This is a genomic window from Psychrobacter sp. (genome assembly GCF_030454045.1).
GTDB lineage: Bacteria > Pseudomonadota > Gammaproteobacteria > Pseudomonadales > Moraxellaceae > Psychrobacter.
The window spans coordinates 1-47924 of sequence record NZ_JAKDJE010000017.1 but is presented as its reverse complement, the minus strand read 5'-3'; the positions used below and the strand labels follow the sequence as shown (position 1 = coordinate 47924).

The 47924-nt window shown below is 45.6% G+C and carries 42 protein-coding genes and 3 pseudogenes; 27 read left to right on the top strand and 18 right to left on the bottom strand.

Annotated elements, in window-relative coordinates; genetic code table 11:
- Window positions 1–899 precede the first annotated feature (899 nt).
- Window positions 900–2537, bottom strand: a complete 1638-nt coding sequence (locus tag L0G63_RS05165) for an electron transfer flavoprotein-ubiquinone oxidoreductase (protein ID WP_301449676.1) — start codon at window positions 2535–2537, stop codon at window positions 900–902.
- A gap of 456 nt (window positions 2538–2993) precedes the next feature.
- Here L0G63_RS05165 and L0G63_RS05160 point away from each other — a divergent pair, with 456 nt between their 5' ends.
- The 4 genes from L0G63_RS05160 to L0G63_RS05145 all read left to right on the top strand — a co-directional run bounded on the left by L0G63_RS05160 (window position 2994) and on the right by L0G63_RS05145 (window position 6532).
- Complete coding sequence (locus L0G63_RS05160) at window positions 2994–3677, top strand: DUF1285 domain-containing protein (protein WP_301449673.1); 684 nt, start codon at window positions 2994–2996, stop codon at window positions 3675–3677.
- Between the two features lie 266 nt (window positions 3678–3943).
- Window positions 3944–4843 carry a glutamate racemase gene (gene murI / locus L0G63_RS05155; protein ID WP_301449675.1) on the top strand — a complete coding sequence of 300 codons (900 nt, stop codon included), beginning with the start codon at window positions 3944–3946 and terminating at the stop codon, window positions 4841–4843.
- 165 nt (window positions 4844–5008) lie between these two features.
- A complete protein-coding gene (locus L0G63_RS05150; RefSeq protein WP_301449672.1) occupies window positions 5009–6010 on the top strand; it encodes a DUF4062 domain-containing protein in 1002 nt (333 codons plus the stop codon).
- 222 nt (window positions 6011–6232) lie between these two features.
- Complete coding sequence (locus L0G63_RS05145) at window positions 6233–6532, top strand: hypothetical protein (RefSeq protein ID WP_301449671.1); 300 nt, start codon at window positions 6233–6235, stop codon at window positions 6530–6532.
- Between the two features lie 118 nt (window positions 6533–6650).
- On the opposite strand, the gene L0G63_RS05140 is transcribed toward L0G63_RS05145, so the two are convergent.
- From L0G63_RS05140 to msrA, 6 genes are all read right to left on the bottom strand, one after another.
- Window positions 6651–8111 carry a lytic murein transglycosylase gene (locus L0G63_RS05140; protein ID WP_301449670.1) on the bottom strand — a complete coding sequence of 487 codons (1461 nt, stop codon included), beginning with the start codon at window positions 8109–8111 and terminating at the stop codon, window positions 6651–6653.
- A 225-nt stretch (window positions 8112–8336) separates the two neighbouring features.
- Entirely contained in the window at window positions 8337–8567 is a 231-nt protein-coding gene (locus L0G63_RS05135) for a DUF1499 domain-containing protein (protein WP_301449669.1), read from the bottom strand.
- Window positions 8522–8737, bottom strand: a complete 216-nt coding sequence (locus tag L0G63_RS05130) for a hypothetical protein (protein ID WP_301449668.1) — start codon at window positions 8735–8737, stop codon at window positions 8522–8524. The genes L0G63_RS05135 and L0G63_RS05130 overlap by 46 nt, the downstream gene beginning before the upstream one ends.
- 53 nt (window positions 8738–8790) lie before the next feature.
- A complete protein-coding gene (locus L0G63_RS05125) occupies window positions 8791–8940 on the bottom strand; it encodes a hypothetical protein (protein ID WP_301449667.1) in 150 nt (49 codons plus the stop codon).
- Between the two features lie 60 nt (window positions 8941–9000).
- Window positions 9001–9705, bottom strand: coding sequence for a thiopurine S-methyltransferase (tmpT, locus tag L0G63_RS05120; protein ID WP_301449666.1), 705 nt, complete (start codon window positions 9703–9705; stop codon window positions 9001–9003).
- 177 nt (window positions 9706–9882) lie between these two features.
- Window positions 9883–10404 carry a peptide-methionine (S)-S-oxide reductase MsrA gene (gene msrA, locus L0G63_RS05115; protein WP_301449665.1) on the bottom strand — a complete coding sequence of 174 codons (522 nt, stop codon included), beginning with the start codon at window positions 10402–10404 and terminating at the stop codon, window positions 9883–9885.
- A gap of 230 nt (window positions 10405–10634) precedes the next feature.
- Between msrA and cmoA the strand changes: the two genes are divergently transcribed.
- The 3 genes and pseudogenes from cmoA to L0G63_RS05100 all read left to right on the top strand — a co-directional run.
- On the top strand, window positions 10635–11420 hold the full coding sequence (gene cmoA / locus L0G63_RS05110) for a carboxy-S-adenosyl-L-methionine synthase CmoA (RefSeq protein ID WP_301449664.1): 786 nt from the start codon (window positions 10635–10637) through the stop codon (window positions 11418–11420).
- A 50-nt stretch (window positions 11421–11470) separates the two neighbouring features.
- Window positions 11471–12505: a tRNA 5-methoxyuridine(34)/uridine 5-oxyacetic acid(34) synthase CmoB gene (gene cmoB / locus L0G63_RS05105; protein WP_301449663.1), complete on the top strand. Its 1035-nt coding sequence runs from the start codon at window positions 11471–11473 to the stop codon at window positions 12503–12505.
- A gap of 42 nt (window positions 12506–12547) precedes the next feature.
- A pseudogene (locus L0G63_RS05100) lies at window positions 12548–13063 on the top strand (DUF1176 domain-containing protein); the annotation flags it as partial.
- A 217-nt stretch (window positions 13064–13280) separates the two neighbouring features.
- Here L0G63_RS05100 and L0G63_RS05095 read toward each other — a convergent pair.
- A complete protein-coding gene (locus L0G63_RS05095; RefSeq protein WP_301449662.1) occupies window positions 13281–13499 on the bottom strand; it encodes a DUF2788 domain-containing protein in 219 nt (72 codons plus the stop codon).
- Between the two features lie 458 nt (window positions 13500–13957).
- On the opposite strand from L0G63_RS05095, the gene argS reads away from it, so the two are divergent.
- From argS to L0G63_RS05080, 3 genes are all read left to right on the top strand, one after another.
- Window positions 13958–15787: an arginine--tRNA ligase gene (gene argS, locus L0G63_RS05090; RefSeq protein WP_301449661.1), complete on the top strand. Its 1830-nt coding sequence runs from the start codon at window positions 13958–13960 to the stop codon at window positions 15785–15787.
- Between the two features lie 87 nt (window positions 15788–15874).
- On the top strand, window positions 15875–16669 hold the full coding sequence (locus L0G63_RS05085; protein WP_301449660.1) for an SPOR domain-containing protein: 795 nt from the start codon (window positions 15875–15877) through the stop codon (window positions 16667–16669).
- 148 nt (window positions 16670–16817) lie between these two features.
- A complete protein-coding gene (locus tag L0G63_RS05080) occupies window positions 16818–17912 on the top strand; it encodes a PTS transporter subunit IIC (RefSeq protein ID WP_301449659.1) in 1095 nt (364 codons plus the stop codon).
- A 145-nt stretch (window positions 17913–18057) separates the two neighbouring features.
- On the opposite strand, the pseudogene L0G63_RS05075 reads toward L0G63_RS05080, so the two are convergent.
- The 3 genes and pseudogenes from L0G63_RS05075 to clpP all read right to left on the bottom strand — a co-directional run.
- Window positions 18058–18648 (bottom strand): annotated as a pseudogene (locus L0G63_RS05075) (SDR family NAD(P)-dependent oxidoreductase); the annotation flags it as partial.
- A gap of 341 nt (window positions 18649–18989) precedes the next feature.
- Window positions 18990–20264 (bottom strand): ATP-dependent protease ATP-binding subunit ClpX, encoded by a 1275-nt coding sequence (gene clpX, locus L0G63_RS05070; RefSeq protein WP_301449658.1) that lies wholly within the window; start codon window positions 20262–20264, stop codon window positions 18990–18992.
- 186 nt (window positions 20265–20450) lie between these two features.
- Window positions 20451–21077, bottom strand: coding sequence for an ATP-dependent Clp endopeptidase proteolytic subunit ClpP (clpP, locus tag L0G63_RS05065; protein WP_301449674.1), 627 nt, complete (start codon window positions 21075–21077; stop codon window positions 20451–20453).
- Window positions 21078–21880: 803 nt separating this feature from the next.
- On the opposite strand from clpP, the gene L0G63_RS05060 reads away from it, so the two are divergent.
- From L0G63_RS05060 to L0G63_RS05030, 7 genes are all read left to right on the top strand, one after another.
- Window positions 21881–22948, top strand: a complete 1068-nt coding sequence (locus L0G63_RS05060; protein WP_301449657.1) for an urease accessory protein UreD — start codon at window positions 21881–21883, stop codon at window positions 22946–22948.
- A gap of 79 nt (window positions 22949–23027) precedes the next feature.
- Window positions 23028–23330 carry an urease subunit gamma gene (gene ureA, locus L0G63_RS05055; RefSeq protein ID WP_057761815.1) on the top strand — a complete coding sequence of 101 codons (303 nt, stop codon included), beginning with the start codon at window positions 23028–23030 and terminating at the stop codon, window positions 23328–23330.
- A gap of 44 nt (window positions 23331–23374) precedes the next feature.
- Entirely contained in the window at window positions 23375–25543 is a 2169-nt protein-coding gene (gene ureC, locus L0G63_RS05050; protein ID WP_301449656.1) for an urease subunit alpha, read from the top strand.
- 181 nt (window positions 25544–25724) lie between these two features.
- Window positions 25725–26327, top strand: coding sequence for an urease accessory protein UreE (ureE, locus tag L0G63_RS05045; protein WP_301449655.1), 603 nt, complete (start codon window positions 25725–25727; stop codon window positions 26325–26327).
- Window positions 26317–27111 (top strand): urease accessory protein UreF, encoded by a 795-nt coding sequence (locus tag L0G63_RS05040; protein ID WP_301449654.1) that lies wholly within the window; start codon window positions 26317–26319, stop codon window positions 27109–27111. The genes ureE and L0G63_RS05040 overlap by 11 nt, the downstream gene beginning before the upstream one ends.
- A gap of 57 nt (window positions 27112–27168) precedes the next feature.
- The gene (gene ureG, locus L0G63_RS05035; RefSeq protein WP_301449653.1) at window positions 27169–27858 is read left to right on the top strand and encodes an urease accessory protein UreG; all 690 of its coding nucleotides are present in this window, start codon (window positions 27169–27171) and stop codon (window positions 27856–27858) included.
- Window positions 27859–27909: 51 nt separating this feature from the next.
- Window positions 27910–28662 (top strand): HupE/UreJ family protein, encoded by a 753-nt coding sequence (locus tag L0G63_RS05030; protein ID WP_301449652.1) that lies wholly within the window; start codon window positions 27910–27912, stop codon window positions 28660–28662.
- 205 nt (window positions 28663–28867) lie between these two features.
- On the opposite strand, the gene tig is transcribed toward L0G63_RS05030, so the two are convergent.
- Entirely contained in the window at window positions 28868–30211 is a 1344-nt protein-coding gene (gene tig, locus L0G63_RS05025; RefSeq protein ID WP_301449651.1) for a trigger factor, read from the bottom strand.
- A 439-nt stretch (window positions 30212–30650) separates the two neighbouring features.
- The gene (gene rdgB / locus L0G63_RS05020; protein ID WP_301449650.1) at window positions 30651–31319 is read right to left on the bottom strand and encodes an RdgB/HAM1 family non-canonical purine NTP pyrophosphatase; all 669 of its coding nucleotides are present in this window, start codon (window positions 31317–31319) and stop codon (window positions 30651–30653) included.
- A 633-nt stretch (window positions 31320–31952) separates the two neighbouring features.
- Here rdgB and L0G63_RS05015 point away from each other — a divergent pair.
- Window positions 31953–32585, top strand: coding sequence for a superoxide dismutase (locus L0G63_RS05015; RefSeq protein WP_301449649.1), 633 nt, complete (start codon window positions 31953–31955; stop codon window positions 32583–32585).
- Window positions 32586–32818: 233 nt separating this feature from the next.
- Here the strand turns inward: L0G63_RS05015 and L0G63_RS05010 are convergent, their stop codons facing one another.
- On the bottom strand, window positions 32819–33637 hold the full coding sequence (locus L0G63_RS05010; RefSeq protein WP_301449648.1) for a DUF72 domain-containing protein: 819 nt from the start codon (window positions 33635–33637) through the stop codon (window positions 32819–32821).
- 42 nt (window positions 33638–33679) lie between these two features.
- Entirely contained in the window at window positions 33680–34738 is a 1059-nt protein-coding gene (locus L0G63_RS05005) for a polyprenyl synthetase family protein (protein WP_301449647.1), read from the bottom strand.
- 785 nt (window positions 34739–35523) lie between these two features.
- Here L0G63_RS05005 and fadB point away from each other — a divergent pair.
- From fadB to L0G63_RS04985, 4 genes are all read left to right on the top strand, one after another.
- Window positions 35524–37683 carry a fatty acid oxidation complex subunit alpha FadB gene (fadB, locus tag L0G63_RS05000; protein WP_301449646.1) on the top strand — a complete coding sequence of 720 codons (2160 nt, stop codon included), beginning with the start codon at window positions 35524–35526 and terminating at the stop codon, window positions 37681–37683.
- Window positions 37684–37915: 232 nt separating this feature from the next.
- Window positions 37916–39088 (top strand): acetyl-CoA C-acyltransferase FadA, encoded by a 1173-nt coding sequence (gene fadA / locus L0G63_RS04995; protein WP_301449645.1) that lies wholly within the window; start codon window positions 37916–37918, stop codon window positions 39086–39088.
- Between the two features lie 308 nt (window positions 39089–39396).
- Window positions 39397–39972, top strand: a complete 576-nt coding sequence (locus L0G63_RS04990) for an isochorismatase family protein (RefSeq protein WP_301449644.1) — start codon at window positions 39397–39399, stop codon at window positions 39970–39972.
- Between the two features lie 119 nt (window positions 39973–40091).
- Window positions 40092–40721, top strand: coding sequence for an HD family hydrolase (locus L0G63_RS04985; protein WP_301449643.1), 630 nt, complete (start codon window positions 40092–40094; stop codon window positions 40719–40721).
- 91 nt (window positions 40722–40812) lie between these two features.
- Here L0G63_RS04985 and asd read toward each other — a convergent pair whose 3' ends face one another.
- Entirely contained in the window at window positions 40813–41646 is an 834-nt protein-coding gene (asd, locus tag L0G63_RS04980; RefSeq protein WP_301449642.1) for an archaetidylserine decarboxylase, read from the bottom strand.
- A gap of 129 nt (window positions 41647–41775) precedes the next feature.
- On the opposite strand from asd, the gene dtd reads away from it, so the two are divergent.
- From dtd to phoR, 3 genes are all read left to right on the top strand, one after another.
- On the top strand, window positions 41776–42228 hold the full coding sequence (gene dtd, locus L0G63_RS04975; RefSeq protein WP_301449641.1) for a D-aminoacyl-tRNA deacylase: 453 nt from the start codon (window positions 41776–41778) through the stop codon (window positions 42226–42228).
- Between the two features lie 112 nt (window positions 42229–42340).
- On the top strand, window positions 42341–43045 hold the full coding sequence (gene phoB / locus L0G63_RS04970) for a phosphate regulon transcriptional regulator PhoB (protein ID WP_301449640.1): 705 nt from the start codon (window positions 42341–42343) through the stop codon (window positions 43043–43045).
- Window positions 43046–43123: 78 nt separating this feature from the next.
- Window positions 43124–44221 (top strand): phosphate regulon sensor histidine kinase PhoR, encoded by a 1098-nt coding sequence (gene phoR, locus L0G63_RS04965; RefSeq protein WP_301449639.1) that lies wholly within the window; start codon window positions 43124–43126, stop codon window positions 44219–44221.
- Between the two features lie 54 nt (window positions 44222–44275).
- Here the strand turns inward: phoR and L0G63_RS04960 are convergent.
- A pseudogene (locus L0G63_RS04960) lies at window positions 44276–44867 on the bottom strand (M23 family metallopeptidase).
- A gap of 193 nt (window positions 44868–45060) precedes the next feature.
- Between L0G63_RS04960 and L0G63_RS04955 the strand changes: the two are divergent.
- A complete protein-coding gene (locus tag L0G63_RS04955; protein WP_301449638.1) occupies window positions 45061–45777 on the top strand; it encodes a DUF3820 family protein in 717 nt (238 codons plus the stop codon).
- 41 nt (window positions 45778–45818) lie between these two features.
- Here the strand turns inward: L0G63_RS04955 and L0G63_RS04950 are convergent, their stop codons facing one another.
- A complete protein-coding gene (locus L0G63_RS04950; protein WP_301449637.1) occupies window positions 45819–46784 on the bottom strand; it encodes an alpha/beta fold hydrolase in 966 nt (321 codons plus the stop codon).
- Window positions 46785–47087: 303 nt separating this feature from the next.
- On the opposite strand from L0G63_RS04950, the gene L0G63_RS04945 reads away from it, so the two are divergent.
- Window positions 47088–47771 (top strand): TIGR00730 family Rossman fold protein, encoded by a 684-nt coding sequence (locus L0G63_RS04945; RefSeq protein ID WP_301449636.1) that lies wholly within the window; start codon window positions 47088–47090, stop codon window positions 47769–47771.
- Window positions 47772–47924: the final 153 nt, after the last annotated feature.

Sequence of the window (47924 nt, the reverse complement as noted above, 5' to 3'; positions counted from 1 at the left end):
GTATCAGCAAGCATTTAATCTAAACGGCAGTTACACAGAATTCGGGATGGTCTCCTATTGGGAATATATACAAAATTTCAGTAATTCACAATAAGTATATTTCACAAGCTTTTTGTAACAAAATATATATGAATGCAACTACTCAGTATCAAACAGGTAATGTTTTACCCACAGTAAATATCGGATATATGGGCAGTTATACGTCAATTTTGTTAAATCAACAACCTTTATGGTGATTTAAATGCTAAAAAATATGGCTGATTGCTAATATTTCTTATCTCAATAATGATTTTGTCCTCATATGGATTCGAGTATAACGGTAATCGGACATTGTAGGCAAATTATTACTAATATCGTATTTTTAATTGAAATAAAGGTGATATTCACTATTTAATAAAACAAAAGTTAATTTTTGCGTATGGATACAAATGAATACGGTTATAAAATAGCAGCAATAAATTGAATGTATAGATTTTATGGTTCATAGAATAGGTAAAAAAAGAGATAAGCTGAACAAAATAGCCGCGCTTTAGTCAAAATACCGCCACTTATCGCTAGACTGTACTTCAGAAATGGCCTTCGTCTTTGTGCAGCGAACAATAACCATCAAGCAGTCATCATGATGTTTTTAAGACATGGCTCACTGTAGCCAACTCTCAGCAGCGATTGTGCTGATTGTAAAATCAGCTTATAGAACGGAAAACCATCTTTAATCCTGACAGCTGTGTGAAGCCGAAAGACGAGGCCAATCATCATGCTTGGATGGATTAGATTCTATTCTCAGAGAGTTTAGAGTTATAAGTAGTAGGTCAATATAGTCTGCTTAAACGAAAAAACCGCTCTTCTCTTTATACAGAGAAGAGCGGTTTTTATTGATCTTTATGATGTAACATCATCTTTTACATGTTTGGATAGTTAGGGCCACCGCCACCTTCTGGGGTTACCCACGTGATGTTCTGTGATGGGTCCTTGATGTCACATGTTTTACAATGCACGCAGTTCTGCGCATTGATGACGAATTTGGCGCCTTCAGCATCTTTGACCACTTCATATACACCCGCTGGACAATACAAGCGTGCAGGCTCAGCATAGAGCGGTAAGTTGATAGAGATAGGGACGGTTGGATCAGTCAGCTTCAGATGCGTTGGTTGATCCTCTGCGTGGTTGGTATTTGAGATGAATACCGATGACAATTTATCAAACACCAGCTTGCCATCAGGCTTGAGATAAGTCGGCTGATAAGCATGGTTGGCGCGCTCTAACTGATCGTAATCTGGTACATTATCATGCAAGGTCAGTGGCATTTTGCCTTTTAATAAGTTGTGCTCGATAAAGGTGAAAGCACCGCCCATAAACAGACCCATGCGGTGGATTGCAGGAGAAAAGTTGCGTGCCTCATAGTTGTCTTGATAGAGCCATGATTCTTTGTACATGGTGCTATAAGCCACCACTTCGTCATGCTGACGCTCTGCCTGTAATGCCTCAAAGATCGCTTCGGCGGCGAGCATGCCTGACTTCATCGAGGTATGGGTGCCTTTGATTTTTGCGGGGTTCAAGAAACCAGCATCATCACCCACCAATACACCGCCTGGGAATGTGAATTTTGGTAATGAGTTAAGCCCGCCTTTAGTCAACGCTCGGGCACCATAAGAAATACGCTTACCACCTTCTAGAACACGCTTGATAACAGGATGGGTCTTCAAGCGCTGCATCTCATCAAATGGCGACATGTAAGGGTTGTGATAAGACAGATCCGCCACTAAGCCAAAGCTCACTTGGTTGTTTTCATCGAAGTACAACCACCATCCGCCAGTTGAGCCGGTTTCGGTCAACGGCCAGCCAAGACCGTGCATGACCACGCCTTGCTCATGCTTATCAGGCTCAACTTCCCACAGCTCTTTTAGACCGATACCGTAATGCTGAGGATCAGAGTCTTTATCTAGATCAAAACGGCTAATTAAGCGCTTGCCCAAGTGACCACGGCTGCCTTCGGCAAAAATAGTGTATTTGGCCAGTAGCTCATAGCCAGGCTCAAAGCTTGGCTTGGCTTCGCCATTGGCAGCCACACCCATATCACCAGTCAAAATCCCTTTTACCGAACCATCGTCATTGTATAAGATGTCATCGGCAGGGAATCCTGGGAACATCATCACTTCAAGCTCTTCTGCCTGTACAGCCAACCAACGAACCACATTGCCCAATGAGACAATGTAGTTACCGTCATTATGCATTGGGCCTGGAATCAATGAGTGCGGTACTTGAGTTGAACGTGTGGCAGAGTTTAGATAATAAAACCGATCTTCCGTCGCTGGTACGTTAAGTGGGGCGCCTTTGTCTTTCCAGTCTGGAATCAGCTCATTTAAGGCGCGTGGTTCGATGACTGCACCTGATAAGGTATGAGCACCAAATTCGGAGCCTTTTTCGACCACACACACCATAAACTCATCGTTGCCTGCTTCGATAGCGAGCTGACGTAAACGAATAGCAGCAGAGAGACCTGCAGGCCCGCCGCCAACGATGATGACATCGAACTCCATGGACTCACGCTCGATCTCAGGTTCCGGTTCTACGACTACTGGCGCTGCCGTCTCTGTTACTACTGGTGCGTCAGCGTCTACAGTAGTGCTGTCTACAACTGGCGCTTGATTGTCTTGCTCTTGCATACCTACTCCTAAACTTTAGTGGCTTATCTCAGGGCATCATTAGCTCAACAACCGAATAATAGATTTGCGGCGCTAACGTCACTCAGACATATGGCTGCCCGATAAAAATGTGTCATCAATACAAAATCCACTTGACCATTTCAATAAAAAATCGTTACTCATTATAAAAGAAAAGTCCTACAAACACGATACGCATTTATGAGCAACGGTGTTAAGGTTATATTGAAACAATAAGGGTGTTTAGATGATAAAGCTTCATCATACCCGAAACAAAAATTTATAGTAATAATAGATTTGCCAAACTTTGAATACTAGATAAAGGATTGTGCGATGAATAATGATAACAATGATACTGATGGGAATAACGAAAATAATTTGGAAGCCCCAGTCAATAAGACCTCCAGTCTAAATAATATGAATGCCCTCAGCCAATATCTCAAATCAACCGCTGCCACTCGTGAAGGGCGAGAAATACCGCCGCTTGATAAATGGCATCCAGAAAATATTGCCGATATGGATCTGGTGATAAAAGCAAATGGCGAGTGGTGGCATGAGGGTGGGAAAATGACCAGACAGTCACTCGTCAATCTGTTTGCAACCATCTTGTGGAAAGAAGAGAGTGACGGTGTAACCGAATATTTTTTGAAAACTCCTGTGCAAAAAATCCGTATTCAAGTAGAAGATGTGCCATTGCTGATCAATGATGTCGGTATCGTAAAAGAAGGTGAGGTGAGCTGGTTGGAGTTTGTGACCACCACCGGTGACGTGGTGCGCTTGGACGATGAGCATCCCATTAGCTTACAAGCATATCAGCCTGATAATGCCGTAGACCGTATAGATGAGTCGCAAGTACGCCCTTATATGCCAGTAAGAAATGGTCTGAGCGCGCTGATTGGACGAAATACCTTTTATCATTTGACGGAGATTGGTGAACTAATAGAGCATGATGGTAAGACGATGTTGACCTTACAAAGCGGTGGGAAATCTTACTCTATGACTATGCCAGACCATTAAACGTTAATACATCAACAGCAGCATTTATAGATTATGACAATAAAATCCATTTCATCAGTGGAGATGTCATAATATAAGAAACGCAGATATCTCTGACTGAGTAGAAATCAGAGATAATATAGAGATGATGATATGTATCTAAAAGTGGCGGTGAAGTAACGATGGCGAGTGCTGCAAATCAGATGACAACAAGTCAAGCAAATATAGAACAAACAAATATTTTGGATAGTCATGTGCTGTCAAAGACTTCTATTAACAACGCTGGCATGAATGCAATGGTTATCGATGCAACCAGCACTGATGATGCCCAGCGTGCTCCGATAGGACTATTCGATTCGGGGATTGGCGGCTTATCGGTTTATTTGCATTTAGCCCAGCAACTACCTAATGAGCGCTATATATATTACGCTGATACCTTAAATGTCCCTTATGGCAACCGCGAGAGCGATGATATCGAGTCGCTCACGCTAAAAGCCGTTGAATGGCTGCATAAGCAAGGCTGTAAGCTGATTGTGATCGCTTGTAATAGTGCGTCAGCTTATGCTCTAGATACAGCGAGACGCTCTTATCCGAATCTGCCTATTGTAGGTCTAGTACCAGCGTTAAAGCCTGCGATATTGGCAAGCAACAGCGGTCATGTCGCGGTATTGGCCACGAAGGCGACGCTCAATGGCCAGTTGCTTAATGATGTTATTACCAATTTTGCCAATCCAAATGGTACGGTGGTGACAAAATATTTTGATCCACAGTTGGTACCTTGGGTTGAGGCTGGCATGCCAGTACGAGATGAGACGGCGCAGCGCTTGCGCCAACAAATACAAGTATTTGCAAGTGAAGGAATTGATCATCTCGTGCTAGGCTGTACACATTATCCATTTTTTAAATCTTTTTTATTAGACGAAATTGCGCAGCAGCAGTTGGCCATACAGGTGGTTGACTCTGGGCAAGCCATTGCTGAACGAGTCAAGCAACTTTTGAGCGAAAATAAACTCGCCACGGCTTTTTTGGACAAGACAAGTATCCATAATTTGAATACAATCGATAGGACAAATGTCGATATTAGACAGCCATTAACTTTCCATGCGACTAAATATAGTGATAGACTAAGCGCTTTGATTGAACGCTTACTTGGTCAAGAGACTATACTGCAATACTATTCTGAGTAATGGTTAGCAAAGATATTTATGCAAAAACCTTGATTGCAGCATGGATTTAGTTAAAATACGTCGAATGTATTTTCGCAAGACTGTGCGAGTTGATATAAAACAAGATATTTGTGCTCTATTTCGTTTTATCCCCTTTTATGCCGCAACCTAAGCTCAGAGGTAATCGTGCCACATCGCCGCTATCACATTCATGTTATATGTGCTGATAATGATCAATTATTGGTCTTGGACGGCGTGGCGATATTTTTTCAGGCGCGCGCATTTTTGACTTACGACGTATCTAGCAAACTGCCAAGGGCCTCATTATATGGCCGACAATGTATCGACTCGTGTGATTATGCATTGATGATCATTGGAGACAGTTACGGAGCCGTACAAAAGACAGGCGTGAGCCAAATGCATTTGAGTTATTTGAATGCCAAAGCCAAACTAAAACCACTACTGATTTTGGTCAAAAACCATTACCAAGAGACGGGTGTCAGTCGCCAATTACAAGAACTGATTAAACTCGTCTCTAGGCAAGACAATCAGATTTATTACTATGATACAGAGGATGATATTGAGCCACTGCTAGTACGGGCTTATTACAATACACTGGCCAACAATAAAGTAGCAGGCGGCTGGGTGAGAGCCACTGAAGAGATGATTAAGTTCAATAATCAAACAGTTGCTGAAAGGTTTGCTGATCTTTTGTCTAAAAATAAAGACGCAAAAAAAGAATGTGCTGTGGAAGAAGATTTTGGCGCGGATAATGTCAGTAAATCCATTCCACTGACAGAAACTTTTGAGGTTCACTATAGTGCCCAAGCCTACGAAGGGGGCAACTTAAAAGATGTCATTAGAGAGGTCACACTTTCTTGGCACGAAATATTAACTGCTTTGGTAAAAATACCGTCGACATTTTCGAGCTATGGGTTACAAAATGCGGTCAATCGCTTAATCGCGCCAAAAGCTGAGCTTGATATCAAAAACGATATGCCGAACGTTCACGCTGTCTCACGCTGTCAAATTTTTCAAGATGATCTCAATAACCTACAACGTCAGCTAGTAAGCGCCAACTGGATACAATTAACAACCTATGGTACTCGGTTATCACAAGAGCTTTGGAAGCTTACTTTTCATGCCAGAGGCCTACTAGAAGCTGAAAACGTTCAGACAGATGAATGACATCAGATTTTGGCATATGTTCACCTTTTAGCGTTCCGTAATATATGGGCAAAAATACATCTTATGCTCCTGACTACGTTCTGTAATACAAAGCATACGCGTCAATGGTTGTGAATTGACTCAAGACTCGTGATAATAATAGCCATCAGATACGAGAATTTGTGTCAGAATTAAAAATACATAAGACGTACTACACTATTGAGCGATTAAGGAGAGCGCATAATGAGCAACGCTAAAAATGACGAGTTATTAAGAGAGATTGATGGTCTAGAAAAAAGCATGCATGATGCTGACCAGTTCCATACGCTAGAAGAGCAAGTGGCGGATATGAAACGCCGCGGTATTGACCCTAGCCAAGCCTACAAAGATTTGGATAGGAAAGCGGAAGATGAGGACTGGGGCGATGAAACGTGGAAAGAAAATGGTAAGTGGGAACCAAAGACCGCTGCTGATCTAGACGAAAAAGCCCGTGAGAACTGGAGTGGAGACAACGGTGAGCCAAATCCACCACCTATTGTATAAGCACTTTTTGGACACTGATATCATAGATACACAATGTCCATAAATATAAGACCTAAAAAAGCCACGCTATGAGTAGCGTGGCTTTTTTTATGAATAAAATTATAGAGGCTTTATCCTATCACGAGCCTTCGTCAATACGAACCAGCTTGATCGTCCCATCAGCACTAGTCACGCGGCGATAACGCGCATTGCCAGCGGTCGAAGAATTCATCGATGGTTGAGAGGTGTAGCTGCTAGGCGTTGTGGTTTTCTGCTCAATTAGCTGTTCCATGCGATCAGCAGGCGCAGGGTTCAAAGGACGGCTGTTTATCGGCTGACCGTACTGCCCTTGAGTTGGCGATGCGTTACCAATGATGGCGCGATAGAACTTTTGACCTGCGCGTCCATCTGCTGGGAAAATGCCACGACTGGTCTGATATTGCTGAATAGCCGTGCGCGTGTTGTCCCCAATGATGCCATCAACACCGCCAATATCGTATCCTGCATTTAACAAGGCTTGCTGAATATCTTTTGCTTGTTGGCGACTGATACCAGGATCGTCTGTTGGCCACGCGGTGATAAAGTCCGTTTTGCTACTGTCTTCACGAGTGATCAAATCTGATAAATGCGCGATCGCCAAAGCATAGTTTTCTGAGGCGTTATAAGAGTAAAAAGTATCAAAGTTTTTGCCCACCAAGAATGCAGGACCGTCAATACCAGCTGGTAGCAATAAACCCGCACGACTCAAGTCATAAGGCAGCGGGCTACCGTTGGCGAGCGTTAGACCTTGATTGCGCCAATGGCTGATAGACTTTTTGTCTTTGCGGTTGGAAGCCGCCCAAAATCCATCAGGTAGTTTGACTTCATAACCCCAAGGCTCGCCCGTGCGATAACCACGTTTGTCTAAGAAATTTGCAGTAGAGGCGAGCGCATCGGGCACACTATTTACGAGGTCACGACGTCCATCACCATCACCATCCACTGCCAGCTCCAAAAAGGTACTTGGCATAAACTGGGTTTGTCCAAATGCACCTGCCCATGAGCCCGTCATATCATTGGGCGCGATATCACCATTTTGTACGATTTTTAGGGCATTGGCATACTCACCCTGAAAGTAGCTTTGACGACGATCAAAACAAGACAATGTCGCTAACGATTCAAACAATGGCTTTTTGCCCAGCGTCTGACCAAAATTAGACTCTACGCCCCACACGCCAAGTACATGCTCCGCTTTTACGCCATAGCGCGATTCGATTTGGCGCAGCGTGTCACGCCACTGGCGCTTGGCACGGATGCCATCTTCGACACGCTCTTTGTCTACTAGCGCGGATAGATAATCCCAGACGTCTTTTTGAAACTCTGGCTGATAGTTGAGCGACTGAATGACACTAGGATCAGGCTGGCTTGGACGATAGTTGTTAAATGTATAGCTATTGACACCACGAAACTTGCTCGAATTTTTTAGGCCATCCAAGCATTGCTGAAATTCACTATTGGACAGATCTGGAGCGGGCGGCTGAGCTGCTTGGGCAGTGCTCGCAAGGCTAATGCCAACCGCAACACTAAGCAATGACAAGGTAGAAAAAGGAGTCAAACGCATGAAAATATCCTATAAACGTTAAGTTGGTTGCTAAGAGACAAAAATCAAAAGGCTAAAAGTGGTATCAAGGTAGAGTAACCAATCCCAATAATAAAGAAAAGGTATCGCAGCACTCAGTTACTATAAGCTGACGTTCGCGTGAGGTTATAAGAGCATTTCATTAGAGACAAAGCGCAGCATTAACTGGTACTTAACTTTAAAAAGACTGTAGCAAGCAGAAAAGACTCAGTTAGCCAGCTCACCGTCTAACGCGTCAATAAAGCCATGAATCCGCGCCGCATTTTTACCCAAATCACTACCACCAATCCGTGATTTGCTGCGTATATCGACCAGACGTTCATTTTCATTATCGGTGATACGTACGACGACATCGTCTTTAAAACCGAACCAAGCAGTGGTATCCGTCGCTTCTATAATGCCTTTCTCCGCATCAATATTGACCAGCTCCCAGCCCAAGTTTTCAGTGGCTTGGGTGCATCAGCGCGTAGTAGGGCAATCGCCACAAATTGAGGTGGGTTCATCAAGTCGGTAGAAATATCATGGATGGGCGGTACGTTTTTGGCGGTATTCATCATGCTGAGTGGTATGGCAATGGCAGTGATATCAAGCACTGCTGAGATTAACACACTACCAATGCTCGCTGTATTTCGCTTAAACAATAGCTGTATGGCTAATAGTATTAATGCCGCAATACCAGCAAATAAAATACCCCAAATTTAAACCCTGTAAACGCATTCGCTAACTCAATCAAGCCAAACTTATAAAGTGACCCTGCAAGCGCGACCAGTAAGACAGCAATCAAACTTATCAGATCAACGAATATTTTCATTGCGCTTCTTCCTTGTGATTGAGTACTAACTCATTGCTGCGCAAACTAATTCTTTATTGCTTATTTCAATAGCCAAATATGCTCTGTTACTTTTAGATTAGGTGCAGACCCTATAGAAGAAGGTTCGCTTGATAGCTCACAGATCTGATAGTGACTGCCATAATATTGCTGCACTTGCTCATGATTGATAGAGAACGGCGGTCCATCTTTTTTGTTTTGATCATATTCTAGCGTGATCAATAGTTGCGGCGCGACCTTATTATAGCTATCAATATGCTCAACTTTATCAACATTACCACTAAGCTGTCGTATCTGTTCGCTATATTTTGTTCGCATATCAGCTGGCAAGGCTATCAATGCCGCTTTGTCGTATACTGCATCAATAGTACCAATATCTGTAGATGTTAGCGCAAAGATATCCGCGACCCATAGGGTAATAGTTTGCTGATTCTCACCATTTATTAGCTGCCCTTGATAGCATTTAATATCTGGGTTTTCTGCATGCTGAGAGACAATAGATTGGATATTTTGTTCAGCAAAGAATTCTTGCACGGCTGTTTCGACCAATTCAACGCCTACCACGTCACAACCTTGTGCTGCGAGCCAAACCATATCAATAGATTTGCCGCAAAGAGGCACAAAAACGCGGCTACCCGCGGATAAATCCAATTGGTCAAAGTAATTGACTAATAACGAGTTCACCGCAGACTGATTAAATCCGATACGCTTTTCTTGCCAGCGTTTGTGCCAAAATTCAGGAGTCATAATTTACGCCTACTTAGTTTACGTTTATAAGTATTTGCTAGTATCACTATCATACTGCCTTATTTGGGAATGTTTAACCCAATAAAAAGCCAAACACCTATCATATAAGTGTCTGGCTAATATCGAGTATCATGCTAATGATCTTTTGAATGAATAATATACTAGTCACACTAGCGTTTAGCTGACCATATATTGACTAAACTCTTTACGCAGTTTGGCAAGCTTGGGTGGTATGGCAAAATTGCAATACGCTTGTCCTGGATTTCTGTTAAAGAAGTCTTGATGCGCCTCTTCTGCGCGGTAAAACTCAACGGCAGGGTGTACTTCTGTGACAACATTGATGCCCATATCACGCAGCTTATTAATGGTACGATCAACCGTTGGTTTTTGATCTTCTTCGGTATAAAAGACCACGCTGCGATACTGACTACCAACGTCATTGCCTTGACGATCCATCGTGGTGGGATCATGGGTGGCAAAGAATACATCGAGGATCACTTCTAACGGTACGACAGAGTCATCAAACTCGACTTTGATGACTTCGACGTGTCCAGTATCACCACCGCATACGGCTTCATAATTGGCTGATACTGCATCGCCGCCCATGTAGCCAGATACGACAGACTGCACGCCTTTTACGGATAAAAAGACAGACTCGGTGCACCAAAAGCAGCCACCGCCTAATACGATTGTTTGCATAATTTTTCCTATTTTTATAAATATAGAGGTTAAGCTAATAGCGATCTGCCTGACTGTTTTTTATTGGGCACACGCTATTTAGCATTGTCATTTAGCTTAGCAGGCCATCTGGTGGCGATAAGTAACAAACAGTAATGTTATAATGGGCTTTTGCTACGTGTGGTATGACCGCAGCGCTGATAAAAACGGTGCGGTTTGCCCATCATTTTATTTGAATAATGAGTGTGACCATGAGCCAGCCAACGCCCGATACTGCCCCAGCCATCCAGCATGATACGCTATTTACCACACCGCTGGATAAAGCGGCGCGTTTTTCTTTTGATGAGCAAGTGGTGGCGTGTTTCCCTGATATGATTCGCCGTAGCGTACCGGGGTATGGTCAGGTATTGGCGATGCTCCCTATCTTTGCGCGTCGCCATTGCAAGTATCGCCAGCAAAAGGGCAGCGGTCAGCGCGTGAGCCGCGTGTATGATTTGGGCTGTTCATTGGGTGCAGCCAGTATGACGCTGGCGGGCGAGTTTGACCCGCAAGATTTGCAGATCAAAGCCATTGATATTTCGCCTGCGATGACGACTGAAGCCACGACGTTATTGAGTGACAATTATCCTGAGCATGATATCGAAGTCATTACTGCAGATATTCGTGACGTTGAGCTTGAGCCATGCGACATGGTTATTTTAAATTTAACGCTACAGTTTTTGCCAGCAGCCGATAGAGTCGCAGTATTAGAGAAGATTTATGCGGCCTTGAGCGAAGGCGGCATACTGGTATTAACCGAAAAAACCCATGCCTTTGATGAGCAATACGATGCGTGGTTGGTTGAGCGTTATTATGACTTTAAGCGCGCCAATGGCTATACCGAGATGGAAATCAGTGGTAAGCGTAATGCGCTAGAAAACGTGCTAATTACCGATACGCTAGATGAGCATCATGCACGGTTAGATCACGTTGGCTTTAAGCGTCATCTGACGTGGTTTCAGTTTTTAAACTTTGTCTCTATTGTGGCGTTTAAATAATCCTTACTTTTAACACAGTTATTTCTTAATCATTACGGTAATCTGCTTCTATGCTCAACAACACCATCACGCACGCCGAACGCGAACTATATTTAACCCTATTAGAACTGGCAGAGCAGTATCCAAGCGCTTATGAATGGCTGACGCGCTTACCAACATGGTTAAATGCGATCAAAGACAAAGCCAACTACGCGCATGCACCAGCTTACCAAGCATCAGTAGCGCGATTGCCACATTTGACGGTCAATCACGTCGATTTAAATAGTGATACGTTGACGATTGAGGCAAGTCTGAATCAGTCTCAGCATAAACAAACGACCGCGTTATTAAAGCAGCTGATGCCGTGGCGTAAAGGGCCGTTTCAGATTGGTAATGATGAATCAGGTATTAAGATTGATACCGAGTGGCACAGTGATTGGAAGTGGCAACGGGTTGCACCGCATTTGAGCAGGCTTGATGGTCGGCGCGTATTAGACGTAGGCGGCGGCTCTGGTTATCACGGCTGGCGGATGGCAGGCGCTGGCGCAGACACGGTCATTATCATTGATCCGTCTTGCTTGTTTTATCATCAGTTTATGGCGATTCGGCATTTTGTCGGTAGCGCAGATGCTCATGAGACGGGTCGCTACCGTACGCATTATATTCCTGTGCCGCTCGAGGCCTTGCCAGAGCACAGCCAATTGTTTGACACCGTATTTAGCATGGGTGTGCTGTATCATCGTCAGTCGCCGTTTGAGCATTTGCAGCAGCTTAGAGGACAGCTTGTCAAAGGTGGTGAGCTGGTGCTTGAAACCTTGGTGGTCGAAGGCGATGCCAATACCGTATTGGTGCCGCATGATCGCTACGCCCAGATGAATAATGTGTATTTTTTACCGTCAGTCGCTGCACTGACAGGCTGGCTAGAAAAAGTCGGTTTCTCGGATGTGCGCTGCGTGGATGTCGCTGTCACCTCCACTGACGAGCAACGACAGACTGAGTGGATGACCTACCATTCGTTGACAGACTTCTTAGATCCTGATGATTATACTAAAACCATTGAGGGCTATCCTGCACCCATGCGTGCAACCTTGATTGCAAAAAAATAGCATTTATTGTATTAAAAAACAGGGAATGATGATGACGCACAAGGTCGAGTCGGCACTTCAATGGCACTGATCAGTAAGCGTCGCTCAAATCGCCAAACGCCTAAGGCGGCAGTGCCAATGCCCACGATTGAAAAGGCCTTTGCGTATTCAGAAAAAGACAATAAGACGCTCACATCATCAACACTGGCAAATTTTCAAAAGAATATCGATAAATGGGTCAATATCGATTCTAAGCAGCTTATCGGGTCTGGGAACACGGTGGGTGACTGTGAGCTGGTCAATCCAAAAACCGAAGAATATAAGCGAATAGCCGAGTATGGTTCTAATATGCTTGGCTGGGATTTTATACCAGTGGATAAGTCGCATACATTAGCCACTCATCTGTGCTGGTCAGGCCCGTACAACTCGAGTACAGGTTATTGGCTCATCAACAATGACAAGCCTAGCAATCCTGCGCTTATCACGGCAGCAGGCAACGAATATGAGGCAGGTGAGATCCACGCTGTACATAAAGGCCGAGGTATCGGTGACTGCTTGAGTCATGCGACATGGACGTGAGATGGTAAAACGTTTGTTAAGAGCGAAGAGGCGAGCACAGGCCTGTGTCGCGGGTTCGCTGGTGGCGCTTGGGAGCTGCCAACCTATTTGAGTCAGATCATCACAAAATAACGATCAGCCTCTGTACGGATAGCATGACTGGCACCTTGTAGAGGGTGTCAGTCATGACGGATATTTCCCTTTTTTAATCATAGAGCCGCTATCAAGAAAGAGTAGGTTATATCAACCATTTTTTGAACGCGACTTCCATGATTATTTTGAGGATAAAGCCAACTGAGCCTGCACCCAATGCTAAAAATATCCAAAACGTACCAGCACGTCCAGCATCTGACGTTTTAGATATATCCCACATGATAAAAAACAAAAAAGCGATGAATATCGGTAATAAAACGTACAGGCCCCAACTGGTGACAGTACCGGCAGCAATAGCAAACATGGCGTAATCCTATAGGGTAATAAGGCGCCTTCTATGGCGTAGAAGCGTAATAGACGCGCAATGCAAACCGCCATTATAACGTGGAAGCAGTTAGGTATAAACGACTGCTCAGTACTGGACAACAGGAATGCTACAATTGGTAGCGTCATTGGCCAATAAAGTCGCTCGCCTATACAGACCGCATTATGTTGTCCACCTTATATTTGATGAGTCGAACTTAAGGTCATCAACGTTTTTTATCAGGCGTCATCGCTCAATTTAGCCCTTATAACGGCAAGATTTTAGTGCTAATTTTGGTGCAAATAGTGCAATACCACGCAAAGATTGTTATATTTACAGGTTACTTATCTTTTTACATTATTTTGTTCCTGCAATGTCGGTCGCTACTATCATAGGCCGCTATCGACTGCTCGCATTCATACCGTTATTGTTGTTTATTTAATTGAGTTCAAATCCCTATGTCACAAGCCCAAATTGATACGCTTGCATCCCTATTTAATGATGCGATTCAAACCCTACAAGCAGATGGTACGCTACCAAGCGACTGGCAAAACAACAGCCAAATCACCCGCACCAAAGACCTTAGCCATGGTGATTTTGCCAGCAATATCGCGCTGACGGCGGCCAAAGCGGCCAAGGCCAATCCACGCCAACTTGCCGAAAAAATCGTCAATGCACTCCCTGAGAATCAAGACATTCGCCAAGTAGAAATCGCAGGCCCTGGGTTTATCAACGTATTTTTAAACTCGGAAGCTAAGTTTGCGGTATTAGACGATATTTTTGCTCAGCAAGATCGTTTTGGTTTGAGCAACCAGTTTGACGGTCAAAAGATACAAGTCGAGTTCGTTTCTGCCAATCCCACCTCAAGCCTGCATGTGGGTCATGGGCGCGGTGCAGCGTTTGGTATGAGTGTGTCAAACTTGCTAGAAGCCATCGGTTACGACGTCACACGTGAGTATTATGTCAATGACGCGGGTCGTCAGATGGATATTTTGGCGACCAGTACCTATTTGCGTTATTTAGAATTGAATGGCGAAACGGTCACTTTCCCAGTCAATGCCTATCAAGGCGACTACGTTCGCGATATCGCACAGACATTAAAAACGCAGCATGGTGACAGCTACGTTCATCGTTTTGCCGATGTTGCCAAAGACGTACCAGAAGACGCAACGTTTGAGATCAATGCGGATGGCGAAAAAACGCTCATTTCAGGTGACAAAGAAGCGCATATTGATGGCTTGATTGCGAATAGCAAAGCCTTGCTTGGTGACAACTATGCGCTGTTTTTAAATGCCGCCTTGAGCAGTATTTTGGCCGATATCAAAGACGATTTAAACGACTTTGGTGTGAGCTACGAGTGCTGGTTCAGTGAAAGATCGATTGATAGCGAGATTGAGCCTGTACTGCAAATACTCGATGACAAAGGCTACTTGTACGAAAAAGACGGCAACATCTGGTTTAAATCGACCGATTTTGGTGATGAAAAAGACCGCGTGGTTCGCCGTGCTAATGGTCAGTCGACGTATTTTGCCTCGGACATTGCTTATCATAAAAACAAGTTTGATCGCGGCTTTGATAAAGTGATTAACGTTTGGGGCGCAGACCACCATGGTTATGTGCCACGCGTAAAAGCGGCGCTGCTCGCGTTGGGAATCGATGCAGAACGCCTTGATGTTGTATTGGTACAGTTTGTGGCATTGTGGCGCGGCAGTGAAAAAGTACAAATGTCCTCGCGTTCAGGTCAGTTCGTCACCTTGCGTGATTTGCGCGCAGAAGTTGGCAATGATGCGGCGCGTTTTTACTACGTGGCACGTAAGCCTGAAGTGCATATTGATTTTGACTTAGAGCTTGCCAAGTCACAAAGTAAAGATAATCAGGTATATTATATCCAGTATGCGCATGCTCGCGTTTGTCGCGTGCTTGAGAAGCTACAAAATAGTGGGCTTATGGTAGATGATGCGGTTGGTTTGGCACATCAAGAATTGCTTAATGCGCCCAATGAAAATGAGCTAATTAAGCTATTGGCAGGCTATCCAGCCACCCTCCTGCGCGCTGCGACGGGTTATGAGCCACATGTCTTGACCAACTACCTAAAAGAGCTTGCGGCTTTATTCCACGGCTGGTACGACACCAATCGTATCTTGCCAATCAGCGTCACTTCAGGGGAGACGCCAAGTGCTGACGAGCTTGAATTAATGCAAGCGCGTTTGCGTTTGTCCAAAGCTGTTAGACAAGTACTGGCAAATGGCTTGGGTCTACTTGGCTTGTCTGCGCCCTCTGCTATGTAGTCACTTTTTGCTATATACAACACGTATAGACAGCTGATAGCAGTAATTCGATGATGACCGTTAAATTCAGTAGGGAGAACGAGATCCATGCTAGCCAAAAAACCGAAAGGCGCAACAGAAAAGCGCAAATCAAGTAGCGTATCGGGCTTATTGTGGATGTTTGTTGGGGCCATATTGACCCTTATGATCGGGGTATTTATCTACCTCTCACCATTATTTAACTTTAGTCCTGCCGATGGTAGCGCTAAGAGTGATCCTGACAGGCAAGTGCAACCGCGCGTAGATACCGATACCGATAATGGCGATTATGAGTTCTACGATATTTTGCCTAATCAAGAGATGGCAACGATTCCTGATGAAGATATCGCTGAGATTGATAACGATCAGATAGGAGATATTGGCGCGTTTGAGCCGGATGTTGTGGTGACACAACCAGAGACGACAGAGACCGATGGTACGGGCAGTTTTGGTAATGCCGAGCGTACTATAGTTGAGCCTGATAGTAATGAGGGAGGCGACGATATCGTTGTGGTCGAAGAAGATGCGACTTATGATGGTACGCCACCTGCTAGCAACAATAGCGCCGCCACTCGCAATAACAACGCAGGAGCTGGTACAGCGAGTATTCAAGCGGCTAAACCTGCTGCAACCTATATTTTGCAGATCAATAGCTTTAGTGATGCAGATGAAGCCGATCGCCGCCGCGCGCAAGTACTGATGGCGGGTGTGGATGCTAGAGTGATCAAAAACACGACTGGCAATGGTTTGCCCATCTATCAGGTAATCTCACGTCCGATGAATAACCGTCAAGCGGTGACCACGGCACAGCAGCGTCTACAAAACAATGGTATTGATTCTATTATCGTTGAACAGCGTCGTTAGTCCAAGCACTATGTATAATAAGCGGTATATATAAGAAGTCTTTGTGATCATAAAAAAGCGTCGTCATGACGCTTTTTTTATCTCTTTAATTTATTAAGCACTCTATTATCTTTTCTTCTTAATCAAAATATTCATAAAGAGTATGGTTATGACAGCATCTCCCTCAGCAGTACCGCAAGCAGGTACTATCAAAGCGTTCTTTCAAAAGTATTTTATCGATGCCTTTACGGGCATGGCGTTAGGGCTTTTTGTCACCTTGATTGCAGGTCTGATTATCTCGCAAATCGGTGGTTGGTTGAATTTGCCCGCATTAATCGCCGTGGGTAAGCTTGCCTCAATATTGATGGGGGCGGGCATTGGGGTAGGCATTGCTTATTATTTAAAAGCGCCAACGCTGGTGATGCTTAGCTGCCTTGTAGCAGGTATGTTGGGTGCGCATTCTGAAGCACTAATGGCAGGTACATTGTTCACCCCTGTTGACGGTGCGCCGGCGACCTTTACCGCTGTGCCTGGTAACCCGATTGGGGCATATTTGAGCGCGGTGTTTGCTTATCGTGCAGGCTCGTGGGTGGCGGGCAAAACCAAGCTGGACATCTTACTGATTCCATTGGTGGTCTGCGGCGTGGCGCTCGCTGTGTGCGCGTGGCTCAATCCACCAGTGGTGGCCGCCGTCAATGCTATTGGCTATGGTATCCAAGCAGCGACTGAGCTACAGCCATTGTTGATGGGTATCGTCATTGCAGTTGTGGTCGGTATTTTGCTGACCCTGCCGACATCGAGCGCCGCCATTTGCATTGCGATTGGACTTGGTGGTGTGGCAGGTGGGGCTGCTGTTGTTGGCTGCGCGGCGCATATGGTGGGCTTTGCCGTTGCCAGTTATAAAGACAATGGCGTGAGCGGCCTGATATCGCAAGGTTTGGGCACAAGCATGCTCCAGATTCCAAACGTACTCAAAAAGCCGATTATCCTGCTGCCTGCGGTGGTTGCCAGTGCCATTGTCGGGCCGATTGCTACGGTTGGCTTTGGGCTGGCGTGTACAGCGACAGGGGCGGGCATGGGAACCGCTGGTCTGGTTGGTGTGTTCGGCGTTGTTGAAGCATCACAAGAAATCATGAGTACGACCCAATTATGGACAGCGATTGTCCTGCTGATGTTTGTATTGCCTGCCCTGATTGCATGGGTAACGGCCTTTGTCATGCGCCGCGCTGGTCTGATCGTTAATGGTGATATGAAGCTGCCTTAATGGTTTGATGTCAGTTTTTAAAATCGCTATCAGTCGCCTTATAAATACTATTCATGTAAAAAAGCCCAGCTACGCTCATAGCTGGGCTTTTCTTATGAGTGATCTTTGTTGGCTGATCCTACAGAGGATGTATAACACGATTCCGTTATGTCGCTGCCTTTGATGTTTTATGACGACGTGGTTTTAGTTTGCGTGATAGGCTATTAACGTCATTGAGCACTTGGCTGTAATGCGCTGGAAAGACCCGCTGAACGGCATCAACAAATTTGGCATCGTTACCAATTAAGCAGCGCTGTTGATTGGTCGCGGCGGCCTGCAGGATAATCCAAGCTGCTTCGCTGGCATCGAATTTTAATAGCTTATTAAAGCTTCTAATGGCCTTGTCACCAGTAGGCATACCGACGGTACGGGTACTGTCATTGCCCCGCGCACTATTGGCGATATTGGTTTTGATACCGCTCGGATGGATGCAGGTCGCTGACACCCCGCAGTTTTGAATGTTAAGCTCTTGACGCAAGCTCTCTGTAAAGGCGCGTACGGCAAACTTACTGGCATTATAAGCAGAATATGAAGGCTGAGCGGTCAAACCAAACAGGCTGGAAATATTGATAACATGACCATGCTCTTTAAACTGGTGGGGTTGATCGTCCTGATTATCACTCGTCACTTCGCTTTGTTTGACACTATTTTTGATTAATGGCAAAAACGCTTTGGTGCCATAAACCACGCCCCAAAAAGGGTAGGTGCTGACGTAATGAGGACGCCATCGTAGTTATATTGTTAAGCATAATAAACAGTCCTTTGTATTATTCATGATGGGCATACATCGTTGCTATTTACATTAGCATGATTAATCATGAGGCTTACATGCGATTGATAAACGCTGCTATCATTTTATTATGCGGTTACTTCTAGAGTGCTAAGGCGCTAAGAATCTGACGGTATTAAGGTTAGTTGCATCATTGAGAAGAGGTTTAGGGGATGAGTAGGCACAAAAAAAGCGCCGTGGCTTAAAAGGCCAGACGCTTTTTTGAATCACTCACTATCGATAATGAGTGACCCAAACCTAATGACGCGTTAAGCAATCTTAGGAATTTTACCTTCATTGATGACTTCAGCATCAACCAAGACCGTTTTGGCATTTTCCATAGATGGCAGTTCATACATGGTTTCAAGCAAAGCGTTCTCGACGATAGAACGTAGACCACGCGCACCCGTCTTGCGCTCCATTGCTTTTTTGGCGATGGCATCAAGTGCTTCGTCTGTAAAGCTGATCTCAGCACCTTCCATATCGAACAAGTACTTGTACTGTTTGACCAGTGCGTTCTTAGGTTCGGTAAGGATTTGTACCAAGGCTTCTTCATCAAGCTCTTTGAGCGCTGCAAGCACAGGTAGACGACCGATCAGCTCAGGAATCAAACCAAACTTGATCAAATCTTCTGGCTCAACTTCTTGTAGCAAGTCTGAGCTACGACGACTGTCGTCTTTTGAGCTGACATCCGCGTTAAAGCCGATACCACCTTTTTCGGTACGTTGCTGAATGACTTTATCAAGTCCTGCAAACGCGCCGCCCACGATGATCAGAATGTTACTGGTATCGACTTGGATCAGCTCTTGCTGTGGGTGCTTACGACCACCGTGCGGCGGAATCGCAGCAACCGTACCTTCGATTAGCTTGAGTAGCGCTTGCTGCACGCCTTCGCCCGACACGTCACGCGTGATCGATGGGTTGTCGCCTTTTTTACTGATTTTGTCGATTTCATCAATATAGATGATGCCTTGTTCCGCTTTGGCCACATCGTAGTCAGACGCTTGTAGTAGCTTTTGTACGATGTTCTCAACGTCTTCACCGACATACCCTGCTTCGGTTAAGGTGGTGGCATCAGCCATTGCAAATGGCACATCAAGCAGACGAGCCAAGGTTTGCGCCAGCAAGGTCTTACCAGAACCCGTTGGGCCAATCAGCAAAATGTTACTTTTTGCCAATTCTACCATCGCGTCATCAGCACCGATTTTGGCTTTTTTGCTGTCATTGGCGAGTGTCTGGCTGACTTTTAGACGTTTGTAATGATTATATACTGCGACCGATAACGCTTTTTTGGCAGCGTCCTGACCGATGACATACTCATCAAGCTTGGCACGCAGCTCTTTTGGGGTAGGTAGCTTTTTGTTGACCCATGAGGTATCTACGTCGCTGTCGTCATCGCTGTGTTCTGCACTGTCTGCGATTAGATCAGTACATAGCTCGATACATTCATTGCAGATATTGGCGTCATCAGCGGCAATCAGCTGCTGTACATCACTTTTGGCTTTACCACAAAACGAACAATGCGGGGTGTTATCTTCTGCCATAAAAGGCGCTCCTAAAGTTTAAAACTGGTTAGTCTATTTGCGACATATCGATGGTTGTATTGGTTGAACGCTCATACCTGCTTACGATCTATCAGGTATGAGCGGCATATTGATTTACCATACAAACAGACTATAACTATTCTTATGATGGCGCACTCGTTTGAGAGGCGTAGCGCTTATTTGAGATTACAAAGATTCAGGACGGCGCTCTAATACTTCGTCAACCAAACCGTATTCTTTGGCTTCCTCAGCATCTAACCAATAATCACGCTCAACGTCTTTTTCAATTTTTTCTATTGGCTGACCGGTACGCTCCGCTAAGATTTTGTTTAGACGTGCACGAGTTTTAAGGATTTCACGAGCATTAATCTCGATATCAGTCGCTTGACCTTGCGCGCCGCCTGATGGCTGGTGAATCATCACGCGAGCATTGGCGAGTGAGTAGCGCTTACCTTTTTGACCCGCGGCCAACAAGAATGAGCCCATGCTATAAGCACCGCCCATACAGATGGTGGATACTTCAGGTTTGATAAAGTTCATGGTATCAAAGATTGCCAAGCCTGCACTTACTGAGCCGCCTGGTGAGTTGATATACAAATGAATGTCTTTGTCAGGGTTTTCAGCTTCTAAGAATAGTAGCTGTGCAACGATAAGGTTAGCCATGTTGTCTTCGACTTGGCCTGTCAAAAAGATCACACGCTCACGCAATAGGCGTGAAAAAATATCAAACGAGCGTTCACCGCGTGAAGACTGCTCAACCACCATTGGTACTAGCGCCGCTTGGGTGGTTTGTACTTCTTTGTGAGCGCTCATTAGCATATCAAAATGTGGGTTAGCAGTGATGCGTTCATAATCTGTCATAGAAAAGTCCTATCGATAAAGGGATAAAATAAAAAACAGTTAAAATGGTTTTATTGTCTGGTATGTTTTGTGCTAATGGGTAGTTTATAGGGGGACTACGCCCACTATTCAAGCCTATAAAACCCGTTTGTGCATAAAATAGGTGAAAAAGTGAGTACGCTCTATTTTTATATATAAGTTGAAAGAATATCCAAAAAAGGCAGATTCTATCTGCAAATCAGGCGTATCCCACAGAAACTTACCCCGATATGGATATCATAGAGCAGTGTCTCACCATACTTTTTAACATAGAATACCTGATTAACTGCCTTGCAATCTACCTATCTTGCGACTCAATTGTGCAAATGTGGGTTGTCAAAAGAATCCTTAAGCGCATTTACTCATAGTTATCCTTATAAGTAGAAAGGGCAGCCTGACATAGTGTGTTAATAGTCCAAGTTTGAATGCTAAAAAATGGTGCATATTAACGAAAAACGCCACAATTTGGTGCAAACCGTTATTTATCTAATGGTTATCAGCGGTAAAAGGCTGATTAAAAAATAGCTAAACCAGCTTTGTCATGTTAGTAAAAAAAATATACAGTCAAAACCAAAGTAAAATCATTATGTTGGGTGTGATGGTGGAGTGTATGTAAGAGTGTTTGCATATGAGTTGGCATAATGCTTGTATAGACAGTGAAATTAACTGACTTTTTGGTCAGGAGCCAGATTACTAGATTGTATTTAATGAGTAAAATGAGCAAATGAGTATATAAAATGAGTTGGGCTTCTTCTTTAACATTGAGTTTTGACACTGTTAAGCGCAAAGATACTGTCAAAAGTATGGCTGCTATCGCTAAGACGCGTCTGTATCATCGCAAGCATACAGGCGCCTTGATGGTACAGCGAGCTCTATATTCTGAGCCGCGTGGGCAGCAGGGTATTTGTCATATAGTGATGCTCTATCCGCCAGCAGGTATCGCAGGCGGTGATACGCTGACGATGGATTTGCAGTTGGATCATGACAGTCACGCTGTGATTACTACACCGGGGGCGGGCAAGTGGTACGGCAAGGACAGTGTTAGCCAAAAGCATAAAACCCTGTCTCATCAGTCAGCTACCTCTAGCCTTGATGTAGATACGATGGCAAAAGTCGATACCCAAGTAAGCACGAACCTGCCATCAAATGAGATGGCAGACTACGCAAGCCAGCATGTGCAGGCGACATTGGCAGCCCATGCGCGCTTGGAGTGGCTACCGCAAGAGAGTATTATTTATAACGAAGCCAATATGCATGCGGTAAATCGCTTTGATTTAGCTGACTCATCTAGCTTGCTGACTTGGGAGATTAGCGTATTTGGACGGCAAGCTTATGATGAACAGTTCTTGCAAGGGCGCTACCATACTGGATTGAATATCTATCGAGATGGCAAAATTATCGTTACTGATCGGGTCAAACAGGCTGCCCAAAGTCGCTGGTTTACATCGAGTCTAGGACTGGCAGATCAGCATATTTATGGGTCGTTTTGGGCAGTGCCAAGTTTGAGCGATGTACATGACAACGCTGCACTGTCTGCCTCTCCCGCACAATCAGACGAGACAGCCTTAGCAACGATGAAGCAGGCCCTAGCTCGCTATTTAGACAACACCATCGTTGCATTACGCCATATGATTGCTGAGGCTAGATTACCGGTTTATTGTACTCACAACGGTCAAGCCATTAATATTCGGTATATCGGTTCAGATGTGCGCGGCTGTTTTGAAGCCTTTTATCAAATCAGAGAAGTCTTGCGACATCATTGGTGGCAGCTTGAGCCTTGCCGTCCGCGTATTTGGGACACCTAAGTCTACGGTTTTTCATAGCTAAGCCACACGACCTGATAATCTGCTATAACTTTTATAATAAATAAAATAAGGATTTGCCATGCATCTGACGCCAACAGAAAAAGACAAGCTCATGCTATTTACCGCTGGCATGGTGGCTGAGCGCCGCAAAAACCGCGGCGTTAAGCTCAATTACCCCGAAGCCATCGCTTATATCAGTATGCTGCTGATGGAAGGAGCTAGAGATGGCAAAAGAGTGGCTGAATTAATGAGTGAAGGGGCTACTTACCTGTCTGCCGATGATGTCATGGAAGGGGTGGCAGAGATGGTCGATGAAGTGCAAATCGAGGCGACCTTCCCTGATGGTACCAAATTGGTCACGGTACACAATCCCATCGTATAGTTCTGTCTATCACTAAATGATCACTCCAAAATAAGGCGGCTCCCATGCAAGCAGGCGAATATAACATCCAAGATGGTGACATTATCCTAAACCAAGGGCGACAAGTACAGACCATCAGTGTGAGTAATACTGGCGATAGACCGATCCAAATCGGCTCTCACTATCACTTCTACGAAGTCAATGATGCGCTGAGCTTTGATAGAGAGCAGACCCGTGGGTATCGCCTAAATATCATCTCTGGAACGGCAGTCCGTTTTGAGCCGGGGCAGTCGCGAGAAGTGGAGCTGGTGGCTTATGCGGGTAAGCAGGAAGTATATGGCTTTGCAGGTCGTGTCATGGGCGCGGTTCAACCAGATAAGACCGATGAAAAGCAACTGGCTACTTCGCAAAAGCGGGTGAGTCGGCAGATTTATGCAGAGCATTTTGGTCCGACTACCGGCGATAAAGTGCGTCTCGCTGATACTGAGCTTTGGCTACAAGTTGAGGCGGATTTAACCAGTCACACAGTGACGGATCAAGCGCAAGGTTCATACAGTGATGAGAGCATTGGCCAGACCACCGAGATCAAGGGTGAAGAAGTCAAATTTGGCGGTGGCAAAGTCATCCGTGATGGTATGGGTCAAGGGCAACTGCTAGGGGCTGAGGTTGCGGATACCGTGATTACTAATGCTTTGATTGTAGACTATACAGGTATCTACAAAGCCGATATCGGTATCAAAAATGGTCGTATCAGCGCGATTGGTAAAGCGGGTAATCCTGATATCCAGCCTGCCATCGATATTCCGATTGGCGGCGCAACCGAAATCATCGCTGGTGAAGGCAAAATCCTCACCGCAGGCGGCGTCGATAGTCATATTCACTTTATCGCGCCTCAGCAGTGTGAGACGGCGCTGATGTCGGGGGTGACCACGATGCTAGGCGGTGGCACAGGCCCTGCCCAAGGTACGCTCGCGACTACTTGTACGCCGGGGGCATATCATATTGCCTCAATGCTACAATCTACCGATAGTATCCCTATGAATATTGGGCTATTGGGTAAAGGCAATGTGAGTGTGCCCACCCCAATTGCTGAGCAAATCGAAGCGGGTGCCGTCGGACTCAAGCTACATGAAGATTGGGGTACGACGCCGCAAGCCATCGATAATTGTCTGAGCATTGCTGACGATTATGATGTGCAAGTTGCGATTCATACTGACACGTTAAATGAAAGTGGCTATCTTGAGAGTACGCTTGGCGCATTTAAAAACCGCTGTATCCATACTTTTCATACCGAAGGCGCAGGCGGTGGCCATGCGCCTGATATTCTAAAGGCCATTGGCGAGTCGCATGTGCTGCCATCTTCCACCAATCCTACTAGGCCTTATACCGTCAATACTATTGACGAGCATCTCGATATGCTCATGGTTTGTCATCACCTGAGCCCTGCTATCGCAGAGGACGTAGCATTTGCCGAAAGCCGCATTCGTCAAGAAACCATCGCGGCTGAAGACATCTTGCACGATTTGGGTGCTATCTCGATGATGAGTAGCGATTCACAAGCGATGGGGCGCGTGGGTGAAGTGGTCATTCGCACATGGCAGACGGCGCACAAAATGAAAGTCCAACGCGGTCATCTGGCTCCAGATGCTACGGCAACGATTGAAGATGAACAACAGTACATCACTTTGACCGATTACGACCAAAGCGCGGACAACGATAACTTCCGTATCAAACGCTATATCGCAAAATATACGATAAATCCTGCGATTACGCATGGTATTAGCGATATGGTCGGCTCCATTGAAGTGGGTAAATGGGCAGATATGGTGCTGTGGTCGCCCAAGTTTTTTGGGGTAAAACCTGAATGCATCATCAAAGGCGGCCTGATCGCTGCGGTACCGATGGGCGATATCAACGCCTCTATTCCCACCCCTCAGCCTGTGCATTATCGTCCTATGTTTGCGTCGTATCCCAAATCGGTTGCTCAAACCAGTATCACCTTTATGTCGCAAGCCGCGATAGACAAACAAGTCGATAAGCAGCTTGGACTGACCAAAGTGATTCAGCCTGTCCATGGGATACGTGAGATTCGCAAAAGCGATATGCGCCTCAACAGCTACTGCCCAGATATGGACATCAATCCTGAGACCTACGAAGTACGCGCCGATGGCAAGACACTTACCTGTGAGCCTGCTGAGGTACTGCCCATGGCACAGCGTTATTTTTTATTCTGATTTCTATTTTAAGATTTAAAGACACATGACCAAAGGCCTGTCTTAAAAAGCGTGTCACAGGCTTACAGAGAGCTGGTTTTGGCGTGATCTTCCCATTGATTGCTGACTGCCATTTTGGGCACTTTTATTATCAATACTATTATTCAATCGTTTGAGCCACAGTAAACAGAGCATTATATTTATGAAAATATTTAATACCCGTCTCCCTACCTTAAGTGATATCCAACAAGCGCAATTGACTGCCCAGCGCCAAGCGGATGACTATCTGCTTTTGGACTTTGATACTCGTCAGCATTCGCGATTTCGAGCTGTGACAGTTTCAGGGGAGGCGGTCGGTATCGATTTGCCGCGTACTGGTGTCTTAAAAGGAGATGACGTCCTCACCAATGCCGCAGGGGAGTTGATGCAAGTCATCGCCAAGCCCCAAGCGGTGACCAAAGTGATGGCAGCCGATGATTTTTTATTAATGAAAGGCGCGTATCATTTGGGCAATCGCCATGTGCCATTGATGTTTGAGCACAGTGCAGCAGGGTACGCGCTGTATTTTGAAAACGATCATGTGCTCGCACAAATGCTAGAAAATCTTGGGCTAAATACTGAGTCTGCATCAGTGCCGTTTGAGCCTGAAACAGGCGCTTATCAGACAGGACACGGGCATTCGCATAGCCATTCTCACGCTCATACGCATTCGCATAATAACGCGCATAGCCATGATGAAAGCCACAGCCACAGCCACAGCCATAGTCACCATAATACGTCCATAGGTCATTCAAATGATGGTTGATACCAGTGCTCAGTCTCATCAGTCTGCCCAACTTGGGCAGATGTTGATGCTGGCCTCTAGTAACTTGCCGATTGGTAGCTATACCTACTCGCAAGGCGTAGAGTCAGCGATTGAGTCAGGCGTTATCTCTGATGAAGCCAGTACGCTTACCTTTATGCAAGACTATCTTGCGCTGGCTGTCATTGGCTACGAGCTACCTATATTGGCACTTATCATGTGTGCGCTTGATCAAGGTGATGAGGTATTAGTGGCAAATCTGGCACATAATTATCATGCAGGCCTTGAGAGTAAAGAGTTTATACTAGAGTCGCAGCAGCTAGCGCAGGCGATGGTGTCTTGGCTCAACGAGGTACTGAATCTTGGTATACCTGCTGAGATACCTGAGGATGGTTATTTACCACTTTTTGCTCACATTGCCCAGCATTGGCAGCTGCCACTCATGCAGTCGATGACCACCTATGGATTTGCTCAATTAGAAAATATGGTGCTCGCTGCTGTCAAAACCGTACCACTCGGGCAAATGGCGGGTCAGCGTATCTTGTGGCAGCTGCAAAGTGATCTTGGCTCTGAAGTTGGAGCGCTGAGCGATAGCATACAGCAAGCCTTTGAGGATTTAATCACGTCATCAAACGCGACCGACACGCTCAATATGAGTGAACATCAGGGTTGTCAAAAGCTGTGCGAAGACCTCTATGACAGGCTCAATATTTCTAATAGCTTGCCCAATTTGGCGTTTCTCTCAAGTATGCATGAGGAGCAATACAGCCGGTTGTTCCGCTCATAACTGTACCTTTATCTCTATTTATCACTATTCCTATATGAAACATTTAAGGAGCTTACCATGTCTCTAACCCCGATCAAAACAAAAAGCACCCAATCTACACCTGACTCACATATTGATAATGACCAGTCAAATCCGCCCGCTTCTTTATCCTGCTTACGCCTCGGCATCGGCGGGCCAGTCGGTAGTGGTAAGACCGCTTTGACCCTAAAATTGTGTCAAAACTTGCGTGATACGATCAATATGGCAGTTGTCACCAATGATATTTATACCAAAGAAGATTCGCAGTTTTTGACACGCAATAATGCGATGCCCGCTGAACGTATTCGCGGCGTAGAAACGGGCGGCTGTCCGCATACCGCGATTCGTGAAGATGCGTCGATAAACCTGACGACCATTGCCGAGTTGCAAGAAACCTTTAAGGGCCTAGAATTGATTATCATTGAGTCGGGTGGTGACAATCTTGCCGCGACCTTTAGCCCAGAGCTGTCTGATCTGACCTTATATGTCATTGATGTCTCAGCGGGTGACAAAATACCTCGTAAAGGGGGCCCTGGTATCACCAAGTCGGATTTATTAATCATCAACAAGACCGATCTTGCTCCAATGGTTGGCGCATCGCTTGAGGTGATGGAGCGCGATGCCAAAAAAATGCGTGGCAATAAGCCTTTTGTCTTTAGCAATATGAAAACTGGTGATGGTCTGGATGAAATTATTGCCTTTATCAAAGAGCACGGTATGCTCGCTTAACTAATAGCCCATCATCAATCATTAAAATATTCATCATAAGGAGTCAACCCCATGACAGAACATACAAAAGAGCATCACAGTCATAAAGCCCGTTTTTCACAGGCTTTATCTTCTCGAAAAATAGCAGCGGCTTCAATGACGCTTGCAACCTTTACGATGGTACCGTCGTTGGCGCAGGCACATTCGGGTCATCTTCACTCGGCTACTATGCAAGCGCCCTCGTTTTTGGGCACATTGCAAGCGGGACTGATGCATCCAGTGACGGGTCTTGATCATCTGTTTTTGGCAGTAGGGATGGGTATGTTGTTTTATGGACTACAAAAGCAGCGCCTAGGTATGATGTCATTGGCAGCTGGATTATCGCTAGGGGCCGTTTTGGGCACTATTGGGGTGTTGGTTGGCGGTGTTGGGTTTGCGGCATCATCTGGATTGATTGAGATTGCCATATCGCTATCAGTGGTCGTATTGGCTCTGATTTTGATGAGTGATAAGAGTCGACAAGAAGCTTTTTCAGCGCGTACGCAGCCAGCGCATACGCCAAGCATCCAGCAACTATCGTTGTTTGGTTTTGGTGGTTTGGCGGTCTTTCATGGATTGGCACATGCCCTTGAAGTACCAGCGAATGCTGGCGTAAGTGGTCAGTTGGGTTTTTATGCAGGGATGCTAGTGACGATGCTGGCGCTATATGCAGTTGGTACGTTGGTCAGCCAGCAGCTACAGCAGCGCCTAGGTAATAACTTATGGTTACAGCGTGGTCTGGTTGTACTCGGACTGGGTGCGGTGTTTGTACCTGCCCTAGTATAGCGCGTATTATCGCAAGACTTTGAGCGTAGTCTTAGCTGATACGTCTTGCGTAACGACCATGCTAGCGATTGGTTAATCAAAAAAGCCATTGAGCGTGCACAAAAAAATACGGCCCCGATCATCAATCGGGGCCGTATTTTTTGATATGTAGAACAAGAGTGCTGTGTGGTCTTATGGTTTAACACCATACAGCGCTCAGTCTAGATTACATACCTTGCTGCTGTTGTTGCTGAGCCGCTAGCAAATCTTGGTAGCTGACTTCTTTGTCAGTCACTTTGCCTTGGCTGATCAAGTAATCTACTACTTGGTCTTCTAGTACCACAGACTCAATGTTAGCGCGTTGCTGCTTGTCATTGGTGTAGTACTCGATGACTTCCGCTGGATCTTCGTAGTTTTCAGCCGCTTCTTTGATGAATGTTTCAACACGCTCTTGATCCACTTCTAGACCTTTGGTGTCGATAACACGGGCAACGATGATACCAAGACGGGCTGCACGTAGCGCTTGCTCTTCAAAAAGCTCATTTGGCAGCATGTCTTTATCGAAGCTATCAGCGCTCGCACCAAACTGCTGAGAAAAACGTTGCATCATCATGTTGCGTTGACGCTCGATTTCTTGCTCTAGCATGGCGCTTGGTACGTCAAACTCGTTCTTTTCTAGCAATGCATCAAAAGTCGCTTGCTTCACTTGGCTACGCGCAGCGTTTTTGATTTCGCGTTCCATGTTTTTGCGTACGTCTTCTTTTAGTTTGTCTACGCCGCCCTCAGTCACGCCGAACAGCTCAAGGAACTCTTCATCGATCTCAGGTAACTTAGGTTTTTCGACCAGTTTGACGTTGATTTTGAACTGAGCTTCTTTACCTGCTAAGTTTTCGGCTTGATAATCTTCTGGGAAAGTCACATCGATGGTCTTTTCTTCGCCAGCTTTCATGCCTTTGATACCGTCTTCAAAGCCTGGAATCATCTGACCGCTACCGATGACTAGTTTGAAGTCTTCAGCGCTACCGCCTTCAAACTTCTCGCCGTCGATTGAACCTTCAAAGTCGAAAGTGACCTGGTTGTCTTTTGCCGCCATGCCTTTTTTCTCAACGTACTCTTGACGCTGCTTTTGTAGGTTTTCGATCATAGTATCGACATCAGCATCATCAACAGTAGCAGTATGACGCTCTACTTCGATCTCATCGATACCTTGTACTTCCACTTCTGGGAAGATCTCAACAGTCGCTTGATACACTAAGAAGTCATTTTCAAGTTTAACGTCGTCGATATTTGGCATACCAACGGCGCGGATGTCCTCTTCTTTGATCGCTTCAAAGACCGTATCACGAATGACATCATTGATCACTTCTTGCTGAATGCCCGCGCCATACTGTGAGCGGATGTGCGACATTGGCACTTTGCCTTTACGGAAACCGTCGATTTTGGCGGTTTTCGCCACTTGGCTGATGCGGCCTTCGACTTTGTTTTGGATTTTTTCTACGGGGACTTTAACCGTCAGCTGAGTCTCTTTATTAGATAGCTTGTTGGTTGTGACTTGCAAATCTGTAGCCATGTTCATTACACCTTTAGGATTAAGTAGTACGTTTGATTAATGAGATAGTACTTAGGGTTAAATGGTAATAGACAAACCGTGCCTCAAATTACGGGCGTGTACGACGGTTGCCGCTGGAATAAATAGGGGATAATGATAAGCCCGCCACTTCAAAATCAGCACCAGTAGCAATCGCCGCTGATACTAAAGGGTGACACTGTCGAAGTTGTCAGGGTTACCAAATATCAGTTATAAACCGTTAATGCACCGCATAATAACGCTTTTTGGTGAATTATACAGCCAAATAACGGCCTTCAACAAAATTTTAAAAGTAGAACAGTATAATCTATCTGCTTATTAAAGTAAAAATTATCTCTTTGACGGCAGGGTTTCTAAGGTTTTTTGCGATTACAAGCGCACTTATTTTACAAGAGAACCTATAACGTTTTTATAAGAGAACCTATAAAGGCAGTTGTGCCAATAATTGCTGAATAGCCTGCCCCCGATGACTGAGACGATTTTTATCAGCCGCGCTTAGGCTTGCCGCACTGGCTTGTAGATTAGGTAACCAAAACAATGGATCATAGCCAAAACCGCCGTCGCCATGCGGTGCGTCTAAGATCTCACCGTGCCATAAGCCTTGAGCAATAATGGGTAATGGGTCATCCGCATGACGCACCATCGCTAATACGCAAACGAACATACCTTTGATCGGAGTGTCAGAGCTAGAAGAACCAGCCTGTTGGTCACGAATAGGCTGCAAGTCAGCAATGAGCTTGGCGTTGTTTTTACTATCGTTGCCGTGTTCACCCGCATAACGCGCCGAGTAGATGCCTGGTGCATTACCAAGTGCAGGCACGCACAGTCCTGAGTCATCAGCAATCGCAGGCAGTCCGCTGATACGGCTGGCATGGCGTGCTTTGATAATGGCGTTTTCGACAAAGCTGAGCCCATCCTCTATCGCATCGTCGATATTGAGCTGACCTTGCGGGACAATCGTCACGTCCAAGTTCGCTTCGGCAAATAGCCGTTTAAACTCAGCCAATTTGCCTTTGTTATTGCTGGCCAGCACCCACTGGTTATCAGAGGTTGATTGGGGAGCAAGTTGTACGGTATCGGTAGTGCTCATAGGGTCGTTCCGTTATATAAAAAATATGAATGAATTAGCCGAGCTTTAACTTTTGGTATTTTTATAGATGCTATAGTTGATCCAATTTAAGAGTGGTACAAGGCAACCGAGTGCAGATGTATACGTCATACTTCAAGCGAGGTTAACGCTGTAACGCTTTTTTAGTGGATTGACTATATATAGATCGACCTAGATAACGATGTTAGTACTGATGGCATAGGGTTTGACGAGATAAAAGGTCATCGTTGAATAAATAACCAGTGACGATGCAGAATATACGAGCTATAACATTTGGTAACTGATATTATTAGGGGCTGTTGTTATAATAGTGACTAAGCTACAGTGAAATATATCTTATAGCTTGTGAATATTAAGTTAATAAAAGTCTACAGAGTCAAACACTTGGCTTTTGGACGAACAATAACAGCTAGGTTAATTTTGGATTCATAATAATACGTGATACTGTGTTAAGCAATAACGTGTATTAAGCGATAACATTCACTTCAAACAATAAACTCAGCCAATTTAGCTCGATACCAAGTGTTTCTATTCTGAAAGCGTATCTATTTTAGGTATGTCTGTATTTAGAGAGACAGTAGTATGAGTGGCCAAATAAGCAAGGATAAAATAATCATGTCAAACATTACATTGCCAGACCTACCATATGCAAAAGACGCGCTAGAGCCACATATCAGTGCCGAGACGCTAGAATATCATCATGACAAGCACCATGCAGCTTACGTCAACAAATTAAAAGATATGCTACCAGGTTCTGGTCTTGAAGATAAGACACTACCTGAGATCATTGAAGCTACGGCAAAAGACGATAGCAAACAAACCATGTTTAACCAAGCAGCGCAAGTCTGGAATCACACGTTCTACTGGAACTGCATGACGCCTGACAATGGCGGCGGCGAGCCAACAGGTGATCTAAAAGGTAAAATCGAAGAAGACTTCGGTAGTTATGACAAATTCCGTGAAGAGTTCAAAAATGCAGCAACGTCACAGTTCGGTTCAGGTTGGGCATGGCTAGTTGCTGATAAAGTTGGCGGCAAACTATCTATCATGAAAACCAGCGATGCAGATAACCCACTTGCACACGATAAAATAGCCGTATTGACTTGTGATGTGTGGGAGCACGCTTACTACATCGATTATCGTAACCGTCGTCCTGACTATGTCGATACGTTCCTAGACAAGCTAGTGAACTGGGACTACGCAAACGCTAAATACAAAGGTCAAGATGCTGGTGTTGAAGGTAAATAAGCTACCTAGCTTTTGATTTGTAAATAAAAAGAGGACGCTGAGAGGTGTCCTTTTTTTGGTTTACTGTTATCAGAAATTAGTTTCTGTAGGGTGTGCCCTGCGCACCATTTATAAAAGTAAATTCTCAAACTAAATACCCTATATCTTAAGTGGCTTCTGCTATTCATATAAAACAAAGGTTAAAACAATCGTTGGTGTGTAGGGGACGCGCTACGTTTTAACATTCAACTTGTTCAGAGTACCTTAAACCCAAAATTACCCAACGCCTCACGCAGCATCGCAATATTATAATAAGCGTGTGCATTGACGGTGTTTTGAAAGTAAATATAAAGCGTATCAAAATGCTGTCGCTGATTGGCAATCGCTTGCGCACAATTCTGCATCTCCGCCTCGCTATAGCGATAATCATGACGATCGGCGGCGCTCATCGCATCCCACCATTTCAGATTGTTGCCATGCATGCGCAGATAGCCTGTACGCTCGGTAAATATCAGGCGCGCAGGCGGCAGCCCGCTGACTTTAGGATAGTCAACGCTGCACCAAATGAGACCTTGCTGTTTAAAGCTATCGACCACTTGCGGGGTGTGCCAGCCATTATGACGAAACTCAATGGCGAGCGGGTAGTCGCCAAACCAACTGACCAGATTGGCCAGATATAGCCGATGCTCGCGAGTACGATCAAAGCCATGGGGGAACTGCAGCAGTAGAGGCGCGAGCGCATCGGCTTCGATGAGTGGGGATAGGGCGTTTAAAAATGCTTGTGCGTGCTCCGCTGTGCCTTTGCGTGCATGGGTAAAGTCTTGATGCAGCTTGACGGCAAACTTCAACTCGCTATCGGCTTGCTCATAAGCCTTATCGATCATACCAGCAAAGGCTTTTTGACCGATAGGCGCATAGAATGTACTATTAATCTCGACCGCGCCATATTGCTTGGCGTACTCACGCAAAAAGTCGGTCTTTTTGGTGCCCGTTGGATACAGCGTACCGAGCAAGTCGGTGTCGCTATAGCCGCCTGTGCCAAGGTAAATACGCGGGGTAGGGGAACTGTCCATGTTGACCACTCGCTATTTTTTAGAATAATGACGCTTATTAAGTTATTTCTTACGTGACCACAGCCATTCAATCAATGCCAGTAGCGCATCATTGTTTTTGACAGTGTTGTCTTGATTATTGCTAAGTTCACGACTGATAGCCGCGCGCCCATCATCAAATAGCGATTGCGCATAGCTGGTCGCGTCATCGACGCCCATCAGCTTTACATAGGTGGATTTATCTAATTTTTCATCGCTACCCGCAGGTTTACCCAGCGTGTCAGTCGTCATGGTGACGTCTAGCACATCGTCTTGGACTTGAAAGGCCAGACCGATATGCTGGGCGCACTCTTGCAGTGCCATACGCTGCGGGGCAGTTGCGCCCGCACAAACGCCGCCCATAAGCATCGCCGCTTCAATCAGTGCGCCTGTCTTATCACGATGAATGGCTTCTAAATCGTTTTGCACAATATCAGTATTGGCTTCGGCATTGAGATCCAGCATTTGCCCAGATACCATGCGACGTGCGCGCGGGGCAAATATGGCCAAAAGCTTACTGGCTATCACCTCATTAAAAGGCGCAAAGGTTGGCATCTCTGCGGTCAATACTTCAAATGCGAGTGTCTGCAATACATCGCCTGCCAGCAGTGCCGTCGCTTCATCAAAAGCGATATGAGCAGTCGGTTGCCCACGGCGCAGCTCGTCATCATCCATACACGGCAGATCATCATGTACCAAGGAGTAAGTATGCAATAGCTCTACTGCGAGGGCGGCGCGGCGCGACATATCATAGTCCGAGTCATTTTCTAGTAGTGAGTCCAGATCGGCATTGAGCGTGTTCATCTCTATGTCGATGTCATCACGATGCGCCTCTGTACGCTCACTATCACCGCTATTCATACTGGCAAAAGCACTGGCGACCATAAGCGGTCTGACCAGTTTGCCTTGACCTGTCATCACATAACGACACGCGTCTGCCAGTGGGCTTGGGAGCTTTGCATACGCAAACAAGACCTCGATATCCTGCGCCAATTGTGTCCGCACCGCACGATGAAATTGCTCTGTATTACGAAAAGAAATGAAGCCAACAGAAGTAGCACTAAAAGTAGGAGAAACCGTCATAATCCAACCATTTATCAGGGATACAATAAAAACTTATCAAAGGAACAGCAAAAACGACATTAGTGTAGCATGATAGGTCATAGTGCTTATGGCAGACACCGTTTCAATCGTTGGTTTTTTGCGTTTTTTGGCTGTGATTTGCCCAAAACTCACTCCGTGCAAGTGCAATATCATGACAATATTTGGTTACGTATTACCGATGTCACTCGTAGGTCGAATATATTTTGATAAAGGCGCAAGCTAAATGAATCATGGCAATCGGACAATACTAAAGGCTGATCACCTTTGAGGTGGTGAGCTGCGCAGGTAAGACAAAATAAACTTCAGCATAATTCAGTATACAAGTATTCACTAAAACACTTTGGGCGTAAGGTAAATGCCTAAAGGGGATTTAAGAGTGACTTGCGAGTATGGTATTAGCTTGTGACAGCTAGGGGCATAATCCCCTACACTAATTAACGTGAAAATGGTTCGATAATGGCCGTATTGGGCGCGACTTAGAGCGCGTAATCGCAAGTGTCAGTATGGGATCATGTCTCAGTCAGTATTTGATATCAGTACTTGCAACATATAAATAAAGCGCCGTGTGATGAGGTACCAGACCCATCAAAATAAGTACCACATCATGAGCGCTGGATAATAAAGACACCTTCACTGATGCGTCATCTAGGTGTTTGTCTTTATGACACCACAGGCGCACAGTGCTATTACCCATTTTACTAACAATAACTGGCTATTTATTTTAATTCAAAACGTAGCTTTCGTTATATAGAAAGGAGTTTCAAATGGTATACCAAGGAAATCGCATCACGGTGACAATGCTAGAGGATGGCATCGCCAACATGCAATACAACGCCGAAAATGAGAGCGTGAACAAATTTGATGCCGAAACCAACAAGCAGTTTGCCGAAGCTGTCACCGCTCTAGAAAAAGCGGACGACGTCAAAGGTCTTATTGTCACCTCAGCAAAAGGCGTGTTTATCGCTGGTGCTGACATTACAGAGTTTGTCGGTTCTTTCAAAAAGTCAGAAAGCGAGATCAAAGAGTGGGTCGTTCATGTCAATGACGCGTTCAATCGTTTTGAAGATTTGCCGTTTCCAAAAGTGGCGGCCATTAATGGCGCGGCAATGGGCGGTGGCTGTGAGATGACCTTGGTGTGTGAATACCGTGTCATGAGTGACAAAGCAATCATCGGTCTACCAGAAACTCAGCTAGGTATCTTCCCAGGATTTGGGGGTACCGTTCGTAGTACTCGTGTGATCGGTATTGATAATGCGCTTGAGCTTATCGCTACTGGCACACCCAAAAAACCGCTTGATGCGTTAAAGCTTGGCTTGGTTGATGCAACGGTACCTGCTGATGACTTACAAGATGCAGCGATTGACTTGGTCAAAAAATGTATCTCAGGTGAGCTTGATTGGCAAGCCAAGCGTGAAGAGAAGCTCGTGCCTGTCAAGCTAAACCAGCTTGAGCAAGCCATGGCATTCAACAGTGCCAAAGGTGCTATTTTCGCCAAAGCCAATCCTAAGCAGTATCCAGCGCCAGCGCTCGCGATCGAAGCGATCGAAAAGCATGTCAATCTGCCACGTGATAAAGCGATCGAAGTCGAAGCTGCTGGTTTTGCCAAAGCGGCAAAAACCCCGCAGGCTGAGAGCTTGGTTGGTCTATTCTTAAACGATCAGCTGGTCAAAAAACTGGCCAAAAAACACAGCAAAAAAGCACATGAAATCAATGAAGCGGCCGTACTTGGCGCAGGTATCATGGGCGGCGGTATCGCGTATCAGGCAGCCAGCAAAGGCTTGCCAATCATCATGAAAGACATCAAATCTGAGCAATTGGATTTGGGTATGGGCGAGGCCAGCAAATTGCTTGGCAAAATGGTTGAACGTAAGAAGATGACCCCAGCAAAAATGGGTGAAACGTTAAGCCGTATTCGCCCAACGTTGAACTACGGTGATTTTAGCGAGACGGATATCGTCATCGAAGCGGTCGTAGAAAATCCAAAAGTGAAGCACGCGGTACTCAAAGAAGTCGAAGGCTTAGTCAAAGAAGACGCGATTTTGGCTTCGAATACTTCAACGATCTCTATTACGCATTTAGCAGAAGTGCTTGAGCGCCCAGAAAACTTCGTCGGTATGCATTTCTTTAACCCAGTACACCGTATGCCACTGGTAGAAGTTATCCGCGGTGAGAAATCATCAGAAGAAGCGATTGCGACCACTGTGGCATTGGCCTCCAAGATGGGCAAGGTGCCAGTGGTGGTCAACGACTGCCCAGGTTTCTTGGTCAACCGTGTCCTCTTCCCATACTTTGGCGCGTTTGACTTGCTGCTCAAAGAAGGCGCTGACTTCGTCCATGTCGATAAAGTCATGGAAAAATTCGGCTGGCCGATGGGTCCTGCTTACCTAATCGACGTCGTCGGTTTAGACACGGGCGTACATGGCGCAGAAGTGATGGCAGAAGGGTTCCCTGACCGCATGAAGCCTGATTATAAAGGGGCGATCGAGCATCTATATGAAAACGAGCGTCTGGGTCAGAAAAATGGTGTTGGTTTCTATAAGTACGAAACCGACAAGCGCGGTAAGCCAAAGAAAGTCGCTGACGACGCCACTTATGAGCTACTTAAAACCACGACAGATAGCGACAAAAAAGAGTTTGATGATCAAACCATCATCGACCGCACCATGCTGGCTTTCTGTAATGAGACCGTACGCTGCCTAGAAGACAACATCGTCAGCACGCCAAGTGAGGCGGATATGGCGATGATTATGGGCGTCGGTTTCCCGCCATTCCGCGGTGGTCCTTGTCGTTATATCGACCAAATGGGTCTCGATAACTACTTGGCACTATGCGAAAAATACGCACACCTTGGCAAAGCTTATGAAGCCCCGCAAAAGATTCGCGACATGGCAGCCGCTGGCGAGACTTTTTACGCCACAGCGTAACGAGCATACCGTATTAGGATAAGTGGGGTGCGTTTGCTGACTTCGCTATCGGTGATAAAAAATAGCAGACGCACCGTTTTGGTCGGTTTTATCAGGTCTGGCCTGCCGCGATAATATCCAGCGCGAAAACAACTAGATAGTTATCGTACTGATGTACGGATCGCGTGATAGATGGCTATAGAGCCCGATTAAATCGACAACACTGACAATAAAAATTGAAAAGGAAGATAGTATGACAACTTTAAGTCCAAAAGATGTGGTCATCGTAGATGGCGTACGCTCGGCGATGGGAAGATCTAAAAACGGTATGTTCCGCCATGTACGTGCTGATAATCTGTCAGCTGAACTGGTACGTGCGTTGGTCGAACGTAATGACTTTGACACCAATGACATCGAAGATATTATCTGGGGCTGTGTCAACCAGACACTAGAGCAAGGCATGAACATCGGTCGCAATATCGGTCTATTGGCAGGTATTCCAAAAACCGCTGGTGGTCAAACGGTCAACCGTCTGTGCGGCTCTTCTATGCAAGCACTTCACACCGCTGCTGCACAAATCATGACCAATCAAGGTGATGTGTTTGTTATTGGCGGCGTTGAACACATGGGTCACGTTGGTATGATGCATGGCATCGATCTAAACCCTGCCGCCTCCAAGCATTATGCAAAAGCGTCAAACATGATGGGTTTGACCGCTGAGATGCTCGGCCGTATGAACAACATCACGCGTGAGGAACAAGATGCGTTTGGTCTTGAATCGCATCGCCGTGCATGGGCTGCGACCACTGAAGGCCGTTTTGATAATGAAATCATCGGCATCGAAGGTCATGATGCAGATGGCCGTCTGCAGCTATGTACCGTCGATGAGGTGATTCGCCCAGATGCGACGATGGAGCAAATGCAAAAGCTACGTCCAGCCTTTGATCCAAAAGGCGGTACGGTGACTGCTGCGACGTCATCTGCACTCTCTGACGGTGCCTCAGCGATGCTAGTCATGAGCGCGCAAAAAGCCAAAGATCTTGGTCTAAAGCCTCGCGCTCGTATTCGTAGCATGGCTGTCGCTGGTTGTGACGCGGCTATCATGGGCTACGGTCCGGTACCAGCCACCAACAAAGCCTTGAAGCGCGCTGGCATGAGCATCGATGACATGCAAACCATCGAGTTAAACGAAGCCTTTGCCGCCCAAGGCCTATCAGTCTTAAAAGCGTTGAACTTGACGGACAAGCAAGATATCGTCAATATCAACGGTGGCGCGATTGCTTTGGGTCATCCACTAGGATGCTCAGGCGCTCGTATCACCGTGACTTTGCTAAATGCAATGGAGCAGTCTGACACTGAAATCGGTCTAGCAACGATGTGTATCGGTCTGGGTCAAGGTATCGCGACTGTGATTGAACGCGTTTAATTTTTGGATTGGTAGATAATTTGTAACATTTGTCGACCAAATATGTTATAAAAAAGACCCTTAGCTATGATGGCTAGGGGTTTTTTGTGAATATAATGAGAGGGTTAATGGCGCACGTCGCAAAGTGTGTGCAAGTAATGACGAGTGTTCAATAAAGCGTATCTCCATTGACGCATTCAAGAAACTGTGACTAAATAAGAGTGACCAAGACACTATTAATATCTATTTATAATATTTATTTAATGCTCATTTAATATTCGTTCTAAAATATTTTTAGTTGCAACTGTCAGCCGTACAAGGAGTGTACTATGTCTACCATGATTACCGACCGCACTTACCGAATCGTTCGTGAAAATACCCAAGCAATGATTATCGATGTACAAGAGCGCTTAACGCCGCATATCTATGATCACGAAAACATCATCAAAAAAACAGTGACGCTCATCAAAGGACTGCAAGCACTCAATATTCCGATCATGCTCAATGAGCAGTACAAAAAAGGGTTAGGTGATACCTTGCCAGAGCTTCGCGATGTGCTAGAAGGCGACAACGCCAAAAGTTTTGAAAAAGTCACCTTTAGTGCCTGTGACAACAATGACACATGGCATCATTTGGCACAGCAAAATCGCAGTACGGTATTGCTTTTTGGCGCAGAGGCACATGTATGCGTCATGCAAACGGCGCTGGATTTATTGGATAATGGTATGCAGCCTGTCATCATCGGTGATGCGGTCGGCTCGCGTTTTCCTTATGATAAAAAACAGGCCATTCGCCGTATACGCCGAGCAGGTGGGGTAATCAGTACGGTTGAATCTATCTTATTTGAGCTGTGTCGCAGTAGTGAGGACCCTGCATTTAAAACCATTATCAATTTGATCAAATAAATGACGGTACGTCATTAGGTATTTATCGATTGACCAAAAATAGCGCTTGATAACTAAGCGCTATTTTACTTTTAGCCACAACCGCCATGTGTAAAACTATTAAAGAGTCAGAGAGAAACATGTCCTCAAACACATCTCCATTATTAACCGATCAAAACGCCGCTACAACCATTGATATAGAAGATGTCACTCATTTCTTATTAGAGTTAGATGCACTAAAGCGCGTCAATTGCCGCAGTTATGTAACCAATACCGATCGCCGCGAGAATTCAGCCGAACATTCTTGGCATCTTGCCATGGCATGCTGGTCGATAGCGGAGCTGTTTGAGCTTGATGTCAATCATGAAAAATTGCTTAAGATGGCGCTGGTACATGACTTGGGCGAGATTGATGCGGGCGATACGTTTTTGTACGCTGACTCGCGTCATGATGCACATGTCGAGGAGCGAGCGGGTGTCGCCAGATTGCAAGGCGAACGCGGCAATGGGATTGGCAATTTGAGTGAGATTTGGGAGGCGCAAGAGACAGGCAGTAGTAAAGAGACTGAGCTGCTCAAAGTGGTCGATCGCTTACTGCCATTTTTGCTCAACTTAAATACTGAAGGCAAAACGTGGCGTGAGCTTGGAGTGACACGTAGCCAAGTCGCAGGTGCGCATGCGTTTATTCAAGACAGCTTTGCTCCTATTCATAAATGGCTATCACACAATATTGACTATGCGACCCAGCAAGGATGGCTGATTGATAAGTAAATTTACAAAAACGCTAGGCATAGAAAAGCCCAGTTGAGCATTGCGATCTATGCTTAACTGAGCTTTTATTTTTTATTATATTAGAGATAAATTACGGTTTCGTGACACCCAGTAATTGACCCATTTTTACAAAACTATTGGCTTTCATGGTCTCTTGCCAGTCGGCTTTTGCAGCCTTTGGTAGTACGACAATAGCGGTAGACCCTAAATAAAAACGTCCAAGCTCATCACCTGCCGCAAACTGCATATCATGGTCTGCCTCTTGTATGTCGTCAGTGCGAGTAATCTTACCTGTCGCGACGGTCTCGATACCCGCGACGATCATCGCGCCGACCATGACGACAGCGGCTTTACCGTATTTGGTATCAAATAGACAGACCAGACGCTCATTACGCGCAAACAAGTCTGGTACGTTTGCCGCCGTGGTATTATTGACCGAAAATAGCGTACCAGGGACATAGCGGGTTTTGGTCAATGTGCCAGCAAATGGCATATGAACACGGTGATAGTTGCTAGGGGCTAGGTAGATCGTCGCAAAGCTACCATCCGCAAAATAACGGCCATCTTCGCTATCAGCCAGCAGTTGTCCGACATCATAATGACGCCCTTTGGCTTGCAATAGCTTGTGATCGTCGATTTGTCCAAGCTGAGAGATGACCCCATCAGCAGGGCTCACGATACCGTCTACAGTGGTATCGACAGGGCGAGCATCTTCTTTTAACTCACGGGTAAAAAAGTCATTGAAGCTCTCATAAGCGTTGAGACTCTGGCGCTCATACTCATCCAAGCTGATATTGTAGGCTTTTGCAAAACCACGAATAAAGGTGCGTTTGACGTAAGGATGACGGCTGGCGGCCAAACGTCCAGCGACTTTACTGAGCTGCTGCTGCGGCACCAGCTGTTGTAAGGTGGTAAATACATTCATAATAAGGCTACCAAAATAGGGTGTGAGGTCATTATTGCCTAGGCAAGTCAATGACCGTATTTTATCATGGACAGCGCATTATTGTCTGACCATAAACTGTAAGCCATTTATAAATAAAGAAGGTCGTAAATGAAAGCACTCATACAACGAGTCAGCTATGCGAGCGTCAGTGTCGATCAGCAATGTATTGGCAAAATAGATCATGGGGTATTGGCTTATATCGGTTTGGGGCATGACGATCGTCTGGTTGATGCTCAGCGAATGATTGATAAAATTCTGACCTATCGCATTTTTGAGAATGACGATGATCCTGCCAAACTTGGTAAACTGGACAAAAATGTGCAACAAGTGGGTGGCGGATTATTGTTGGTGTCACAGTTTACCTTGATGGCAAAGACGGACAAAGGTCGTCGTCCTGATTTTGGTGATGCCATGGCACCTGATGCCGCAAAAGCACTGTTTGAGCAGCTCGTCACTTATGCCAAAACCCAATATCTACATGTCGCCACTGGTCAGTTTGGCGCTGACATGCAAGTATCGAGCGTCAATGATGGACCACTAAATTTTTTACTGCACATCTGACACCAAAGTGTCATCAGTTTGTCATAATTAATCCGTTTAATAGATAGAAACTGGTGAGTATTTATCGCCTTTTTACATGCTGAATTTTGTCCGCTAACATTGAGAGTGTCCTATGTATAATGAGCAAATTTTGATTGTTGAAGATGAGCCTGCGATTCGCGAAATGGTTGTAATGACGCTGGAGATGGCAGGATATGAGAGCTTGCAAGCGGCTGACGTGTCAGAGGCGCATCAGCAAGTGGTGGACCACAGACCGTCGCTGATACTATTGGATTGGATGCTACCAGGAGACAAGAGCGGCGTTGATTTTTGTCGGATGCTAAAAAACGATGAGATGCTCTCTGAGATTCCAGTCATCATGCTCACAGCCAAAAGTGAAGAGGATAGTAAGGTTCATGGTCTAGACGCAGGTGCAGATGATTATATGACCAAGCCTTTTTCAACGCGTGAGCTCATCTCCAGAATCAAAGCGGTACTGCGCCGTAGTAGTGCCATGAATAGCGATAAGCCTATCGAGATTGGTCAGCTAAGCCTAGATACTAAAAGCCAGCGCGTGACTGCGGCAGGAAAAGTCATCGATGTCGGTCCGACAGAATATCGTCTACTGGCATTTTTTATGAGTCATCCAGAGCGTGCTTACACAAGAACGCAACTGCTCGATCAGGTCTGGGGTGGTAACGTCTATATCGAGGATCGAACCATTGATGTACATATCAAGCGTCTGCGCAAATTACTACGTCCTCATGACTGTGATACATTGATACAAACGGTGCGCGGTACAGGCTATCGGTTCTCAAGCCTCATTGAGTCCAATTAATCTTGTGTCAATGTCTCTTGTATAAAACAATGCCACCATAACAATAAATAAAATAGCGACTCGTGGTAAGGATAAGCAATGAACAAGACAGCAACAGCACAAAACGTGCAAGATCAGCAAGACACGCCAGTACAAAACGCTGGCCAAAATACAGCGGATCAACTCGAGAAAATCACAAGTGCGCTGCGGGCACTGCGAGACGCAGTCATCTTACTGAATGAAGATGATGGTTTAGAGTGGTGGAATCAAGCAGCGCAGGACTTGCTATCGTTGCAGCCCGCTGACAAAGGCCAAAGTATTTTTGACTTTATTACCGTGCCTGAGTTCCGCCAGTATTATCAAGACACCACCTTGCCCAATGATGGTATTCATATAGAGTCATGGCGCGATCCCAGTCGGTATCTAAAATGTGAGCTCACGCCCTTTGGTGATGAGAAGCTATTGTTTATTTATGATGTGACCCGCGTACAGCATCTAGAACAAATGCGCCAAGATTTTGTGGCGAATGTCTCGCATGAGCTACGCACCCCGCTGACCGTGATGATGGGCTATCTAGAAAACTTCTCTCACCAACCAGACATGCCGCCGCAGTGGCGACGTGGGTTTGAGCTGATGACCCAGCAAACAGCGCGTATGAATCGAATCGTAAATGACTTATTACTGCTCTCCAAGATTGAAATCGAAGAGACGCATGAGTTTAATGATGTCGATATGACCAAACTGCTCACCAATATCTATGACGATGCGCAGGCCTATAACCAAGCATACAAGCACACCATTCATTTGCACATCGATACTTATGATGGGTTATATGGGTCAGAGGTGTACTTGATCAGTGCGCTGTCCAATCTGGTCATCAATGCCATTAAATATACACCAAAAGGTGGCAATATTACGATCAGTTGGACACGGACATCGGATGGGTGCCGATTTGCTGTCGAGGACGATGGACTGGGTATCGCACCAGAGCATATTACCCGTCTGACAGAACGCTTTTATCGTATCGACAAAGGTCGTAGCCGGGCCACAGGTGGTACAGGATTAGGACTGGCTATTGTGAAGCATGTCTTGCACCAGCATGAGGCGCAGCTACAGATAGATTCAGTAGAGGGAGAGGGGTCGATATTTAGTGTGGTCTTCCCAGCCGATTATGTAAGACCAGTTATTGCAAATTAATATGCACATCAATACAGATTATCCATATTTTCAATCTGGCTCTGCTGAGTCTGTTTAATCTTTTTGCAAAAGCGGATAGGGGTTCACAGCGCTGCCATTGATATAGATACCATAATGCACATGCGGCGGTGTCCCTTTTGCGTTACCGCTGTCACCCACATAGCCGATAATATCGCCCTGATTGACCCAGTCGTTGGGAGAGATGTCAGCATAATCCTCTAGATGGGCATAATAATGTCCAGCACCGCCAGGTCCAACCACCACGACCACACGTCCGCCCAACGTATTTTCTCCTACCTTGCTTACGATGCCTTGTGTGGTTGACTGTATTGGTGTGCCACGATCGGCAAAGATATCAATACCTTCATGAGAGCGACCCTGACTGCGCGCCGCCCCCCCACGTATCGGTTAGACGCTTGTCTGGTAGCGGATTTGGCAAGCTGTTCTCTGTTGGCAGTTCTTGTTGCAATAGGCTCATCTGCTGCCATTTGGCAACCACAAACGATTGAGTTTGCTCACTAATACTCGGTAGTAGCTTATCAAAGACAAATAAAAACCCTAGCAATACAACTGCCCTAATCAGAACGCTCAATATGCGGCTGACCAAAGAAGGCTTTGGTGGTTGGCTTTTTCCATCTGCTAGCATTGAGGTCTCTTATCTGTTTGGTATTGTCTGAATCCCTATTATAAAAGCCCTAGTCGCTAAGGTATGTATCGCATTGTTATCTATGGTTTTTATCCCCATAAACACAAGTATGGACGAATAAAGACCCAGCACTATTATTTTATTTACTCAACGCTTGTATTGAGCGGTATTGGTGCTATGGATGGTGATTTTTATGAATAATGCGTTTAGTACAGCGGTTGATACTGAGACAGCTGTTAAGACTGAGACAGCACTGGTTATCGATACCGAAACCGACCAAGGTCGTGATCCAAGACCGATTCAAGTGGCGACTATCAATGTGTCCACTGGGTTTGAGTGGATGAAGTACTTTAACAGTGGTCGTGCTATCTCACCTGTCGTCATTAAAGTGCACGGTATTACCGATGAGGATGTCGCTGGTCTTGAGCGTTTTGAGCTGGATCAGTTTGAGCTACCAGAGTACTTGATTGGACACAATGTCCGCTTTGATTGGCGAGTGATTGGTAGCCCCTCTACCAAGCTCATCTGTACTGTGAGACTTGCGCGTGCTGCTTTTCCAGAATGGCGCGCTTATGGTCAGTCTAGGTGTATCGAGCAGTTATTGGGTAAGGGCGAGGCGAGTACCATGACGGTTGCTGCTCATGATGCGTTGGGCGATGCCCGTATGTGTTATCTACTTTATCAAGCCTGCTGCGAGCGTTTAGAGATTGCGCCGACCGATTTTGCAGCGGCGCATGCCATCTCAAATAAAGCGACACCTGTGAGCAAGATGCCATTTGGCAAACACAAAGGCAAGCCAATCAAAGATGTGCCCATCAGCTATGTCAAATGGATGATAAGCAATATTCATAATATGCAGCCGTCACTGTACTCTGCGCTAAAAAAGCGCTTAGACACCGAAAAAGACTGAATAGCGTCCATAACTGCTTAAGGGTGGTTTAGAGATGCAACTCATTCACCTTTACTAAACCAATCTACTGCCATTTGCCACAGCTCTGGCGCTTTGGCATTGGTTTTGCGACTAAAATAACCCATATGACCAATATGATTCACCCCAAAATCCTCAGGGTTCAAAAATCGCTTTTCGACGGGCATATTGGTGAATACCCGTATCATATCGTCCATGTTTTTGCTATTGGCGATATCGTCATCGCTAAAACCGAGCCACAATGCTGGCATACTCAGTGCATCATAAAAATGGTGGTGGATGCTTTTGCCAAATGCCGTTTTGACATAGCCTGCGCCATTGCACCATTCACGCCATTGACGAGCCACACCGCGCGGCAATGGCTCGCCCATGCCGATTTTGTCTGATGGTGTGTACCCTAAGGTTAAGTTTGATAATGGGATAAAGGCGTCCATAAAGCCTTTTGCTTTGAGCTTGTATGGCATGGCCATATTTTTGATGCGGCCAGAAGAGCACGCAACGTTGAAGACTGAGGCAATCGCCTGATAATTTGGCATCAAACCGATGAGCTGACCACCAGCACTATGACCGACAAGATGATATGACGTATCAGGAAACTCATCTTGCAGCGCATCGAGTACGGCAGGCATATCATGGCGTCCCCAGCTGATGAGAGAGGCATCGCACTTTGCCAGATCGGTCGAGAGCGAATCACCTATCCCTTCATTGTCAAAAGTAAGTACGCCAAAGCCGCTCTCTGCTAAATAGATAGCAAAGCTATGATAAAAATGACGTCTGATTCCTGTGGCAGGCGCAATCATAACCGCTTTTTTGGCACCATCTTTAGGACGATAGACGGTCGCGGCCAACACTCGATTGCGATCAGTCATGATACTCAAAGAATATGTATTGATACTGTCTGCGCCATCATCGATATCGGGACGAATCAATGGGTTGTCAATTATACTTTCTGAATGCTTTTTGGTAGAAGCAGCGTTGTGATTATCCATCGTGATACCTCAGTAGTGGTTATGAGTAGAGACTGATTATTGAACGGCGATGAGCCGTCAATTGCCATCTTTAAAGTGTAGTCTTTGCGTAGTGATAAAGGGTTGTGACTGTGTGGTAGCATAGCTTATGTTAAGATAAATGCTAGCGGGACAGGTGCTCAAATATGACTTCCAAGTTTTATAAGGCTGGGTTGAGCGCATTCTATAAACAACCTACATGACGCTATAGATCAGATAGGCCAGTGGTCGATTTTTACGAATAACAAGTACTCAAAAAGCTGAGCGGTAAATTAAGGAAACTATATGCAAATGAAAATTAACAATGATATGTATGATGTCATTACCAGTAAAGATATTACCGATATAGAAAAGGCAGTAGATAAATCGATATTGACGATGCCATTGGTTGCAGTTTATTGCGGGTCACGTTTGGGCAACAACGATGTCTATGAGCAAGCGGCTCGCGAGCTTGGTAGCGCACTGGCAAACAATGGCATGGGACTGGTGTATGGTGGTGCTAGTATTGGCCTGATGGGGGCAGTGGCCGATGAGGTCATCGAAGGTGGCGCTGAGGCGGTGGGCGTTATTCCAACCTTTATGCTCAAGCACGAAATCGCTCATGAGCAGCTAACTCGCCTGCATTTGACTGATACCATGCACACGCGTAAGACCGTTATGGCAGAGTATGCTGATGCCTTTATCACGCTACCAGGCGGACTGGGCACACTAGAAGAAATTATGGAAATCGCTACATGGCGTCAGCTGTACCAACACGAAAAGCCCATGATTATTCTCAATATCAATGGCTTTTATGATCGTATGATTGAGCATCTAACATACACTGCTGATCAAGGGTTTATGAAGCAAGAAGATTTGGATCGTCTGGTCGTGTGCAATACGATTGGCGAGGCAATCGACATGCTACAGACCGTCGTGACCATCAACGACGAGGTCGATACAAAAAAAATGGCGGGCAGCAACAGCTAAGCTAAGCTTTACAAAATCGAGCAATTAAATAAAAGCAATCACGCCAAAAAGGAGCAGATGACCGAGTAATGGTTGTCTGCTCTTTTTTATAATGGAATTGGGTGTAATGGACAAAATTCATGCTAAAAAGTAGGTGGTAGTCGCTAATGGACA

Bases quoted from the DNA above. Each gene is read 5' to 3' on its own strand.
- L0G63_RS05165 (WP_301449676.1), bottom strand. From the start codon at position 2,537: ATGGAGTTCGATGTCATCATCGTTGGCGGCGGGCCTGCAGGTCTCTCT.
- L0G63_RS05160 (WP_301449673.1), top strand. From the start codon at position 2,994: ATGAATAATGATAACAATGATACTGATGGGAATAACGAAAATAATTTG.
- murI (WP_301449675.1), top strand. From the start codon at position 3,944: ATGAATGCAATGGTTATCGATGCAACCAGCACTGATGATGCCCAGCGT.
- L0G63_RS05145 (WP_301449671.1), top strand. From the start codon at position 6,233: ATGAGCAACGCTAAAAATGACGAGTTATTAAGAGAGATTGATGGTCTA.
- L0G63_RS05140 (WP_301449670.1), bottom strand. From the start codon at position 8,111: ATGCGTTTGACTCCTTTTTCTACCTTGTCATTGCTTAGTGTTGCGGTT.
- L0G63_RS05125 (WP_301449667.1), bottom strand. From the start codon at position 8,940: ATGAAAATATTCGTTGATCTGATAAGTTTGATTGCTGTCTTACTGGTC.
- tmpT (WP_301449666.1), bottom strand. From the start codon at position 9,705: ATGACTCCTGAATTTTGGCACAAACGCTGGCAAGAAAAGCGTATCGGA.
- msrA (WP_301449665.1), bottom strand. From the start codon at position 10,404: ATGCAAACAATCGTATTAGGCGGTGGCTGCTTTTGGTGCACCGAGTCT.
- cmoA (WP_301449664.1), top strand. From the start codon at position 10,635: ATGAGCCAGCCAACGCCCGATACTGCCCCAGCCATCCAGCATGATACG.
- cmoB (WP_301449663.1), top strand. From the start codon at position 11,471: ATGCTCAACAACACCATCACGCACGCCGAACGCGAACTATATTTAACC.
- L0G63_RS05095 (WP_301449662.1), bottom strand. From the start codon at position 13,499: ATGTTTGCTATTGCTGCCGGTACTGTCACCAGTTGGGGCCTGTACGTT.
- argS (WP_301449661.1), top strand. From the start codon at position 13,958: ATGTCACAAGCCCAAATTGATACGCTTGCATCCCTATTTAATGATGCG.
- L0G63_RS05085 (WP_301449660.1), top strand. From the start codon at position 15,875: ATGCTAGCCAAAAAACCGAAAGGCGCAACAGAAAAGCGCAAATCAAGT.
- L0G63_RS05080 (WP_301449659.1), top strand. From the start codon at position 16,818: ATGACAGCATCTCCCTCAGCAGTACCGCAAGCAGGTACTATCAAAGCG.
- clpX (WP_301449658.1), bottom strand. From the start codon at position 20,264: ATGGCAGAAGATAACACCCCGCATTGTTCGTTTTGTGGTAAAGCCAAA.
- clpP (WP_301449674.1), bottom strand. From the start codon at position 21,077: ATGAGCGCTCACAAAGAAGTACAAACCACCCAAGCGGCGCTAGTACCA.
- L0G63_RS05060 (WP_301449657.1), top strand. From the start codon at position 21,881: ATGAGTTGGGCTTCTTCTTTAACATTGAGTTTTGACACTGTTAAGCGC.
- ureA (WP_057761815.1), top strand. From the start codon at position 23,028: ATGCATCTGACGCCAACAGAAAAAGACAAGCTCATGCTATTTACCGCT.
- ureC (WP_301449656.1), top strand. From the start codon at position 23,375: ATGCAAGCAGGCGAATATAACATCCAAGATGGTGACATTATCCTAAAC.
- ureE (WP_301449655.1), top strand. From the start codon at position 25,725: ATGAAAATATTTAATACCCGTCTCCCTACCTTAAGTGATATCCAACAA.
- L0G63_RS05040 (WP_301449654.1), top strand. From the start codon at position 26,317: ATGATGGTTGATACCAGTGCTCAGTCTCATCAGTCTGCCCAACTTGGG.
- ureG (WP_301449653.1), top strand. From the start codon at position 27,169: ATGTCTCTAACCCCGATCAAAACAAAAAGCACCCAATCTACACCTGAC.
- L0G63_RS05030 (WP_301449652.1), top strand. From the start codon at position 27,910: ATGACAGAACATACAAAAGAGCATCACAGTCATAAAGCCCGTTTTTCA.
- tig (WP_301449651.1), bottom strand. From the start codon at position 30,211: ATGGCTACAGATTTGCAAGTCACAACCAACAAGCTATCTAATAAAGAG.
- rdgB (WP_301449650.1), bottom strand. From the start codon at position 31,319: ATGAGCACTACCGATACCGTACAACTTGCTCCCCAATCAACCTCTGAT.
- L0G63_RS05015 (WP_301449649.1), top strand. From the start codon at position 31,953: ATGTCAAACATTACATTGCCAGACCTACCATATGCAAAAGACGCGCTA.
- L0G63_RS05010 (WP_301449648.1), bottom strand. From the start codon at position 33,637: ATGGACAGTTCCCCTACCCCGCGTATTTACCTTGGCACAGGCGGCTAT.
- L0G63_RS05005 (WP_301449647.1), bottom strand. From the start codon at position 34,738: ATGACGGTTTCTCCTACTTTTAGTGCTACTTCTGTTGGCTTCATTTCT.
- fadB (WP_301449646.1), top strand. From the start codon at position 35,524: ATGGTATACCAAGGAAATCGCATCACGGTGACAATGCTAGAGGATGGC.
- fadA (WP_301449645.1), top strand. From the start codon at position 37,916: ATGACAACTTTAAGTCCAAAAGATGTGGTCATCGTAGATGGCGTACGC.
- L0G63_RS04990 (WP_301449644.1), top strand. From the start codon at position 39,397: ATGTCTACCATGATTACCGACCGCACTTACCGAATCGTTCGTGAAAAT.
- L0G63_RS04985 (WP_301449643.1), top strand. From the start codon at position 40,092: ATGTCCTCAAACACATCTCCATTATTAACCGATCAAAACGCCGCTACA.
- asd (WP_301449642.1), bottom strand. From the start codon at position 41,646: ATGAATGTATTTACCACCTTACAACAGCTGGTGCCGCAGCAGCAGCTC.
- dtd (WP_301449641.1), top strand. From the start codon at position 41,776: ATGAAAGCACTCATACAACGAGTCAGCTATGCGAGCGTCAGTGTCGAT.
- phoB (WP_301449640.1), top strand. From the start codon at position 42,341: ATGTATAATGAGCAAATTTTGATTGTTGAAGATGAGCCTGCGATTCGC.
- phoR (WP_301449639.1), top strand. From the start codon at position 43,124: ATGAACAAGACAGCAACAGCACAAAACGTGCAAGATCAGCAAGACACG.
- L0G63_RS04955 (WP_301449638.1), top strand. From the start codon at position 45,061: ATGAATAATGCGTTTAGTACAGCGGTTGATACTGAGACAGCTGTTAAG.
- L0G63_RS04950 (WP_301449637.1), bottom strand. From the start codon at position 46,784: ATGGATAATCACAACGCTGCTTCTACCAAAAAGCATTCAGAAAGTATA.
- L0G63_RS04945 (WP_301449636.1), top strand. From the start codon at position 47,088: ATGCAAATGAAAATTAACAATGATATGTATGATGTCATTACCAGTAAA.